The organism is Streptomyces dangxiongensis (assembly GCF_003675325.1).
GTDB lineage: Bacteria > Actinomycetota > Actinomycetes > Streptomycetales > Streptomycetaceae > Streptomyces > Streptomyces dangxiongensis.
In genome coordinates this window covers 2,639,270-2,695,934 of sequence record NZ_CP033073.1, presented here as the reverse complement: position 1 = coordinate 2,695,934, position 56,665 = coordinate 2,639,270, and the positions used below count along the sequence as shown (strand labels likewise).

The window sequence follows — 56,665 nt, the reverse complement described above, 5'->3', positions numbered from 1 at the left end:
CGGTTCATCAAGGAAATCGAGGGCGGGAACGACGTCGTCCTGGACCACGGTCTGTGGCGCCGCACCGAGCGTGACGCATGGCGGCAGGCCGCCCGCGAGGCGGGCGGCCATCCCTTGGTCGTCTACCTCCCGGCCGACCGCGCCGAGTTGCTGCGGCGCCTGGCCGAACGCAACCAGCGCGAGGACGCCAACGCGCTGACTGTCACCCCCGAAGCCCTCGACGACTTCTTCGCCCGCTTCGACGTCCCCGCCGAGGACGAGGAGGTGATCGTCTACAACGGAGACCTCGACGCACTTCTCGCAGCGATCACTGCGGCCGAAGACGGGAACTGAGTACGTTCACGAGGTGGAAGCGATCAGCGACGGGGGCCCTGCCCTCCATGCGTCTGGCTGCGGGCGCTTTCGTTATGGGGCACCGTCGGCCCATGCACTACGGCGATCGGAGTGGGAGCACCGCTGCTGGTGCTGCGCCGGCGTGCCGCTTGAGTCCGCCTGTTCGGTTGAGCGGTGATACGCCAGTTGAGGACCTCGGCGGGGTTTTCGGCGCTGTCGAGTTCCCTGTGGGCTGCGACCTCGGCCAAGAGGTGCCGGGTGTTGTGGCCGGCGGTTTCGGCGCGGGCGAGGGTAGTGGTCAGGGCGGGCCAGGCGGGATCGGCCAGGACGCGGTCGGCGTGGTCGGGGATGACCGTGCGAAGGTCCTGCTCGAAGCGGCTGGTGGTTGTGGCCCGTGGCGCGCGGCGGGCGAGGTCCGCCAAGACCGGTGCGGCGGCCTGCTGATAGGCCGCATGCAGGTGGCGGAAGGCTTCCTCGGCCGCTGCGGCCTGCTGGTCGTGGCCGCGCTGCTCGTGCCACTTGGCGGCGGTGCGGGCCAGGTGCACGGTGGCGAAGAGCAGGGCGACGGCGAGCCCGCCCGGCTCGCTGGAGGCGTAGGCGAGTTCCTTGGCGGCCTTTCGCAGGGCGGTGGCGGCCTGGTGGTCCGCGCGGATGGCTGAGCGGCGGGCCCGGTTGAATGACATGGCCGCCGCCCGCAGTTGTGCCCGGTGTGGGCCGGTCGTGGCGCTGGCGATGTTGTACAGGGCGTCGCCGAATGTGGCCAGGTAGCCCTGAGCGGCGGCCTCGTCACCGGAGTCGAGGACGATGTGTGCCGTGTGCAGTGCGACGGTGGTGTGCCGCCATGGCTCGGCGTGGTCCGCCGCGTACTGCCGGCGGTCGGCCACTTCCTGGACGGGGAGGCGTTCGCGGAGGCGGTTGATGGAAAGGTCGGGGGCGAGTTGGGAACCGCCGTACCAGACGGGCTCGCCGGACGCATTGGTGTCGTCGGGTGCGGCGAGACTGTAGCCGATCACATCGCCGGTCTCCGGGCCGAGGCGCGTTTTGACCTTGATGCCGAGGGACTGCAGCACGGTGAAGTAGTCGGCTTCGGTGCGTACGGCGGCGGCGACCGCGTACGCCTGCTCGCGCAGCCACTGCCGTGCTGTGATCGTCTGGCCCTGGCGCTCGGCTTTGGCGCGCTCGGCGCCGGTGGGGGTGCGGGGCGCGGTGAGGTCACCGGACTTCAGACGGCGCAGGCCGAACTCGGCCTCGATCTTGCGGCATTCTCGCTGGGCCCGCCAGCCGTCCCGGTTCGTGCGGGGCCGGCGTCCGTCGGCGCGGACGGTGGTGGCGAGGATGTGGATGTGGTCGTCGGCGTGGCGCACTGCGATCCACCGGCATGCCTTCTCGTCCCCCTCGGGGGCGATGCCGGTGGCGTGCACGATGCGGCGGGCGACGCCGACCCACTCGGCGTCGGTGAGGTAGCGGTCGCCTGGCGCGGTGCGGACCGGGCAGTGCCACACGTGCTGGGGTGGCTTGTTGCCGCCCAGCTCGCGGGTGCGCAGGTCGACGTGGTGGTCGAGGCGCTTGGCGAGCTGGGTGTAGGTGGCCTCAAGATCGCGGCCGGGGTCAGGGGCGCCGGCCATGTCCCAGGCGGCGACGATGTGCGGGTCGGCGTGCTCGTCGCGGCGGCCTGGGCCGAAGAGGTAGACGATCAGTCCGCGTGTGTCGGAGCCGGTGGAGACGTCAGGCACCATGCGCAGCTCCCTCCGCCACGAGCTGGTCCAACAGCCGGTAGCTGTTCTGGGCTGCTTGCTCGACGCGGTCCAGCACCGCCTCGGCACGCTCGGGCACTGTTCCTCGGTGGATGGCTGCGGTGATCTGGTTGAGGTTGCTGCCGATGCGGTTCAGCGCAACCGTGTGTGCCTCGATGGCCTCGATCAGCGGGCGGATCGGATCGTCCTCCGGGCTGCCGACCGCGCCCGCCTTGCCGAGGGCGACGGCGAGCGCGGCGTCGCCGACGAACCCGGCGAACTTCTGACCACGCCGCTCGGCCTCCTTGGCGATGATGCGAACCGCGGTCGGAGTGAAGCGGATGGTCTTGTCCTGGTCGCGCTTCTCGGTGGTGCGCTTGCGGTTCATCAGCGCGGGTAGTACGGGGGCGTCGATCTCGCGCCACGAAAGCTGCTCGACGGGCGGCTGGACATCGGCGGGCTGCTCGGCAGGCGGTCGGGCATCGGCAATCTGCTCGGCGGGCGGGGCGGGGCAGGCGGCGACGGGCGCGGTGCTGGGCTCGGGCATTCCTACCCCAGGCTCGGGCGCCCCCTGGCGCCCGGCCTCTTCCCCCGCCACCCCTGGGGCGGGGGCAAGCGCGGACGAAGCCTCGTTAGAGGCTCGTTCGCTCCAGCTTGCTGCTGATCGGCGAGCCAGGCCGAACAGACCCCTGCGGCGGTGGGCGGGCGCGTTGTTGGTGGCGTGGTTGTCGGGCATGGGCGGTGCTCCAGTGGCGTGTGGGCAGGACTCCGTCACGTCCGTCGCGATCGTTGCGTGGCTGGTCAGCACAGGTACGGCCAGGTGCGCAGGTACGGAGTGATCCGTATTGGCGAGGAAGATCGTCCCCGCGCTGACCTGCGCGGGGACGATCGTTACGGAGAGAGACGGACCCAGGGGAAGGTGGGTCAGAGGGCTCGCTTGGGGCCAGCGATGCCGCCGGGCGGACCGACGGGCAGCGACCCGGTTGGGGAGGCGGGCGGCTTGCCCTGCGCGGGCGGCGCGGGCGTGAACTCGTGCCCGGGGGCGGGGACCGTCTGGGCGGGGTCGGGGCAGTAGCGGGCCCAGGCGTCGAGGAACTGGTTGCGGGCGTACGCCTTGGCCTGGCGGCCGTTTTCGAAGCGCTGGTTGCCCGGGCTGATGCCGAAGTCACGCAGCAGGTTGGCCAGGTGGTGGGCGTTCAGGCCCTTGGTCCCGTACTCCGCCCACGGCGCCTCGGCGTCCTGGACCAGGGCTGCGAGCACATCCTGCGTACGCAGGGCCTCCTTGTTGCCCTCCTGCTCGAAGACGCGGCGGATGTCCCGCAGCAGCCGCGTCTTCAGGCTGGTCTGCTCATCCTGGACGACCTCGTGCCGCGTCATTGCCAAGCAGGCCGCCCGGGCCTGCGCGGGCCAGTGCCCGCCGGCGAGGTCGGCAACGATGACCAGCGGCTCCCAGGTGTCCGCAGCCCGGTCCTCGACCGGCATCTTCGGCACGTAGGCCGCAGCGGTACTACGCAGCGGGTTCAGCCACGCGGCCAGCCGGTCGCGCACCGCGTGCAGTTCCGGCACGGAGTACCGCGAGCGGAACGAGGTGATCCGCTCGCCCGGCTTGCGCTTCTGCATGCGGATGACGACCGCCCGGTCCATGATCGTGTCGGGCAGGTCGCCGATGCCCGCGAGCGCGGCCATCGCGAAGGTGGGAAACGCGGTCGGCTTGTGCTCCGGTCCGGAGATGCGCCAGGCGGGCCGGTTGCGCTGGTGACCGGCGTTCAGCAGGCCGCGCAGGTCCTCCTTCTCGCCCGCCTTGGGGCCGAAGATGGTGTCGGCCTCGTCCACCAGCAGCGTCGGCGGGTTCTTGCCGATGACACGGAAGATCACCGCCGGTGAGGTGTTCACCGTCATCATCGGCTGGTGCACGGTCTCGTGGAGCACGTCCAGGACACGGGACTTGCCGCACCCCTTGGTCGGCCCCACCACCGCCAGACGCGGCGCGTGCTGAAGGGCGGGCTGGATATGGGAAGCCGCCACCCACAGCGTCACCGCCGTCAGCGCCTCCTGGCTCGGCAGCACCACGTACCGGCCGACCGCCGCCCGCAGCTCATCCAGCAGCGCGGCCCCGTCGGCGTCCGCCTCGACGCTCGGGCCTTCCCGGTCCCCGGTCCCCGACCCGCCGTCGGGGACCACGATCCCTGCAGACTCGTGGGGACCCTGGTCCCCACCATCTGCCCGCAACGTGGTCCGCTCGCCCGGAATTCGGGGACCGGACTCGGGACCGGCTGACCGGAAGTCTCCGTATGGCCCCCGACTTCCGGTCCGCTCCCACCGGAACCAGGTGACTGGTCCGGGCGCAAGGCGACCTGTGGTCCGCCCGGACCGGCGTGGTCCGCGTCGTTTGGTCCGGTCCGCACGCCGCTGACCTGCGCGTCTTCCGCGCCGGTTGATATCCGGTCCGCGACCGGAATGTTGGTCCGCGTTTCGCTGGCGGACCGGTCCGCCCCCTCCGACGCCTGGTCCGGGGTGTCTGCGGCAGGGGACCGCGACTCCGCTTGGTCACCGTCGTGCCAGGGGATGCCCTGGCCGGGGACCGCAGTGGCAGGCCAGACGACCTTGGGGGATGCGTTCGGGCTGGCGGGGGACGTAGAGTCCTCCATAGACGTTCCTCTCGCGTGAGGGGCAGGACGGGCAAGGTCCCGCCCCTCACCAGTTCGTTCGTTCGTTCAGGGATGGGCGACGTGCAGGGGACTCTCCGGCCCTCGGCGTAGGCACGCCGAGGGCCGTTGCCGTATCCGGACCTGCCAGTGGCTCATGAGGCCAGGCCCCACTCGTCTCCGCCGTCGATCAGCGCGCGCTCGTAGCGCAGCAGCTCGGCCTCGGGATACAGCACCCGCTTGCCGACCTTGATGCCGAGCGGCCCCTTCTTGATCTGGCGCCAGTAGCGGACGGTGCTTTCGGCTGTGCGGTAGCGCTCGGCGACCTCGGATGTAGTCAGGTATCGCATGCATTCCCATTCGGCTAGGTGGCGATTCGTTATGCATAGGTTGTACCTCACGATCACCGGTTAGCCAAATCGGGTAGGTCGTGTTTCAATTGGGATAATCATGGTTGCGATGGAGGTGTGATGGCTGGCGACAAGCCCGAGGGCAGTGAGGTCCCGCTGCTCTACAGCGAAGGGAACGTGGCATCGCGTGTAGCCCTGGAGCGTGAGGTCAGAGGGTGGAGCACGACCGAGCTGGCGGAGCGGGTGACCAGGGCCGGCGTCAAGATGAACCAGACGGCTGTCTGGCGTATCGAGAGCGGCACCCCCCGTCGCAGGATCAACCTCGACGAGGCCCTAGCCTTCGCCCGTGTCTTCGAGCTTCCCCTTGAAGAGTTGATGTCCCCGCCCCTGGAGGGGCTCGACGTCAACGGCCGGCGGCTCGTGCAGGAGGCCGTAGAGGCGTTCTACGAGACGCGCGAGGCACAGGACCGCCTGCATCGGGCCGTCACCGCCATCGCGGAACACATCCAGGCCCACCCGGACAGCTCGCGAGCCATCCACGAGCAGTGCCGTCGCCTCACGGGCGACGAGCGCGACGCCCGCACCCTCACGGAGCACATCGAGGACGGCGGCTATTACCGCTAACCGAACCTAAGGAGAGGCCACTTGGCCAACATTCAGAAGCGCCCCAACGGCAAATGGCGGGCCCGCTACCGCGACCTCGACGGCAAGGAGCAGGCCCGCCACTTCGACCGCAAGCTCGACGCCCAGCGCTGGCTCGACGAGGTCACGACCAGCATCGTCACGGGCCAGTACGTCGACCCGCGCGCTGGACGGCTCTCGTTCGCGGCATACACGGAGAAGTGGGAGGAGTCGCTCATCGCGGGTGAGGCGGCCGAGCGCATCACGGACAACGCGCTGCGGCTGCACCTCGTCCCGGCGCTGGGCTCCCGCGCCATGGCGGCGATACGCCGCAATGACATACAGGTGCTGTTCAAGAGCCTGTCCGAACAGCTCAGTCCCGGCAGCGTGCGCAACGTCTACGACGTCCTCGTGCGCGTCATGACCGCGGCCGTCGAGGACAAGGTCATCGCCTCCAGCCCGTGCCGCCGGATCACCCTCCCGCCCATGCAGGACGAGGAGGTCACCCCACCCACGGTCGCGCAGGTCGAGGCCATGGCCCGCGTGATGCCGCCGTACATACGCGCACGCTCGCTGGATCAGGCTTGCGAATAGGCGAGCTGCTCGGCCTCAAGGTGTCGGACATCGACTTCAAGGCTGGCACCATCCGCGTCGAGCGGCAGCGCCTCCAGTCGGGAAGGATCGGCCCACCGAAGACCGCGAAGTCCCGGCGTACGGTACCGGTCGGCGAGGTCGTCACCGACGCCCTCCTCACGCACCTCGCCGCACGCCCCTCCAAGGAGTGGCTGTTCACGATGGAGGAGGGCGAGCCCCTCAACTATCGCCGCTGGAAGACGGAGTGGAACTGCGCCCGCAGGGCGCTCCAGGCGGCCGAGAGCGAGGTCGCCGAGCGCGAGGGCCGCAAGCCCGTCGAGCTGCCGCACATGGTGACTCACGACCTGCGCCACTTCTTCGCTTCCGCCCTCATCGCCGGCGGAGCGAGCGTCAAGCAGGTCCAGCTCGTCCTCGGCCACGCCTCCGCAGTCATCACGCTGCGGATCTACGCCCACCTCTGGCCGGGCGAAGAAGACCGCACCCGGTCCGTCATGGACGCCGTTCTCGGCGGACTGCGGACCGGGTGCGGACTGCAAGACCAGGCGATCAAGGAAACCGCAGGTCAGGGGGCCTGAGTAAAGATCAAGCCTTCTTGGTCTCCCAGAAGATCTTGTCGATCTGCGCGATGTAGTCCAGCGCCTTCTGACCCGTCGCCGGGTCGGTGGACGCCTTGGCGGCCGAGAGGGCCTTCAGGGTGTCGTTGACCAGCCGGTGCAGCTCCGGGTACTTCTCGAAGTGCGGGGCCTTGAAGTAGTCGCTCCAGAGAACGGAGACGTGGTGCTTCGCCAGCTCCGCGCGCTGCTCCTTGATGATGGTGGCACGCGTCTGGAAGTGAGGGTCGTCGTTACCGGCCATCTTTTCCTGGACGGCCTTCACCGACTCCGCCTCGATGCGGGCCTGGGCCGGGTCGTACACGCCGCAGGGCAGGTCGCAGTGGGCGCTGACCTTGACCTTGGGGGCAAACAGGCGGGAAAGCATGGAGCATTCCTTCCTCGTGATCGTCTTCTCAGGTGCGACATTACTCCCTGAGGAACCGGTTTTCGTGAGTGCCCCCTAGGGCTTAGGACGAAAGTCCAGGGTGAGACTGGGACCGGTGGAGGAACGGACCGGGGAGGTGCCGGGGATGGTGGAGCTGTCGCAGGAGACCGAGCGGGGCAGGGCCGTGGTGCCCCTCGGGCTGGCCGAGGTGACCGGCCCGTCCATGGTGCCCACGCTGCGCCACGGGGATCGGCTGCTGGTGCGGTACGGGGGTGCGGTCGGGCCGGGGGACGTCGTGGTCCTGCGCCATCCGTTCCAGCAGGACCTGCTGGTCGTCAAGCGGGCCGTGGAACGGCGTGGGGGCGGCTGGTGGGTGCTCGGGGACAACCCGTACGCGGGTGGGGACAGCACCGACTACGGGGTCGTCCCGGAGGACCTCGTGCTGGGCAGGGCCCTGCTGCGGTTCCGGCCGCTGCGGGCCGGTCAGCGCTCGCCGCTGACGCTGCTGCGCTGGGCGCTCTCGGCGGCGAGGCCCCTGCTGCCCGACCGGTCGGCCTCCAGGCGCTTGCGGGCCCGGTAGGCGGCCACGTTGGCGCGGGTCGCGCAGCGGTCGGAGCAGTAGCGCCGGGAGCGGTTCGTGGAGGTGTCGAGGTAGGCGTTGCGGCACGGGGCCGCCTGGCACAGGCCGAGGCGGTCCACGCCGTACTCGGTGAGGTGGAAGGCCAGGCCCATCGCGGCGATCGCCGCGTAGCCGGCGGTGGCGTTGGAGGGGTGGTCGGCCAGGTGCATGTGCCACAGGGGGCGGTCGTCCTCGTCGCGGTGGTCGTGCCCGGAGATCTGGGGGCTGACCGGGAACTCCAGCAGCAGTGAGTTCAGCAGGTCCACGGCCAGCGTCTCGTCGCCGGTGTCGGCGGCCTCGAAGACCGAGCGCAGGCGGCCCCGGACCGAGCGGAAGCGGGTGACGTCGGCGTCGGTGGCGCGACGGGCCGCCGACGCGTTGGCGCCGAAGAGATCGCGGACGGCCTCGACGGAGGTCAGGCAGTCCTTGCCCCGGGCCGGCTCCTCGCTGTTGACGAGGCGTACGGCGTAATCCGAGTAATAGGCCAGTTCCACTTGTAGTCCTTACGAGGGCGCTTTATCGTCGTGTCTGCGGGCGGGTAACAGCCGTTCGTGCTTCCAGGGTATTACGCGAACCGAGGGGAGTCTGGGTTACATGACCACGGGTACCGGCACGGACTGGGCCGCCTGGCAGGAGAGCTGGGACCGGCAGCAGGAGGGCTACATGCCCGACCGGGAGGAGCGCTTCCGGATCATGCTCGACATGGTCGAGGCGCTGGTCGGTACGGCCCCACGCGTGCTCGACCTCGCGTGCGGCACCGGCAGCATCACCGCCCGGCTGCTCCAGCGGTTCCCGGAGGCCACCAGCACCGGCGTCGACCTCGACCCGGCGCTGCTCGCGATCGCGCACGGCACCTTCGAGGGCGACGACCGCGTCCGCCTCGTCACCGCCGACCTGTCGGACCCAGACTGGCCGGCGCGGCTGCCGTACGACTCCTACGACGCCGTGTTGACCGCGACGGCCCTGCACTGGCTGCACAGTGAACCCCTCACGGCCCTCTACGGTCAGGTCGCGGAGCTGGTCCGCGACGGCGGCGTCCTCATGAACGCGGACCACATGGTCGACGACAGCACGGCCCGGATCAACGCGGCCGAGCGCGCCCAGCGCCACGCCCGCATGGATCAGGCCAGGCAGGACGGCACCCTGGACTGGGCCGAGTGGTGGCGGCTCGCGGCCGCGGACCCGGTCCTCGCCGAACCGACCGCCCGCCGCTTCGCCATCTACGGCGAGCACGCGGACGGGGACACCCCCTCGGCCGCCTGGCACGCGCGCGTGCTGCGCGAGAAGGGGTTCGCCGAGGTCCGCCCGGTGTGGTGCTCCCCCTCGGACACCCTGCTGCTGGCGCTGAAGTGACGGCCGGCCGGTGACCCCGTGGGCGCTGCCGTGACAGCCGGCCGGTGATGCCTGGGGCGCTGCCGCGGCTGTACAGGAGGAGAGGGGCGGTACGGCCGTGGCCGTACCGCCCCTCTCCCGCGTGTCTACAGCACCTTCGACAGGAAGGACTGCGTCCGCTCGTGCTGCGGGTTCGTCAGGACGTCCCGCGGATGGCCGGATTCGACCACCACACCGTCGTCCATGAACACCAGGCTGTCGCCCACCTCGCGGGCGAAGCCCATCTCGTGGGTGACGACCACCATGGTCATGCCGGACTCGGCGAGGTCCCGCATGACGTCCAGGACGTCACCGACCAGCTCCGGGTCCAGGGCCGAGGTCGGCTCGTCGAACAGCATCAGCTTCGGGTCCATCGCCAGCGCCCGGGCGATCGCCACGCGCTGCTGCTGGCCGCCGGAGAGCTGCGAGGGGTAGTGCCCGGCCCGGTCGGCCAGACCCACGCGCTCCAGAAGCTGCACGGCCCGCTCCCGGGCCTGCGTCCTGCCGGCGCCGCGCACCTGCACCGGCGCCTCCATGACGTTGTCCAGGGCCGTCATGTGCGGGAACAGGTTGAAGCGCTGGAAGACCATGCCGATGTCCCGGCGCTTCATGGCGACCTCGCGGTCGCGCAGCTCGTACAGCTTCTCGCCCTGCTGGCGGTAGCCGACCAGCTCGCCGTCGACGTACAGCCGCCCGGCGTTGATCTTCTCCAGGTGGTTGATGCACCGCAGGAAGGTCGACTTGCCGGAGCCGGAGGGGCCGATGAGGCAGAACACCTCGCCCGGCTTCACCTCCAGGTCGATGCCCTTGAGCACCTCCACGTGGCCGAAGGACTTGTGGACGCCCTCCGCCCTCACCATCGGGACGGTCCCCTCGGCCGGGGTGTCCTTCGTCGTGCTCAGCTTGTCGGTCATGCCATGCCACCCTTCGGCCGGCCCAGGGAGAGCATGTTCGTCCTGACCTTCTGCCACGGCGTCGGCGGCAGTTGGCGGCTGGAGCCGCGGGCGTAGTAGCGCTCGACGTAGTACTGGCCGACGCTCAGGACCGACGTCATGATCAGGTACCAGGCCGCGGCGAGGAAGTACATCTCCACCGGGGCGCCGGAGTTCTGGCCGATGTCCTGGGCGTAACGGAACAGTTCGGGGTACTGGACGGCCGCCACGAGCGAGGTCGTCTTCAGCATGTTGATCACTTCGTTGCCCGTCGGCGGCACGATCACGCGCATCGCCTGCGGGATGATCACCCGGCGCAGCGTCCTGCCGTGGCTCATGCCGAGGGCGTGGGCCGCCTCGGTCTGGCCCTCGTCCACCGCGAGCAGGCCGGCCCGGCAGATCTCGGCCATGTACGCCGCTTCGTTCAGACCCAGGCCGAGCAGCGCCGTCAGCAACGGCGTCATGAAGTTCGACCAGTAGTCCTTGTAGAACGGCATCAGGTTGATGTACTCGAAGACCAGGCCCAGGTTGAACCAGAGGAAGAGCTGGACCAGGACCGGGGTGCCGCGGAAGAACCAGATGTAGAACCAGGCGATCGAGGAGGTCACCGGGTTCTTGGACAGCCGCATCACCGCCAGGACGATGCCGCCGACGATGCCGATCACCATGGACAGGACCGTCAGCAGGAGGGTCTTGCCGACGCCGGTCATGATCCGGTCGTCGAAGAAGTAATCGGGTACCGCGTGCCAGTTGATCCTGCCCTGGCCGAACGCGTAGATGATCGCGACGAGGATCGCGATCGCGATGACGGCGGTGATGTACCGCCCGTAGTGGCGGACCGGGATGGCCTTGACGGCCTCCGCGCCGGCCGACGGCGTGTCCGTCGGGCCCGCCGTCTTGTCGATGTCAGTCACGGGTATTGCCTCTCAGTGGCCGCTTGCGCTGACGCGGGTCACTTGCCGCCGTTGATCGCGGACTCCTTGACGGCGCCGTCCTGGGCGCCCCACTTCTCGAGAATCGTCTTGTACTCGCCGTTCTTGATGATCGCGTCCATCGCGGCCTTGAGCGCGTCCCGGAGCTGGGTCTCCTTCTTGGAGACCGCGATGCCGTACGGGGCCGCCTGGACCTGGTCGCCGACAAGCTGGAAGTCCTTGCCGCCGCCCGAGTTCTTGACCGCCCACGCGGCGACCGGGAAGTCGGAGGAGGCCGCGTCCACGCCGCCGGAGCGCAGCCGGGTCTGGGACTGCTGGTCGTCGTCGAAGGCCTCGACGGTCAGCTTCTTGCCGGCGGGACACTTCTTGGCCTCCTGCTTGGCCAGGTCCTCCGAGATGGTGCCCCGCTCGACGGCGAGCTTCTTGCCGCACAGGTCCGACCACGTGGTGATGCCGTTGGTGTCACCCTTGCGGGTGTAGATCGAGACACCGGCGGACAGGTAGTCGACGAAGTCGACGCCCTCACCGACCTTCTTGCCCGTGTCCGGGTCGACGCCCTCCTGACGGTTCTTGTTGTCCGTCATCGCCGACATCGCGATGTCGTTGCGGCCCGAGCGCAGGCCGGTGAGCAGGGCGTCGAAGGTACCGTTCTCGAACTCGAACGTCACGCCGAGCTGCTTGCCCATGGCCGCCGCCAGTTCCGGGTCCAGGCCGACGACCTTGCCGGAGGCGTCCTTGAACTCCACCGGGGCGTACGCGATGTCCGAACCGACCCTGATCTTGCCGGCGCTGCGGATGTCCTGCGGGAGCTTGTCGGCGAGCGGAGCCGTGCTGGTGGACGCGGAGCCGGAGTCCTTGTTCTTGTCCTTGGTCTGGTCACCGCAGCCGGTGAGCAGCAGGGCGCCTGCGACCGCGATCGCACCGGCCGCGGCCAGACGTGAGCGCGCGGCGCTTGTACGACGGGTGGAGCTTGCGGTCATCGTGGTTCCTCCGGCGGATGGGAAGAGTTGCCGATGGGTCGACGGAAACACACACCTTCGGGTGTCGCGACCTCGTGGGTTTACGGCATCTTGCCATTCGGACTACGCCATTCAGGGGCGTCGCTATGTCAAAATCGGATAACGGGTGACCCCCGAACCGCATCAGGTCGGTACAACCCCGGTCCATAGCCGCCGGATCATCTGCGGGAATCCAGCACTCCGGCCGGAAAATCTTCGGCGTGTCTCACGATGTGATCACCCGTGTGAGGGCCTCCGCGCTCCTCCCCGCGGTCACCTCGCCGTCCGGCCGCGCCGCGTCGCGCCGGGGTGTCCCCGCGCCGCCCACGCGCCACCCCCGTGCCGTCGACCGCGCGTCACCTTCCCGCCGCTTTGCGGTTCCGGGATGTGACCTTGCACCTAATGGACTCGTCGCGGGCGCCATCCGTCCGGTAAGAAGGTTCTTTACACCCCTCATCCGGGGCTCAGGGCGCGTGTGCGGCGCGCCCGTCGCGTATGTGCTCGTACGTATCCGCAATCGAGCCGTGCGCGGTGCCCGCCCACCCCTCACCAGGAGTGGTCGACCCTCAAACCATGCATAGCTAAGGGGTAAAACAAAGTGGCAGCGGAGATCGTCAATCCTCGCGGCGACAGCGGTACGGGCCAGGACGGAGGGGCCGAGCCCCTCGATTCGTTCGATCCGGTGTTCGCGCTGCATCGCGGCGGCAAGATGGCCGTGCAGGCCACCGTGCCGATCCGCGACAAGGACGACCTTTCCCTCGCGTACACGCCCGGCGTCGCTCGCGTGTGCACCGCGATCGCGGAACAGCCGGAGCTGGTCAACGACTACACATGGAAGTCCAGCGTGGTCGCCGTCGTCACCGACGGCACGGCCGTGCTCGGACTCGGGGACATCGGTCCCCAGGCCTCCCTCCCCGTGATGGAGGGCAAGGCGATCCTGTTCAAGCAGTTCGGCGGCGTCGACGCGGTGCCGATCGCGCTCGACTGCACCGACGTGGACGACATCGTCGAGACCGTCGTCCGGCTCGCCCCGTCCTTCGGCGGGGTGAATCTGGAGGACATCTCGGCGCCCCGGTGCTTCGAGATCGAGCGCCGGCTCCAGGAGCGACTGGACATCCCGGTCTTCCACGACGACCAGCACGGTACGGCCGTCGTGACGCTCGCGGCGCTGCGGAACGCGGCCCGGCTCAGCCGGCGCGAGATCGGACAGCTACGGGCCGTCATCTCGGGCGCCGGCGCGGCCGGTGTCGCCATCGCCCGGATGCTGGTCGAGGCCGGCATCGGGGACGTGGCCGTGGCGGACCGCAAGGGCGTCGTGTCGGCCGACCGGGCGGACCTCACCCCGGTCAAGCGCGAGCTGGCCTCCTTCACGAACAAGGCCGGCCTCACCGGCTCGCTGGAGGACGCCCTCGCGGGCGCGGACGTCTTCATCGGCGTCTCCGGCGGTACGGTCGCGGAGGAGGCCGTCGCCTCCATGGCGCAGGGCGCCTTCGTCTTCGCGATGGCCAACCCCAATCCCGAGGTGCACCCGGACGTGGCGCACAAGTACGCGGCGGTCGTCGCCACCGGACGCTCGGACTTCCCGAACCAGATCAACAACGTGCTGGCCTTCCCCGGGATCTTCGCGGGCGCGCTCCAGGTGCGGGCCACACGGATCACGGAGGGGATGAAGATCGCCGCCGCCGAGGCGCTGGCCGCGGTGGTGGGGGACGACCTCGCCGCCGACTACGTGATCCCGTCCCCGTTCGACGAGCGGGTCGCCCCGGCCGTGACCGCGGCGGTCGCGGCTGCCGCGCGCGCCGAGGGCGTCGCCCGCGGGTGACATCGCGCTGAACGGCCCCGCCCGCCCGGGCGGGGCCGTTTCTCTGCCCGCCTTCTTCGCCCCTGCCTCTGCCCCGTTCTCCTGTCCGCCCCCGCGCCCGGACGGGTGACGGCACGGCGCTGTCGGCGTGTCATCGCGCCCTGCGCCGCACGGGTGCCGTTGCGCAAGAGGGCATGTGTCACAGGCGGGCCTGGTTCCGCCGGCTGCACCGTGCACCTATCGTCGGCAGCATGTTCGCTGTCTACGCCGCCCGAATCGACCGCGACCAGCCGCTCACCGGCCTCGAGTTGGGGGAGCGTCCGGCTCCCGAGGCCCGTCCCGGCTGGAGCACCATCACCGTACGGGCCGCTTCCCTCAACCACCATGACCTCTGGTCCCTGCGGGGCGTCGGCCTGCCCGAGGGCCGGCTGCCGATGATCCTCGGCTGCGACGCCGCCGGGATCGACGAGGACGGCAACGCGGTCGTCCTGCACTCCGTCATCGGCCAGACCGGCCACGGCGTCGGGCCGGACGAGCCGCGCTCCATCCTCACCGAGCGCTACCAGGGCACCTTCGCCGAGCAGGTCGCCGTGCCGACCTGGAACGTCCTGCCCAAGCCCAGGGAACTGTCCTTCGCCGAGGCCGCCTGTCTGCCGACCGCCTGGCTGACCGCGTACCGGATGCTGTTCACCAACGCCGGGGTACGGCCCGGTGACTCGGTGCTCGTGCAGGGCGCGGGCGGCGGCGTCGCCACGGCCGCGATCATCCTCGGCAAGGCGGCCGGGTTGCGCGTCTTCGCGACCAGCCGGGACGAGGCGAAGCGGAAGCGGGCCCTGGAACTCGGAGCCGTGGAGGCCGTCGAGCCCGGGGCGCGGCTGCCGCAGCGGGTGGACGCCGTCATCGAGACCGTCGGCGCCGCCACCTGGTCCCACTCGGTGAAGTCCCTGCGGCCCGGCGGCACGCTCGTCATCTCCGGCGCCACCAGCGGGGACCGACCCTCGCACGCCGAACTGACCCGCATCTTCTTCCTGGAGCTGAAGGTCGTCGGCTCGACCATGGGCACCAAGGACGAGCTGGAGGACCTGCTCTCCTTCTGCGCCGCGACCGGTGTACGGCCCGTCATCGACGAGGAGCTGCCGCTGGACCGGGCCCGCGAGGGCTTCGAGCGGCTGGCCTCCGGGGAGCAGTTCGGGAAGATCGTGCTGACCAACTCCTGAGCCGACGGGGCAGTCCGGCCCAGAGGCGGGTCCGGTCACCGGGCCCGCCTCTCGCGTCGGCCGGAGAGGTCCCGCCGGCTTCACCCCGGGCCCGGGGCCTCCGGCTGCCCGCCCGTCCCGGTGGGCTGGGAGGGGGACCGGGGATCGCGGGTGTGGAGGAGCGCCGCGATGTGGGTCGCCGCCGTCGAGAGGTGGTGGCGGGCCTCGCCGAGCTGCTCCGGGGTGACGCCGTGGTCGCGGGCCGCGTCCCGGATGCCGTCGCGGAAGCGGTCCAGGAGACGGTCCAGGTCACGGGCCGGGTCACCAGTGAAGGCCTCGTGCGACCAGGAGGGTTCGTACGCCGCGGGGAAGTCCTGCGGGGCGGAGGTGTAGTGCGGCTCCTGAGCGGGGGAGGGGGCCGGGGCGGAGGTCTCTTCGGTGGTGCGGCCGAAGGTCCAGTTGCCGCCGAGGTCCTTCCCGAACTCCTTGCCGAAGTCCTTCCCGAACTCGCCGAACTCCTTGGCCAGTTCCGTCAGGCCGTCGCGGACGCCCGTCGGCCAGTCCCCCCGGGCGAAGTGGTCCAGCACCCGGTCCTGGACGCGTCGGGCCATGCGCTGCACCTCCTCCTGCGCCTGGGCCCGCGCCCGCGCCTGCGCCTCCTGGGCCCTGTGGCGGGCGCGCTGGGCCTCCTCGCGGGCCCGGCGGCTCTCGTCCTTGGCCCGTCGGGCCTGTTCCTTCCACTCCTGCTTGACCCGGCGCATCTCCTCCTTGGCGGCCTTCCAGGCCTCCTTGTCGCTCAGGTCGTCGTACTCCCCGGGGTCGCCCTGTCCGCCCTGTTCCCCCTGGTTCCCGTCCTTCCCGGGACCCGAGAAGGGGCTCGCCCCGGTGCCGCCCGGCCGGGTTCCCCGGCGGGCCTCCGAGGCCGCCGCGCGCATCTCACGGCGCAGGTCACCGGCCGCGCCGCGCACATCGGCCCTTATCTCGGCGGCCAGTTCCGCCATCGACTCGCGGATCTCCAGCTCCAGGTCGGCCAGCTCGCCGCCGCGGTCGGCCAGTTCGGCCCGGCCGGCGTCGGTGATCGCGTACACCTTCCGGCCGCCCTCGGTGGTGTGCCGGACCAGGCCCTCCGCCTCCAGCTTGGCCAGCCGGGGGTAGACCGTGCCCGCCGAGGGGGCGTACAGGCCCTGGAAGCGTTCCTCCAGGAGCCTGATCACCTCGTAACCGTGGCGCGGGGCCTCGTCGAGCAGTTTGAGCAGGTACAGGCGGAGGCGGCCGTGGGCGAAGACGGGGGGCATGTCAGAACACCTTCTTGTCGGTCGTCGTACCGTCGGCCGGGGCGCCGGGCGCGCCGGTGGGCCGGGGGGAGTCCGGCTCCGTCTCCCAGAGGGTGTGCTCCTCCTCGTCCCGGGGCGGGCGGCGCAGCAGGGCGATCGAGCCGGAGACCGTGGTGGCGCGCAGCCGCCCGGTGCCCGCGCCGAGCCGCCCGGAGACTTTGTGGGCGCCCCACTGGCCCTGCACCCGCAGTCCGTCGAAGGCGTTGGAGATCGTGCCGCTCGCGGTGTTCGCCTCGACCGTGGCGTCCGCCGGGTGCGGCAGGCGGATCGCGATCTCGCCGGAGACGCTGGTCAGGCCGACCTCCGTGGGGCCGTCCGGATCCAGGTCGACGATCATGGAGCCGGTGACGGATTCCGCGCGGACGGAGGGGCCGGAGCCGTCGACCACGGTCAGGTCGCCCGAGACCGAGTGGAACCGCAGGTCGCCCGTGACCGCCTGGGCCTCCAGGTTTCCCGACACGGTGTCCGCGCGGACCCGGCCAGAGATACCGACCAGAGTCGTGTCACCGGTCACTCCCTTGACGCCCACGGGCCCCCGGATGCCGGAGACGACCGCGCCCGCGCCCACCACGCCCACTTCCACCCGGGTGTCGGCGGGGACGGCGAGGGAGACGACGGCGCTGCGCCGCCGCCCCTTGTGGTCGAGCCACTTGAGGAAGCCCTTCCACGGCAGGTCCTCGTAGGCCACGGTGAGGACGCCGTCCCGCTGGGTGACCACCAGGGGTGGCCCCTCGATCTCCGACACCTCCAGGCGGGCGGCGGGCTCGTCCGTGCTCACGACGTTGACCGTGCCGTTGACGAGCCGGACCTGGAGGTCGCGTACGGGGCTGTCGAAGGTCAGCTTCCGGGGCTCGGTGACGGACCACTCGGGCATGGGGCCTCCTCGGCGGGGCGGCGTGGCGACGACACGTCATATCGCGTCTTCTGGGAAACACGATATATCGTGGTGCCGGGAAGTCAAGACACTCTTTCCGGTGAGGGGCCGACGGGTCCGACGCATAGGCTGGGACCAGTCAGTAACGGCCTGGACGGATGCGCAGGAGACACGGCCCCATGTATTTCACCGACCGCGGTATCGAGGAGCTGGAGAAGCGGCGTGGCGAGGAGGAGGTCACCTTCGAGTGGCTCGCCGAGCAGCTACGCACGTTCGTGGACCTGAACCCGGACTTCGAGGTGCCCGTGGAGCGGCTGGCCACCTGGCTCGCGCGCCTCGACGACGAGGCCGACGAGTAACGAGTGGACCCCGCGCCGGTACCGCTCGGCGCGGGCGCGGCGCAGGCCGCGGCGCACAAGGGCCCGGCACCGAGTGTCCACTCGGTGCCGGGCCCTTGTCGTGGCGTACCGCCCGAGGCCTAGGCCTCGAACACCTCACGCACCAGTTGCTCCTGCTCGGCCTGGTGGCGCTTGGCCGAACCCACCGCCGGGGACGAGCCGTGCGAGCGCGAGATGCGCCGCAGCCGCTCGCCGTGCGGCACGTCCGCGCCGACCGCCAGGTCCAGGTGGTCGATCAGGTTGAGCGCGATGAACGGCCAGGCACCCTGGTTCGCCGGCTCCTCCTGCGCCCACAGGTACTTCTCGGCGTTCGGGTACTTCTTGATCTCCGCCTGGAGCTCGGCACCCGGCAGCGGGTACAGCCGCTCGATGCGGATGATGGCCGTGTCCGTGACACCGCGCTTCTGCCGCTCGGCCTCCAGGTCGTAGTAGACCTTGCCGGCGCAGAAGACGACCTTGCGCACGGCGGCCGGGTCGACCGAGCCGTCGCCGATGACCGGGCGGAACTCGCCGCTCGTGAACTCCTCCGCCTTCGACGCCGCCGCCTTCAGGCGCAGCATCGACTTCGGGGTGAAGACGACCAGCGGCCTGTGGTGCGGGTTGTGCACCTGCCACCGCAGGAGGTGGAAGTAGTTCGACGGGGACGTGGGCATCGCGACCGTCATGTTGTTCTGCGCGCAGAGCTGGAGGAAGCGCTCCGGGCGGGCCGAGGAGTGGTCGGGGCCCTGGCCCTCGTAGCCGTGCGGCAGCAGCAGGACGACGCCGGAGGTCTGGCTCCACTTCTGCTCGGCCGAGGAGATGAACTCGTCCACGACCGTCTGCGCGCCGTTGACGAAGTCGCCGAACTGCGCCTCCCACATGACGAGCGCGTCGGGGCGGGCCAGCGAGTAGCCGTACTCGAAGCCCATCGCCGCGTACTCGGAGAGCAGCGAGTTGTAGACGTTCAGGCGGGCCTGGTCCTCGGAGAGGTACTGGAGCGGGGTGTACTCCTCGCCGGTCTCCCGGTCGATCAGCACCGCGTGGCGCTGGCCGAAGGTGCCGCGCTGGGAGTCCTGGCCCGCGAGGCGGACCGGGGTGCCCTCAAGCAGCAGGGAGCCGATGGCCAGGGTCTCGCCCATGCCCCAGTCGATGGTGCCGTCCTCGACCATCGACGCGCGGCGCTGGAGCTGCGGCTGGAGCCGCGGGTGCACCGTGATGTGGTCGGGGACGTTGACCTGGGATTCGGCGATCCGCTTGACGACCTCCGCGGAGATCGCGGTCGGCACGGCGACCGGGAAGCCGTCCTGGGGCGCCTGGGTGTCGCCGGCGGCCGGCTGGGAGGTGGCCTCGCGGACCTCCGTGAAGACCTTCTCTAGCTGGCCCTGGTAGTCCTGGAGGGCCTGCTCGGCCTCTTCCAGCGTGATGTCGCCGCGACCGATCAGGGACTCGGTGTACAGCTTGCGCACCGAGCGCTTCTTGTCGATCAGGTCGTACATCAGCGGCTGGGTGAAGGCCGGGTTGTCCGACTCGTTGTGACCGCGGCGGCGGTAGCAGATGAGGTCGATGACCACGTCCTTGTTGAACGCCTGGCGGAACTCGAAGGCCAGCCGGGCGACTCGGACGACGGCCTCGGGGTCGTCGCCGTTCACGTGGAAGATCGGGGCCTCGATCATGCGGGCGACGTCCGTGGCGTACATGGAGGAACGCGAGGACTCGGGGGCCGCGGTGAAGCCGACCTGGTTGTTGATGACGATGTGGACCGTGCCGCCGGTGCGGTAGCCCCGTAGCTGCGACATGTTCAGGGTCTCGGCCACCACGCCCTGGCCCGCGAAGGCCGCGTCGCCGTGGATCGCGACCGGCAGGACCGTGAAGTCCGTGCCGCCCTTGTTGATGATGTCCTGCTTGGCGCGGGAGACACCCTCCAGGACCGGGTCGACGGCCTCCAGGTGGGAGGGGTTGGCGACCAGGGAGACCTTGATCTGCTCGCCGTCCAGGCCGGTGAAGGTGCCGTCGGCACCCAGGTGGTACTTCACGTCGCCGGAGCCGTGCATCGACTTCGGGTCGAGGTTGCCCTCGAACTCGCGGAAGATCTGCGCGTACGACTTGCCGACGATGTTGGCGAGGACGTTCAGCCGGCCGCGGTGGGCCATGCCGATGACGACCTCGTCCAGGCGGGACTCGGCCGCCGAGTCGATGACCGCGTCCAGCAGCGGGATGACGGACTCGCCGCCCTCCAGCGAGAACCGCTTCTGACCCACGTACTTGGTCTGGAGGAAGGTCTCGAAGGCCTCCGCCGCGTTCAGCCGGCGCAGGATGCGCAACTGCTCCTCGCGCTCCGGCTTGGAGTGGCCGCGCTCCACACGGTCCTGGATCCACTTGCGCTGCTTGGGGTCCTGGATGTGCATGAACTCGATGCCGGTGGTGCGGCAGTACGAGTCCCGCAGGACGCCGAGGATGTCGCGCAGCTTCATCATCGACTTGCCGGCGAAGCCGCCGACGGCGAACTCGCGCTCCAGGTCCCACAGGGTGAGGCCGTGCTCGACGATGTCCAGGTCGGGGTGCTTGCGCTGGCGGTACTCCAGCGGGTCGGTGTCGGCCATGACGTGGCCGCGGACCCGGTAGGAGTGGATCAGCTCGAAGACGCGGGCGGCCTTGGTGACGTCGTCGTCGTGGGAGGCGTCGATGTCCTTGAGCCAGCGGACCGGCTCGTAGGGGATCCGCAGCGCCTCGAAGATGTCGTCGTAGAAGCCGTTCTCGCCGAGCAGCAGGTTGGCGACGACGCGCAGGAACTCGCCGGAGGCGGCGCCCTGGATGACCCGGTGGTCGTAGGTCGACGTGAGCGTCATGACCTTGGAGATGCCGAGCTTGTTCAGGGTGTCCTGGCTGGTGCCCTGGAACTCCGCCGGGTAGTCCATGGAGCCGACGCCCATGATCACGGACTGCCCGGGCATCAGACGCGGCACGGAGTGGACGGTGCCGAGGCCGCCGGGGTTGGTCAGGGAGACCGTCACGCCGGTGAAGTCGTCCATCGTCAGCTTGCCGTCGCGGGCGCGGCGGACGATGTCCTCGTAGGCCTGCCAGAACTCGAAGAAGTTCAGCGTCTCGGCCTTCTTGATCGCCGCGACGACCAGCTGGCGGTCACCGTTCGGCTTCACCAGGTCGATGGCGAGGCCGAGGTTGACGTGCGGCGGCTTGACCAGGGTCGGCTTGCCGTCCTTCTCGCCGAACGACCAGTTCATCGACGGCATGGCCTTGATGGCCTGCACCATCGCGTACCCGATGATGTGCGTGAAGGAGATCTTCCCGCCGCGGGCGCGCTTGAGGTGGTTGTTGATGACGATGCGGTTGTCGAACAGCAGCTTCACCGGTACCGCGCGGACCGAGGTGGCGGTCGGCAGCTCCAGCGAGGCGTTCATGTTCTTCGCGACGGCGGCGGCCGGACCGCGCAGCGTGATCAGCTCCGGGCCCTCGGGGGCCTCGGCGGCGGGCGCGGCCTTGCCCTTCGGCTGAGCGGGCGCCTGTGCGGGCTGCGCCGGCGCGGCCGGGGCGGGCTTCGCCGCCGCGGCGGGAGCGGCGGCGGGCGCCTGGGCCGGAGCGGCCGTGGGCTTCGGGGCGGCCGGGGCGGCGGCCTGGGGGGCCGGGGCCGCGGGCTGGGCCTGCGGGGCCGTGGTGGGGGTCTCTGCGGCCCCCGTGGCCGCAGCACCCGCCGGAGCCGGGGTGGCAGGAGCGCCCGGCTTGTAGTCGGCGAAGAAGTCCCACCAGGCGCGGTCTACCGAATTCGGGTCCTGGAGGTACTGCTGATAGATCTCGTCGACGAGCCACTCGTTCGGACCGAACGCGGCTGCGGGGTTCCTCCCGGCTTGGTCGTCGGTTGAGATGCTCGAGTTACTGGGGGACTGTGGCGACACGGCGGCAACCGCCCTCTTCCGCTTCACAAGGTGATGGACAGCGGGAATAAAGGCTACGCCTCCCTGACCGTGAAGGTCAGGTCGGGCCCGTTCATCGTCGCGTAAGTCACATCGGAAATCTTGTTTCGGGGCTTGAAATGGCGGGCAACAAGCGTGGTTCCGCATGTGGGAGGGTGCACCGGCCGGGGCCCTGCGCGTCTTCGTTCGACGGGTGGCGCGGGCCTGCTCCCGATCGCACGGGTCCGGCCGCGCCGAGCGGCGCCGACCGTCGTGGATCTTGTGCTTCCGGTTCGGACCCTACGTCAACTCGTGGCGGAAGTCAGGCCCGGAAGAGTGACGATGATCCGGCAGCCCCGCTCGGATTCGGCCACACCGATCCGGCCGCGGTGCAGATCGACGGCCCATCGGGCGATCGCCAGCCCCAGCCCCGTACCGCCGTCGCTGCCCGGTCCGTGCGGCCGGGTCACCGCTCCGCGGTTGAACCGCTCGAACACCCGGTGCCACTCCGACCGGGGGATGCCGGGACCCTCGTCCAGGATCTCCAGCTCCAGCGACTCCGGCTGCGGACCGCGCCGCGCCTTCACGGTCACGCGGCCGTGCGGCGGGCTGTGCTTGACCGCGTTGTCGATGAGGTTGGCGACGACCTGGTGGAGGCGCTCGGGGTCCGCGTGCGCGGTCAGCTCCGGCGGTGAGACGTCGAGGTGCAGATGGACGTCCGTCCGCGTGTGGCTGCCGGAGCCGGAGGCGATGCCCGCGCGCGCGGAGGCGACCATGTTGGCCTCCTTGAGTACGCCCGAGAGGTACGGCCACACCTCGAACCGCCGCAGCTTCAGCGGTACGACGCCGTTGTCGAGCCGGGAGAGGTCCAGCAGGGTCTCCACCAGCCGGCCGAGCCGCTCGGTCTGCTTCAGGGCCGTCCGCATCGTCTCCTGGTCGGGCTCGGTCACCCCGTCGACGATGTTCTCCAGCACCGCGCGCAGGCCCGCGATCGGGGTGCGCAGCTCGTGCGAGACGTTCGCCACCAGCTCCTTGCGCTGGCTGTCCTGGGCCTCCAGCTCGTCGGCCATGACGTTGATCGTCTCGGCCAGGTTGCCGAGTTCGTCCCGGCGGTTCTCCTTCACGCGGCGCGTGTAGTCGCCGTGCGAGATGGAGCGGGCCACCGCGTTCATCTCGTCCAGCGGCATGGTGAGCGAGTGCGCCACGAACTGGGTGATGAGCAGGGTGGCGATCATCGAGAACACCGTGATGAAGCGCAGCTCCGTCTTGGTGTGCACGGCGACGATCGACAGCCCCGTGGTGATCAGCACCGCGATGACGACCAGCGCGCCCAGCTTGGTCTTGATCGAGAACGGGCGCACGCCGCCCCAGGGTTCCCCACCGGAGAGCCGGCGGCTCCTCCGCACGGCCTGGCGCCCGTCACCGCTCATGGCGCCGGCGTCTCCAGCGCGTAGCCCACACCGTGCACCGTACGGATCCGCTCGGCACCGATCTTCCGGCGCAGCGCCTTGATGTGGCTGTCGACCGTGCGGGTGCCGGAGGCGTCCGCCCAGTCCCAGACCTCGGCCAGTAGCTGTTCCCGGGAGAGCACCGCGCGGGGGGTGTTCGCCAGGCACACCAGCAGGTCGAACTCGGTCGGCGTCAGATGGACGTCCTCCGCCTTCACCCGGACCCGGCGCTGCGCGTGGTCGATCTCCAGCTCGCCGAGGCGCAGTATGCCGGAGCGCGGGGTGGCGGCGGCGATCGTCGCCCGCTCCACCCGGCGCAGCAGCACGTGCACGCGTGCCGCCAGTTCCCGCATCGAGAACGGCTTGGTCATGTAGTCGTCGGCGCCGACGCCGAGCCCGACCAGCATGTCGGTCTCGTCGTCCCGCGCGGTGAGCATGAGCACCGGCACCGGGCGCTGGGCCTGCACGCGCCGGCAGACCTCCAGCCCGTCGAAGCCGGGCAGCATGATGTCGAGGATCAGCAGGTCGGGCTGCCAGGCCTCGGCCGTGTCGACGGCGGCGGGACCGTCGGCCGCCGTCTGCACCAGGAATCCCTCGGCACGGAGCCGGGCCGCGATGGCGTCGACGATCGTGAGGTCGTCCTCGACGACCAGCACCCGGCGCTGTGCGCCCGGGGTGGTCGTCGCCGCGCCGCTCTGGGAGGTGTGTGTCTGCTCCATCGCCCGCCCCTGTTGTTGCTTTCCGGAATCCGTGGGGTGATCCCATGTCTGCGTTTGACGCTTGAATGATCCGCGTCAGGGCAGCACATTACGGGGACTCGCCGGGCTGTCGCTATCCAGGCCGGACGGCGAGGTGCACAGCGTCCGGAACGCCCCGGGCAACGGGCACCTCTTCGGTACGCACCTGCCGGAATCCGGCATTCCGCAAGGTTCCTTCAAATTCCGGAGAGGGCTGCGCGGACCACACGGCCAGCACCCCGCCGGGTTTCAACACCCTTGCGCACGCCGCGAGTCCGGCCGGTGAGTAAAGGCTGTCGTTGTCCTCCGTGACGGTCCAGCCGGGCCCGTTGTCGATGTCGAGACACAGCGCGTCGAACGTGTCCGATGTCTCATTGACGTAAGCCACCAGATCCGCTTCCACGATCGTGGTGCGCCGGTCGGCGAGCGCGCCGCCGGACACCTCGGCCAGCGGCCCCCGCCGGTGCCAGCCGATGACGGCGGGCTCCCGCTCCACCACGGTGATCCGTCCCCACCCCGGATCGGCCGCCGCGTGTGCGAGCGAGAATCCCACGCCCAGCCCCCCGATCAGCACAGCCGGCTCGGGCCGCACGTCCAGCGCGGCCCGGGCGGCGTCGACCAGCAACCGCTCCGAGCGGCCGTCGGAGGTGTCCATCAGGAAGCATCCGTTGGCGATGATCTGCAGCAGCGGGCCGTGCCTGCGCAGCACCACCTCTCCGTACGGGCCGTCGCGCCGGTCCAGGACCAAGGGAGAGTCGTACAGGTCGGTCATGGCCCCATCCTGGCCCAATCGGGTCTGCCCTTCACGGGAATTGCGGACGGCGCGACGGCCGGCACCGGGAGGACGGTGTACGGACGCGACCGGGGCGTGAGAGGTTGCTGTGAATCGGCTCCCGCGTGGCCCCGGTCATGGACAGCGGCCCGCCGGACCCCAAGGGTGGAGCGGGACGGAAGGAGTGCCGCACCGTGGAACGGATCACGAAAGGCCCTGCGACGGCCGCGTCCCCGCCGCTGCCGGGCCCGCCCCTTCGCGGCGGCTCCGCCGCCGTCCCGCCCTCGCCGGCCACCGGCCTGCTGGACGGCGTGCCCCGCCAGCGCGGCGTCACGGCGGTGTCCGCCCCGGCCCCGGTCCCCGCGCGTCCGCCCGGACCTGCCGTACGGCCCTGGCACCTGCTGCCCACCCCGGCCGGCACCCCGTTCACCTTCGCCTACGCGACCGTCCTGGCCGTCACCTCCGTGATCGCGGCCATGGCTGCCCCCGCCCTGGTGCACGCCCTCCACCAGGGCTCCAGCACGGACGTCGCCCATCTGATACGCACGCCCCTGCCGGTGCTGGCGGCGAGCGCACTGTGGATCGCGGGCGGGATCGTCTCGCCGTACGCCGTCGCGTTCGTCCTGGTGCTCACCGCGCTGGAACGGCGCACGGGCGGGATGCGGGCCGCCTGCGTCTTCCTGGCCGGCCACGTCCTGGCCACCCTCGCCACCGAGGTCCCCGTCGGCCTCGCCGTCCTGGCCGGACACCTGCCCCCGACCTCCCTGCACCGCCTCGACTACGGCATCAGCTTCGGCGTCGCCGCCAGCATCGGCGCGCTGGCCGGCCTGCTCGGCCCCTGGCTCCGCTGGCCCCTGCTGGTGCCGGTGGCCGGAGCGCTCCTGGGCGACCTGTACGCCTACGCGGACCCCCTGACCAACTGGGGGCACCTCATCGCCCTGGCGACCGGCGTGGCCGCCTGGCCGCTGCTCCGGCGCCCGCACCGGCCGGCCTGAGCGGCCCGGGACCGTCCCCACCTGCACCGATTCCGTGATCGCTCACGGCGAACACACGGCCGGGAACATCCGGGGCAGCCCGAACATTGAGTCGGCATAGCTCAAGTTGACTGCCGAAGGGGAGATCATGGCTGCTGAGTCACCGGCGTTCACGCTCAACCTGCCGCTGCTGCCGCTCGACGACGAGGTCGTGCTGCCCGGCATGGTCGTTCCGCTGGACCTGAGTGACGCCGAGGTGCGGGCCGCGGTGGAGGCCGCGCAGGCCGCCGCGCCGGAACCCGGCAAGCCCACGGTGCTGCTGGTCCCGCGCATCGACGGCACGTACGCCGGCACCGGCGTCCTCGGCACGGTCGAGCAGGTCGGCCGGCTGGCCGACGGTGACCCCGGAGCCCTGATCCGCGGCCGGAGCCGGGTGCGCATCGGCGCCGGCACCACCGGCCCAGGCGCGCCGCTGTGGGTCGAGGGCGCCCGGATCCAGGAGAGCGTGCCCGAGCCGCTGCCGGGCCACGTCACCGAACTGGTCAAGGAGTACAAGGCGCTCGCCACCACGTGGCTGAAGAAGCGCGGCGCCTGGCAGGTCGTGGACCGCGTCCAGGCCATCGACGACGTGGCCGCGCTCGCCGACAACTCCGGCTACTCGCCCTTCCTCACGACCGACCAGAAGGTCGCCCTGCTGGAGACCGCCGACCCGGTGGCCCGGCTCCGGCTCGCCACCCAGCAGCTCCGCGACCACCTCGCCGAGCAGGACGTGGCCGAGACCATCGCCAAGGACGTCCAGGAGGGCGTCGACAAGCAGCAGCGCGAATTCCTGCTGCGCCGCCAGCTCGAGGCCGTCCGCAAGGAACTGCGCGAGCTGAACGGCGGGAACGGCAAGGATTCCGCCGAGGAGTCCGACGACTACCGCGCCCGCGTGGAGGCCGCCGACCTGCCCGAGAAGGTGCGCGAGGCCGCCCTGAAGGAGGTCGACAAGCTGGAGCGCGCCTCCGACCAGTCGCCCGAGGGGTCCTGGATCCGCACCTGGCTGGACACCGTCCTGGAGATGCCGTGGAACGAGCGGACCGAGGACGCCTACGACATCCGGGGCGCCAAGGCCGTGCTGGACGCCGAGCACGCCGGCCTGGAGGACGTCAAGGAGCGCATCACCGAGTACCTGGCCGTGCGCAAGCGGCGCGGTGACCGGGGGCTCGGTGTGATCGGCGGGCGGCGCGGCGGTGCCGTGCTCGCGCTCGTAGGTCCGCCGGGGGTCGGCAAGACCTCGCTCGGCCAGTCGGTCGCCCACGCCATGGGACGCACGTTCGTCCGCGTCGCCCTCGGCGGCGTCCGTGACGAGGCGGAGATCCGCGGCCACCGCCGTACGTACGTCGGCGCGCTGCCCGGCCGCATCGTGCGGGCCGTCAAGGAGGCCGGGTCCATGAACCCGGTGGTTCTGCTCGACGAGATCGACAAGGTGGGCTCGGACTTCCGCGGCGACCCGGCGGCGGCCCTCCTGGAGGTGCTGGATCCGGCGCAGAACCACACCTTCCGGGATCACTACCTGGAGGTCGAGCTGGACCTGTCGGACGTGGTCTTCCTCGCCACCGCCAACGTCCTGGAGGCCATCCCGGAGGCGCTCGCCGACCGTATGGAGATCGTCCGGCTGGACGGCTACACCGAGGACGAGAAGGTCGTCATCGCCCGCGACCACCTGCTCCCGCGCCAACTGGAGAGGGCCGGCCTGCACGGGGACGAGGTCACGCTCGACGAGAGCGCGCTGCGCAGGCTCGCCGGCGAGTACACCCGCGAGGCGGGCGTGCGGACCCTGGAGCGGTCCATCGCCCGGCTGCTGCGCAAGATCGCCGCCCAGCACGAACTGGGCGAGCGGGAACTGCCGTTCACCGTGACGGACGGCGACCTGCGCGAGCTGATCGGCCGGCCGCACCACGTGCCCGAGTCCGCCCAGGACCCGGCCGAGCGCCGTACGGCCGTGCCCGGCGTGGCGACCGGCCTCGCGGTCACCGGCGCCGGCGGCGACGTGCTCTTCGTGGAGGCGTCCCTCGCCGACCCGGAGACCGGCGGCGCGGGCCTGACCCTCACCGGACAGCTCGGTGACGTGATGAAGGAGTCGGCGCAGATCGCGCTGAGCTTCCTGCGCAGCCACGGCGCCGAACTGGAGCTGCCGGTGGCCGACCTCAAGGACCGGGGCGTGCACATCCACTTCCCGGCGGGGGCGGTCCCGAAGGACGGCCCGAGCGCGGGCATCACGATGACCACGGCACTCGCCTCGCTGCTCTCCGGCCGCCTGGTCCGCACGGACGTCGCCATGACCGGCGAGGTCTCGCTGACCGGCCGGGTACTGCCCATCGGCGGGGTGAAGCAGAAGCTCCTCGCCGCCCACCGCGCCGGGGTGACCACCGTGATCATCCCCAAGCGCAACGAGCCCGACCTGGACGACGTCCCGGCCGAGGTGCTGGACAAGCTGGACGTCCACCCCGTGACCGACGTCCGCCAGGTCCTGGAGCTGGCGCTCGCGCCCGCCGTGGACGGGGCGGCGCCGGAGGTGCCCGTGGCGGCGTGACGGACGCCTCGGCAGGGCCGCGCCGTGTCCGCCGGGCTCCCGCCCGCCCCACGGCGCCACACAGGGCCCGGACCTCCGTGAGGGAGGTCCGGGCCCTCGCCCTGCCCGGTCTCCGGCCGGGCGCACACCGGGAGCGCTCGGTAGGATGCAGACAGGAGCCAGCCCTCCGCAGCGGACCGGGGTGAGGGTGGTGTCTCGATGAACACGGCGCCCAAGAGAGCCAGTTGGCCGCCCACAACCCCGTCCGGCCTGATCGGGGCGGAGATCGCGGGCTACCGGGTGGAGCGCGAACTCGGCCGGGGCGGCATGGCCGTCGTCTACTGCGCCAAGGACCTGCGCCTCGGCCGCACGGTCGCCCTCAAGCTCCTCGCCCCCGAATACACCCGCAACGAGGCCTTCCGCAGCCGCTTCGCCCAGGAGTCCCGGGTGGCCGCCGCCATCGACCACCCGAACATCGTGCCCGTCTTCGAGGCCGGCGAGGCCGACGGCATCCTCTACATCGCCATGTGCTTCGTCGCCGGCCTGGACCTGCGCGCCCTGATCGACCGCGAGGGCCCCCTGCCGGTGCCGATGGCGCTGCGCATCGCCGCCCAGCTCGCCTCCGCCCTCGACGCGGCGCACGCGCGCGACCTGGTCCACCGGGACGTCAAGCCCGGCAACGTCCTGGTCGCCGAGGGCATCGACAGCGACCACCCCGAGCACGTCTATCTCGCCGACTTCGGCCTGGCGAAGAAATCCCTGTCGCTGACCGGGTTCACCAACGTGGGAGAGTTCGTCGGCACGCTGGACTACGTGGCGCCCGAGCGGTTCACCGGCCGCCCGGTCGACGGCAGGTCCGACCTCTACAGCCTCGCCTGTGTCGTCCAAGAGACCCTGACGGGCGCCCCGCCCTTCCAGCGGGAGGACCACGTCGAGCTGCTCTGGGCCCACCAATGCGACACGCCTCCCGCCCTCAGCGAGCAGCGGCCGGACATCCCGGCCGACGCCGACGAGGTAATGCTCCGGGCCCTGGCCAAGGTCCCGGACGACCGCCACGACACCTGTATGGAGTTCGTGGCGGCCCTGCGCACGGCCGTCGGCGCGGTCGGCCCGCGCGGCCGTACGCCGACGCTGGTGGACATGCGCGTGGGCGCCGCCTGCCCCGACCCCGGCACGGAACCCCGCCCCGATCCCGGCACGGAACCCGGCGCGGACCGGGTGGCGGTGCCCGGGCCTCCGGCGTGGGCCGGACCCGTCTTCCCCGGGGCGCCCGCCGGACCGGCATCACGCGTGGGCGCGGCTTAGCCCCCACTACCAGACACATTTCGCACTGACAAGTCCCGAGTCCTCGGAGCATGACCCGGGCTGCCCGTTTTGGCTTACTTGAAGTGCGGCCAGGAAAACGAACCGCAGGAAACGGAAATCCAGTCCAGGAATTCCTTCTCCGTAAATGCCGGACTTCGGCGAAAAACCCTTCATCGAGTGAGGAAAAACCATGAACCGCATTGTTGAGAACCGTGACGCCCACCGTCCCAAGCGTCGGGGCACCCGCCTCGCCACGCTGATCGCCTCGGCCGTGATCGGCGGAGGGCTCATTCTCCCGGCGACCGCGGCGGTCGCGGCTCCTCTGCACACGTCGGCCGCGGTTACCGCCGCCGAGCACTCCCACAGCCATCACGGCCATAGCTGCAAGGCGAAGAACAAGCACGACCATCACAAGAAGTGGTGCGGGAAGCACTCACACGGCTCCTCCGGGCACGGCAGCGGGCACGGTGGCGGCTCCGGTCACGGTTCCGGTCACGGCTCCGAATCCGGTCACGGCGGCGGCTCCGGTCACGGCGGCGGCTCCGGCCACGGCGGCGGTGGCGGCCACGGTGGCGGCGGCCACTCCTCCAACACCACCGTGCAGAACAACACCAATGTGACCGTCCAGCAGAACCAGTCCACCGGCAACGGCAAGCAGTCGAACGACAACAAGACGGACCAGTCCAACAAGGGCGGCGGCGACCAGTCCAACAAGAACGACACCAAGCAGACCAACGACAAGACAGGTAAGGGCGGCGGCGACCAGTCCAACAAGAACGACACCAAGCAGACCAACGACAAGTCCGGGAAGGACAGCGGCAAGCAGTCGAACGACAACAAGACGGATCAGTCCAACAAGGGCTCCGGCAGCGGCAAGCAGTCGAACGACAACAAGACCGACCAGTCGAACAAGGGCTCCGGTACCGGCGACCAGTCGAACAAGAACGACACCAAGCAGACGAACGACAAGACAGGTAAGGACGGCGGCGACCAGACCAACAAGAACGGCACCACGCAGACCGACGACAACACCGGGAAGGACGGCGGCGACCAGTCCAACAAGAACACGACGGACCAGTCCAACAGCTCCGGGACCGGCACCGGTGACCAGTCGAACGACAACTCCACCGACCAGTCGAACCAGCAGGCCGACAACAGCGGCACCCAGTCCAACGACAACAGCACCGACCAGTCCAACACGGCCGACCAGTAAGTTCTGACCGCCGCGCCAGCGGCAAACCTCCGCCCCGCCGCTCCCCGCGGCGGGGCGGAGTCGTGGAAGGTGGAGGGGTCAGAGCGACTGCTCCGCCCACACCGTCTTGCCGACCCGGTCGTGCCGGGTGCCCCAGCGCTCGGCGAGCTGGGCGACCAACAGCAGGCCCCTGCCGCCCTCGTCGAAGATCCGGGCGCGCCGCATGTGCGGGGTCGTGCCGCTGGAGTCGTACACCTCGCAGATCAGCTTGCTGTCCTGGTGGATCAGCCGGAGCCGGATGGGCGGGCGGCCGTAGCGGATCGCGTTGGTGACCAGCTCGCTGACCATCAGCTCCGTGGGGAACGCGGCCTCGTCCAGGCCCCAGGCGGTCAGCTGCTCGGTGGCGTACCGGCGGGCCACGGAGACGACGGTGGGCTCGTTGTCGAGTTCCCAGGAAGCGACCCGGTCCGCGTGCAGCGCCCGGGTGCGGGCCACCAGCAGGGCGATGTCGTCGTCGGGGCGGTGACTGAGCAGCTCGGTGAGCACCCGGTCGCACACCGATTCCAGCGACTTCGCGGGGCGGCCGAGCGCGTGGAACATCTTGTCCAGCGCCTCGTCGATGTCATGGTCGCGGGCCTCGAACAGCCCGTCGGTGTAGAGGGCGAGCATGCTGCCCTCGGGCAGTTCGGTCTCGACCGCCTCGAACGGCAGCCCGCCGAGCCCCAGCGGCGGCCCCGCGGGCACGTCGACGAAGCGGACGGTGCCGTCCGGGGTGACCACGGCGGGCGGCGGATGGCCCGCCCGGGCCATGGTGCACCGACGCGATACCGGGTCGTAGACGGCGTACAGACAGGTGGTGCCGATGCCGCCGGCCGTGTCACCGGCCGGGTCCGCGCTGCTCTCGTCGGCGGCCAGTCTGAGCACCAGGTCGTCGAGGTGGGTGAGCAGCTCGTCGGCCGGCAGGTCGACGTCGGCCAGGGTGCGTACCGCCGTGCGCAGCCGGCCCATGGTGGCGGAGGCGCGCATGCCGTGCCCCACCACGTCACCCACGACCAGTGCAACCCGCGCCCCGGACAGCGGAATCACGTCGAACCAGTCCCCGCCCACGCCGGCCCGGGTGGCGGCCGGCAGATAGCGGGTGGCGATCTCCAGCGCCCCCTGGTCGGGCAGTGTGTGCGGGAGCAGGCTGCGCTGGAGGGCCATCGTGGTCGTACGGGACTTGGAGTAGGTCCGGGCCTGCTGGATGCCGGCGGCGGCCTTGGCGGTGAACTCCTCCGCGAGCCGGAGGTCCTCGGGCCCGAACGCCCCCCGCCGGGGACGGCGGGCGAACAGGGCCACGCCGAGCACGCTGCCCTGGGCGAGGAGCGGCACCGCCAGCAGGGCGCGCGCCCCGGACGCCTGCAGCCAGGCGGCGCCCGGGTCCAGCGCGGCCCAGCCGGCGACGGCCGGGTCGGCGGTGTCGTACAGCAGCGGGCGGACCGCCGCCAGGCACTGGGCGGGCGGCGAGTCCGCCGGGCAGACGACGGCCTCACCGATGCCGATGCCGGCGTGGGTACCGGTGCCGGTGCCGTGGGCGGGGCCGCCTCCGTCCGGCAGCGCGCGCAGGGCGGCCCGGCGCAGCACGACCGGATCGGCCGGCCCGCCGGCCTCCTCGCCGGCGCGCGGGGAGTCCAGCAGGTCGACCGCCATGACGTCGGCGAGCCGGGGGACCGTGACCTCGCCGAGTTCCTGTGCGGCGCGGGCCTGGTCCGCCACCATGCCGACGCGCGAGGCGGAGTCCGCCGAGGAGCGCTGCCGGGTGGCGGAGTCCTGGTCGGGCTGCTGCACGGACAGGCAGACGGCCCGTACCCGGCCGCCGGGGTCCTTCAGCGGGGTCAGGACGGTGGTCCGGCCGAGGTCCGGGGCGAGCCGGCCGCGCGCCTCCTGCGGCCGGCCGGACTCCAGCGCCAGCCGCATCGACCGGTCGGCCGCCTCGCCCGCGGTGTCCGGCACGATGTGGGTGAGACGCAGTCCGCGCATCGCCGCCTCGGGCAGGGCGAGGGCGTGCTCCAGCCGGCGGTTGGCGCGGACCAGGCGCAGGTCGGCGTCGAAGACCGCGAGCGGAAAGGGGGACTGGAGGAACGTCCACTCCTCCAGCGGTTCGCCGCGGGGCGGCTGGGGCCGGGGCGTCACGGGGCTCACCGCGAGCCAGTCGGTGACGCCGTTGTCAGAGGTCCGGCGATGGGCGAGGACGCCCAGTTCCAGGAGCCGGCCGTCCTGATGGCGCAGTGGGACGGTGCCGTTCCAGCGGGTCCGGCCGGCCAGGACCCGCCGGACGGCCGTGCTGTCGGCGGCGAGCAGCGCGGTGGCGGGGCGGCCGACGACCGCGGGGGAGTCGTAGCCCAGCAGCCGCCGCGCGCCCTCGCTCCAGCCGGTCAGGATGCCCCGGTCATCGATGGTGGCCGTGGCCGTGTACGTCGACTCTCGCTCCATCGCCGCTCATCTCGCCCTTGCTCGGCAGGCTCTCCTGACCAGCATGATCCCGGGCGGCGCGGAGCACCAACGCAGGGACGGGCCACGGAGCGGGGCGGGGAGGAACCCGGGCCCCGGCCGCGACCGGAACCCGGTGTCCCGGCGTGCCGTTCCGCGGCCGGGCCGGGCGACCGCTACCCGTTGGCCAGGGCCTGGACCCGGTCCAGAGCCCCGTTGAACTTGTCGTGGTCGCCGACGGTGGGTCCGGAGGAGGTGTACTGCCACATCGTGTAGTACGGCCACCCGGCCGGCAGCGTCCCCGGGTCCGCGGCGTAGCGGGCGATCCACAGCGGGCTGTTCGCGGCGAAGGCGCCGGAGTCGCCGGTGCACTGGGTCCACCAACTGGCGGCCGTGTAGATGACGGGGTACCGGCCGGTGCGTGCCCGGTAGGTGTTGACGAAGTCGGCGATCCAACTGACCATCTGGCCCGCGGTCCTGCCGTAGCAGGCGGCGCCGTAGGGGTTCCACTCGATGTCGAGCGCGCCGGGCAGGGTCCTGCCGTCCCGGGACCAGCCGCCGCCGTGGTCGACGAAGTAGTTGGCCTGGGTGGCGCCGCTGGTGGTGTCCGGGGTGGCGAAGTGGTAGGCGCCGCGGATCATGCCGACGTTGTACGCGCCGTTGTACTGCTGGGCGAAGTACGGGTTCGTGTAGTACGTGCCCTCGGTGCCCTTCGTGTACGCCCAGCGCACTCCGCTGTTCCACAGCGTCGACCAGGCGACGTTGCCCTGGTACGCGGAGACGTCCACGCCCTCCGTCTGGGTGGCGTCACCGGTGGTGGGGGTGCCGTTCCGGCCGTCGTGGGCGAGGACGCCGATGCCCAGGTAGGCGGAGCCGCGACTGGGCGTGGTCGCGGCGTGCGCGGAGGTGAGGGGGAGAGTGAGGGAGAGTGCCGCGAGCAGGGCCGTCAGGAGGCCGGCGAGGGGGCGCGGGCGGGGGGAGCGGATGGAACCGGGTCTGAGCACGGCCATGACGTGCCTCCGGAGGGGAGTGAAGTGGGGGGACGGGGCGGGGACCGCGGTCCAATGGCGTGGGCATGCCATTGATTGCCTCGTAAAGAAGCTACGCACGTAGATAAGGAGTGGGAAGGGGGTCCGGAGGACGCCGTTGGTCTACGCCTGCGAAATACTGACGGAGCTGCGGTGATGACGACGTACGGCAGAAACTTTCAGGACAGCGAAACCGAGCAGGGGTGCTGACGTGCACGAGGACGGAAGCGGTGGCGCGTGCGGCGCCACCGGCCAGACGACGCCCAGTGGTGCGGACCAGGAGTTCCTGGCGCTGGAACGCGAGTTGACCGTGCTGCTCCGGCGCGCCCGGGCCAGCCAGGGGGAGATGGCCCGCGCGGTCCACCCCGACCTGGAGTCCTCCGCCTACGGCCTGCTCATCCGGCTGGACGAACTCGGCGGCCAGCGGGCCACGGCACTCGCCGCCTACATCGGCGTCGGCAAGGCCACCATGTCCCGCCAGTTGCGCGCCCTGGAGGAGCTCGGCCTGATCGCCCGCAAGCCCGACCCCGCCGACGGCCGCGCCTGGCTCGTCACCCTCACCGACGAGGGCCGCCGCCGCGTCGGCACGGTCCGCGAGGCGCGCCGCGCCCGCTACGTCCGCCAGCTCGCCCACTGGGACCGCCACGAGGTCGCCGAACTGGCCCGACTGCTCCACGAGCTGAACGGCGGCATGGAGAAGTAGCGGGCACGGGGAGAAGCGGCGCGTCCCGGTCCGGCACGGCACGGCCCGCGAGCAGGGCCCGGCAAGACCCGGGTACGCCGTCGCCGTGACGCCGGCGCGGCCCGCGCGCGCCGCCGGCCCGCGGCGTCCCGTCACAGCTCCGCGTACACCACCGTCGCGTCGTCGTGGGTCTTGCTCCGCCCGAGGAACGCCCGTTCCACCCGGTCCGCGTCCTCCAGCGTCCGCACCCGGTCGACCAGGTGAGCGCGCGCCCTCCTTCGCGACCACGTCGAACAGGGCCGCCCAGTCGCCCTCCCGGAACATCTCCGTCCAGCGGGTCGCGCCGTCCGTCAGCGCGGCCAGCGCCCGGACCTCGCGGCGGGGCAGGCTGCCGGTGACGGCACGGGCGGTCACGGCCGGGTCGGCGGCGGCCGTGAAGAAGCCGCCCTCCCGGTTGCGCAGGCGCGAGTCGACCAGGGGCCTCGGTGGCGAGCGCGGCACGGGGCAGCCGGGCGAGCCGGTCGTCCAGGACCGGCGTGACCGCGCCGTCGGGGCCCCGCAGCAGCAGCGCGGAGTCGGACAGCACCAGGTACTCGACCGTGGCGGCGGACCAGCGGGCCAGGGAGACGGTTGCCTGAGGCGTCCGAGGGTGAGAAAGGTCACAGGTGGCCGTGTGGGCGTCGGCGGTACGCCGGATCGCCCTGGCGAGAATCTCCGACAGCGTCAGATCTCGCCCGGAAACGGTCAGTTCGGTCAGCGCGCCGCCCAGTCGCGCGGTGAACCAGGGGACGGAATGCAGACAGCCCGTCCCGCCGCTGGGCGGAGTCACTCCGTCCAGGACGACGACGCAACCTCCCTGTCCGCAGGCGGGTAGGCCGACACCGGCGAAGTCCTCGTCGGGGCGGGCCGCGTCGCCCGGTTCGGAAACGAGATCAGTGCGCATCCGGCCAGTCTGCACGACCCCTTCACACACTCCGCCAAAGGCTGGCAAGTGGTGGTGATTTCCCACGACCCCGCAGGTCAGGCGCCTGATTTGGGAGGTAATGATCCACTCCGGGAAGGCGTGGTGGCGAATACTGCCAAAGCCTGCCGCGCGCGTCCAACCGGCCCACCGCGCAGGACCCGGGCACGGGCCGGAGGAACTTGCCCGCCAACTCCCCTCCGATGTTCACTCCTTCGGGTGGCGGGTCAGGTGATGCGCGACCACTGCCCACCGGCGCTGGGAGGGTCGGGAACCGTACGAACCGGGTGTACGCACCACTTGGCACCGAGATGACGGGGTGCCACCCGGGCCCTGGGTAGACGAGTTCAGGAATGCGAGCACCGGTGCAGAAGAAGCGGCCTCGGCGCACAGGCAGTCAGACGGCCCCCGCGGGGACCGCCCCGCAGACACCCGTGGGCACCGGCCGTCCCACCCATGTGCGCAACCGGCTGATCGTCGCCGTCGCGGTGGTGGCCGCCGCCGTGGCCGGCGCGGGCGCGCCCGCCGTGCTCACCGCCTCCCAGGACGTCAGCGAATCCCAGGACCTGGTGACCCTCGCCGCCCGGACCCAGGACGCGCTCACGCTCGCCCACTCCCTCGCCGACGAGCGGGACGAGGTCACCTCCTACATCGCGGCCGGCCGCCCCCGGTCCAAGGCGCCCGCCGAGGACCGCAGCGCCCGCGTGGACCGGCAGGTCGAGGAGCTGCGCGCCGACGCCGACACCCCGGCGGACCTGCGCACCGACCTCGGCGGCATCGACGCCGTCCGGCGCGCCGCCCTCACCGGCAAGACCACCGCCCTCCAGGCCCACCAGGCGTACTCCGGGACGATCACCGCGCTGCACCGGCTCGCCGAACGGCTGGCCGAGCAGACGCCCCCGCGGGCCGGTTCCGGGGCCCACGCCCTCGCCGAGCTGGACTCCGCCGTCCAGCAGTCCGCCGCCGCCCGCGGCCTGCTGCTGGCCGCGCTGAACATCCCGTCCCACTCCCAGACGGTGATCGACCCCGCCACCGGCCTGCCGGCCACGGCCGCCACCTCCACCGACGGGGAGGGCAGGCAGCGCGACGCGCTCACCGTCGCCGCCCAGCAGGCCCGGCTGCGCGCCGACGCCGCCCTCGCCGGCTTCCGCGAGACCGCGCCCAAGGCGGCCGTGGACTCCTACGACTCCACGGTCACCGGCCCGGAGGTCAACTCGGCCGAGAAGTACCTGGCCACGCTGACCGACCAGCCCACCCTCGCCGACAGTGACCTGACGACCAGCACCAAGAAGCTGGACGCGGCCCTTTCCGCCCGCGTCGACCTCATGCGCGGCGCCGAGTCCGCGCTCTACGAACACCGCACCAAGGACCTCGCGAAGCTCCGGGACGACGACGTCACCGCCCTGGAGATCCGCGTGGCGGTCCTCGGCGTCCTGATGCTCGTCGCGATCGGCATCGCCGCGGCCATGGCCCGCACCCTCACCCGCCCGCTCTCGGTCCTGCGCCGCGGCTCCGCCCGCCTCGCCGGGGCCGAGGACCCGGCGGCCCAGGAGCCGATCACCTTCACCGGCCGCAACGACGAGTTCGCCCAGGTGGTCCGCTCGGTCAACGCCCTGCACGCGCACGCCGTGACCCTTCACGAGCGGGTCGGGACCCTGGAGACGGACCGCAAGCACCTGGTGGGCCAGCGCCAGAAGATGGCCGACGCCCGCGAGGAACTGCACGCCGAACTCACCGAGTCCACCGCCCAACTGGAGCGGCTGCGCACCAGCATCGGCTCCACCTTCGTCAACCTGGCCCTGCGCACCCTGGGTCTGGTGGAGCGCCAGCTCGCGGTCATCGAGGGCCTGGAAGACCGCGAACAGGACCCCGAACGCCTCGCCACGCTCTTCAAACTGGACCACTTCGCCACGGTCATGCGCCGGCACAGCGAGAACCTCCTGGTCCTCGCCGGCACCGAGCACGTCCAGCAGCATCCCGGCCCGGTCCCGCTGGTCGACGTGGTCCGGGCGGCGGTCAGCGAGATCGAGCGCTACGAACGCGTCCGCATCGCGGCACTGCCCCCGCACACGCACCTCGTGGGCTTCGCCGCGGACGACCTCTCCCACCTGCTGGCCGAGCTGATGGAGAACGCCACGTCGTTCTCGCCGCCGGACCTGCCCGTGGAGGTCTCCGGCTGGCTGCTGGAATCCGGCGAGGTCATGCTGTCCGTCCAGGACGAGGGCATCGGCATGACCGAGGAGCGCCTCACCCGCCTCAACGCCCGCCTCACCGACTTCGACCCCGCCTCGCCCTACGACCAGGAGGGCGCCGAGAACCTGGGCCTCGGCCTCTACGTCGTCGCCCGCCTCGCCCAGCGCCACGGCGTCCGCGTCCGGCTGCGCGAGCAGAAGCAGGGCGGTATCGCCGCGGTCGTGGTCCTCCCGGCCACCCTCCTCACCGAGGCCCCGCCGGCCGCGCTCCCCGCCCAGTCCGCCTCCATGAGCGGCACCGGCACCTACTCCCTGCCGGGCGCCGGCGCCGAGGCCAACTCCAACGTCCTGCACGGCCGCGCCGCGGACACCGACCCGCTGGTCGCGCTGGCGGAGAAGGCGGCCCGGGCCTCCGGCGGTACGGCGGAGAAGGCCGGGGGGACCGGCGAGACGCGGGAGAGCGGGGACAGCGCGGACACCCGGGAGACCGCGGAGACGCGGGGGAGCGGGGGGACCCCGGAGACCGCGGAGACGCGGGAGACCGGGTCGGAGCCCGAGGACACCGAGACGCACACCCGGGCGGAGACCCCCGGGCCGCGGCGCGCGGAGGATGCGCCGACGCGGCCGAAGGCGCCGCCGGAGACCCCCGCCGAGACCACGATGGAGCTGCTGCTCCCGGACCTGTACCCGACCGGCACCGAGCAGGACACGACCGGGCAGGACGCGACCGGGCACGGTCCCGCGAAGCCGGCCCCCACCGGGCACGGCGCCGCAGAGCCGGCCCCCACCGCGCAGCCCAGCGCGGGGCAGGGCGCCGCGAGGCCGGGATCCGCGCCGGAGGCCGCCCCGCCGCGCCGACCCGGCGACGACACCCGCGCCGGCGGTGCGGACACGAACGACCCCACCGAGGACGAAGCCGAGGTGGTCACCAGCAAGGGCCTGCCCAAGCGCACGCCCAGGATCACCGCACCCGCGGCACCGCCCCGCCAGCGCACCGAGAGCGTCGACGCCGACGCCCTGCGCCGCAGGCTCGGCGGGTTCCGCCGGGGAGCCGAGGCCGGCTACCGCGAGGTGGAGGCGGAGATCGCCGCACACACCACAGAAGCCACGGGGGGCACAGCCGAGGAGGCAAGCAGTTGACCGCGCCCACTACCTACGGACTGAGCAGCGAAGCCCGCAATCTGCACTGGCTGCTGACCAACCTGGTCGAGGAAGTACCCGGCATCCAGTCCGTCGCCGTGGTCTCCTCGGACGGTCTGCTGCTGCTCTCGTCCGATCCCGGACACACCGAGCAGTCCCGCCGGACCGGCCCGGCGAAGGGCCCCCGCGGGTCCTCCGCCGACCTCGCCACCATCGTCTCCGGCATCGGCAGCCTCACCGTCGGGGCCGCCAAGCTGATGGACTTCGGCGGGGTCAGGCACACGATGGTCGCCATGGCGGAGGGCAGCCTGTTCGTGATGTCGATCAGCGACGGCTCGCTGCTCGGCGTGCACGGCTCCGCCGAGTGCGACATGAGCGTGGTGGCCTACCACATGGCGCTGTTCGTCGGCCGCGCCGGCCACGTCCTCACCCCGGAACTCCGCTCGGAGCTGCGGCAGTCACTCGAGTCCCAGTCGACGGGGAGCGCCCGATGAGCGGCACAGCGAAACTGCCCGTCCGCGGCGGCGACCGCAAACCCGCCCGCGTCCGCCCCTACTCGCTCACCGGCGGCCGTACCCGGTTCGGCCACGTCCTCCTCGTGGAGACCTTCGTGGCCGCGCTGGAGGCCCCCGAGGAGCGCAAGGAACTGACGAACGGCTCGCTCGCGACCCGGATCATGCCGGAGATGCGGGCCATCGTCGAGCTGTGCCGCCGTATGCGCACGGTGGCCGAGATCGCCGCGCTGCTGAAGATGCCGCTCGGCGTGGTCCGCGTCCTCCTGAGCGACCTCGCGGACCAGGGAAAGATCCGTGTGTACGGCACCGGGACCGGACACGGTACCGGCCGCCCGGACCGCGCGTTGCTGGAAAGGGTGCTGAGTGGACTCCGCCGTCTCTGACTCCGCCGCCTCCGCCGTCGGAGGCATCCCCCTCGTCGCCGGCTTCGCCGAGCCCGACGAGGATCTGAAGTCCTGGCAGACGGACCGCGCCCGGGCCCCCATCGCCACGAAGATCGTGGTGGCGGGGGGCTTCGGCGTCGGCAAGACCACCCTGGTCACCTCCGTCTCGGAGATCACGCCCCTCCAGACCGAGGCGCTGATGACCGAGGCCAGCGAGGGCACCGACGACCTGTCCGCCACCCCCGGCAAGCTGACCACCACCGTGGCCATGGACTTCGGCCGCATCACGCTCGACGACGACCTGGTGCTCTACCTGTTCGGCACGCCGGGCCAGCAGCGGTTCTGGTTCATGTGGGACGACCTGGTGCGCGGCGCGATAGGCGCCGTGGTCCTGGCGGACACCCGCCGCCTGAAGGACTGCTTCCCGGCGCTGGACTACTTCGAGAGCTGCGCACTGCCGTACGTCGTCGCCGTCAACCACTTCGACGACAGCGAGCGGTTCGAGCCGGAGGACGTCCGGGAGGCGCTGACGATCCCCGCGCACGTCCCTGTCATGATCATGGACGCGCGGCGCCGGATCTCGGTGATCGAGACCCTCCTGTCCCTGGTGGGCCACGCGCTGGCCGAAACACCCGAGTAGTCCCTGTAAGGAGCCACCACCCGCATGCGGAAGATTCTCGTCGTCGGAGCCGGCCAGTCCGGACTCCAGCTCGCCCTCGGCCTCCAGTCGCACGGCTACGAGGTCACCCTGATGTCGAACCGGACCGCGGACGAGATCCGCTCCGGCCGGGTCATGTCGACGCAGTGCATGTTCGACACGGCGCTGGGGCACGAGCGCGACCTCCAGGTGAACTTCTGGGAGTCCCAGGCCCCGCGGATCGAGGGCCTCGGCGTCTCGGTCGCGGCCCCCGGCTCGCACGACCCGGGCCCCACCCAGCGGGCGATCGACTGGGTGGGCCGGCTCGACGGGTACGCGCAGTCGGTGGACCAGCGGGTGAAGATGGCCGGCTGGATGGAGACGTTCGCCCAGCGCGGCGGCCAGCTAGTCATCCACGGCGCCGCGGTCGGCGACCTCGACTACTTCTCCCGCACCTACGACCTCGTCCTCGTCGCCGCCGGCAAGGGCGAACTGGTGTCGATGTTCGCCCGCGACCCCGAGCGCTCCCCGTACAGCGAGCCGCAGCGCGCGCTCGCGGTGGCGTACGTCCACGGGGTCGGCCCGCGTCCCGAGCACCCGGACTTCGACGCGGTCCGCTGCAACCTGGTCCCCGGGGTCGGCGAGCTGTTCGTCATGCCGACCCTGACCACCTCGGGCCGTGCCGACATCCTGTTCTGGGAGGGCATACCCGGCGGCCCGCTCGACGTCTTCAAGGGCGTCAAGGACCCGGCGGAGCACCTGTCCCTGACCCTGGAACTCATGAAGAAGTTCACCCCGTGGGAGTACGCGCGGGCCACGAAGGCCGAACTGACCGACGCCGGCGGCACGCTGGCCGGCCGGTACGCCCCGACCGTCCGCAACCCCATCGGCCGGCTGCCCTCCGGCGGCCTGGTCCTCGGTGTGGCAGACGTGGTCGTCGCGAACGACCCGATCACCGGCCAGGGCTCCAACTCGGCGTCCAAGTGCGCCGCCGCGTACCTCGCGTCGATCCTGGAGCGGGGTGACGAGCCGTTCGACGAGGAGTGGATGCGGGCCACCTTCGACCGGTACTGGGCCACCGCCCAGCACGTCACCAAGTGGACGAACGCCATGCTGGCGCCGCCGCCGGAGCACGTGCTCAACCTCATCGGCGCGGCCGGCCAACTCCAGCCGGTGGCGGATCGGTTCGCCAACGCGTTCGACGATCCGGCCGACTTCGGGAACTTCTTCTACGAGCCGGACAAGACGGCCGCCTACCTGGCGTCGGTCGCCGGAGCCTGACCGCGCTCCGGCGGGTCCGTCCCCCTTTTGACACCTCGCACCGGCGGAGGGAGGCTGGGAAGCAGGGGTCAGAGGGGGGACAAACCACCTAGGAGTGTTCCCATGAACGGTCGACGTGCCCGTCTGGCTGTGCTGGCACCACTGGCGGTGTCGTCACTGGCGCTGGGGTCCATGACGTTCTCCGTCACAACAGCGGCGGCGGCATCATCGAGCTGCTCGGTGAGGATGGCCAACGGCCAGAACGCCGTCCAGGTGAGCGGCAATGGCTTCAAGGCGAACAAGACCGTTGTCGTCGACTCCTCCGCCGGAGCGGACGGCAGCGTGAAAGCGAATGCCAACGGACGTTTCTTCACGACGATCACCGGCGCCAGGGGATTCGTGACCGCCCATCAGGTCGGCACCTCCATGGCCAAGTGCGGGTTCGTGAGGCAGGGGCAGCAGAACAACGCCAAGGCGCAGTACCGGCAGGGTTTCAGTGACGGCTTCGCGGACCTGAAGAAGGACTGCAAGAAGAACCAGCAGCAGCAGTTCGACCACGCTCACCGGGTGGACTCGAACTGGCAGAGGGGTTACAACGACGGCGCCGCCGCGGCGGCGAAGCAGTTCTGCAACCACTAGACCCGTCCGTCCGGGTCGGGCCGTACCGCGCCGAGGATCGGATAGCTGGCGATCGCGGAGATCTCCACCTTCGCGCCCGGTCTGGGTGCCTGCACGACCTTGCCGTCGCCCACGTACATCGCCACGTGTGTGGCGTCGGGGAAGTACACGACCAGGTCTCCTGGCCGGAGTTGGTTCAGCGGGACCTTCCGCAGCCGGTCCCACTGTTCCCGGCTGGTGCGCGGGAGCGGAGTTCCCGCTCGGGACCACGCCTGGGACGTCAGACCCGAGCAGTCGTACGCGTCCGGGCCCCGCGCACCCCACCGGTACGGCTTGCCGAGCTGGTCCAGGGCGTAGTCGACCGCGCGGTCGCCCGCCGGTGAGGCGGGGCGGTCGGCGGGCAGGGCGCCCGCGGTCGTCAGCTTCCGCTGGGCCTCGCTGACCCCCTGCTCCTCCAGCCGGGCCACGGCCGCGAGCTGCTCCGGGGTGAGACCGGCCAGCATGCGCTCCACCTCGGCCAGTCGCGCCCGGATGTCGTCGCGCTGGCCGCGCTGCCGGCCGGCGAGGGTCTGCCGGGTGTCGAGGGCCTTGCGGGCCTCGCGGGCCAGTGTGTCCTTCCGCTTCTCCGTGGCGGCCAGCCGGGCCACCGTCCGGGCGTGCTCGCGGGCGAGTTCGGCGATGACGTGGCCCTCGTCCAGCGCGTGCTGCGGGTCGGGAGCGAACAGGACACGGACGTAGGGGCCGAGGCCGCCGCTGTTCTGGTACTGCTGCCGGGCCAGGCGCCCGGCGTCGCTCCGGCTGCCCCGCGAGGCGAGCCGGGCGCGGGTCAGTTCACCGTCGAGGCGGGTGACCTCCGCGCGCTGCCGGTCGAGCAGCTCCGTGGTGGCGTTGTACGTCTCGGTGGCCTGTTCGGTCTGCCGGTACAGCCGTTGAAGGTCCGTCAGCAGGCGGGCGACCGTCGGGTGGGGATCCGGTGCGGCGGCGGCCGGTACGGGCACGAGGACGGCCTGGGCCGCCACCGCGGCCGCGCAGGCCAGGCGCGGGAACATTCCTGACACGTCATCACCTCGGGTGCGCAGCGGAAAGGATCTCTTCCGCTTATCGCACCGCGAGCATGGCGATTATGTGCGCGGGGCGCGCCCCGCGCGTGCGCGGTTCGGCGCAGCCCTGTCACCCGTTCGGGTCCTCCGGCTTGCCGGGCGGCGTGGCGTCCGGCCTGGACCAGGGCCACCTCGGCCGGCCGCCGGACCGGTCCTCGGGGGCGTACCGGTACTTCCACCCCTGGATCAGGCCCAGCCGCCGGCTGTGCCCGCGGGGCACGCGGTGGTAGACGAGCACCGTGGGCGGACCGCCGTCCGGGTCCGGTACGGGGATGCGGTACGTCTTCGGGGGGTGCCCGGTGGGGCCGAGCAGCACGGGCAGCACGCGGCCGTCCATGGGCCCGCCCTCGAAGGGTGTGTCCTGGCTCTTCACGGGTTCAGTCTCGGCCATCCCCGGCGAGCGCGCCGACGAGCGCGGCGGTCTGCGGGTCCCGGCCCGCGGTGACCGTGAGGACGGCCACGAACTGCTCGACCAGCCAGTCGCGCAGCTCCCCGGCCGGCGGCTGCTTTCCCTCGTCGAGCCAGATCAGGGACGCCGCCTCCACGGCCGTGATCCACATGCGGACGGTCATCCGCAGCCGGGGGCCGGGGTCGAGGACGCCGAGGTGCCGGCAGATGTGCTGGGCGGCGGACCGGCGCACCCCGTCCACGAGGGCGGTCGTACGGGAGGTCTCCACCACGCTGCCGCCCTGGAGCAGCGCGCTGAAGCCGGTGTCGTGCTCGTCCACGAAGGCCAGATAGCGGTCCAGGACGCGGGACAGACGGGGCAGCGCCGGGCCCTCGCGCGGCTCGTCGAAGCATTGCTGGAGTTCCTCCGCGGCCGACCCCAGCGCCGCCTCGTAGAGCTGCTGCTTGCCGCCGGGGAAGTACCGGTACACCAGCGGACGCGAGACTCCGGCCGCCTCCGCCACGTCGTCCAGGGACACGTCCTCGGGGGCGCGGTGCGCGAAGAGCGAGAGCGCGGCGTCGAGGAGCTGACGCCGCCGCTCGTCGACGCTGAGCCGGCGGTAGGCGGGGGTGGCGGACGGGGTCATGCCCCGCAGCCTAATCGCCGTGGAGTGCGGGGGGTCAGGCCAGCAGCCCCGAGGACTTCCACAGCCGCCGGCCGACGCCCCGCAGCACCCCTATGTCGTCCAGGAAGTCGGTCAGCCGCTTCGCGCCCGTCTGCATGACCTCCCGCCGGTGCCCGCTCGCCTTCACCTGCGCCATGGCCTCGCGCTTGTCGAGGCCGACGTCGGTGTAGACCTGCGGGTTCACGAACGCCACCGAGAACACCCGGGCGAACTCACCGGAGGTGACCCGGGTGAACTCCTGCGACCACTTCGGCGCGGTCACCATCTGGCGCCGCAGCTCCTCACGGGCGTACCGGACGTGCCGTGCCTCCTCCACCACGTGGATCCGCGTGACGCCCCGGATCAGCGGCTGTACCCGCTCGTCGGGGAACGTCAGGCGCTGCATCCAGTCCAGGATCTCCTCGCCGAGCAGCGTGGCGGTGAAGGAACCGGGGGTGGTGGAGACCGTCTTGAACAGGCGGCCGAGGTTCTGGTGGGCCCGGCTCACCGGGTACCAGGGCGTGCCGCCGTGCGTGATCATCCGGGCGAACATCTTCGAGTGCCTGCACTCGTCCTCGATCTCGGTGAGCGCGTAGCGCACGTGCGCGCTCGTCGCCGCCTTGTCGTAGACGTGCCGGACCAGTAGCTGCATCAGGATCAGCTCGAACCAGATGCCGAGCGAGGCCAGTGCCGCCGCCTCGTGCCGGGAGAGCAGGATGCGCTGCTCCTCGCTCATCCGCTGCCACAGCGGGGTGCCGTACAGCGACACCAGCTCCGGGGGCCAGAACCACTTGCCCTCCTCCAAGGGCGCGTCCCAGTCCAGCTCCTTGTCCGGGTCGAAGGAGTGCTTGGCGGAAGAGACGAGCAGGCGTTCGGCCACCTGTTCCCGGTCCTTCAGCAGGCCGAGCGCGTCGCGCAGCCCGTCCAGTGCGTCCTCTTCCGTCAGGGTCGTCATGGCTCCCTCACCTCGTTACCCGGGGGTAGTCGTCGTGCCTCTTATGAGACTGCCTGTCAGCAAGCTCGTCAATCCCCCGCGCACGACTTGTTGGACCGGGGCGCGCGATGCCGGCCGGCGTGGACGCGGCGCCGGTGCGTTCCCCCGGATGCAGTAGCGTGCTGGCGTGTCCATGCCTCCGCAGCCGCAGTACCCGCACGGCCAGCAGCCCCCTCAGGCCCCGGGCCCGTACGGCGCGCCGTACCCCCAGCAGCAGCCGTACCCCGCGCAGCAGCCATACCCGCAGCAGCAGCCGTATCCGCAGCAGCAGCCCTACCCGCCGCAGCCGTACCCCGGCTGGGGCGGTGTGCCGCCCATGGTCCCGCCCCCGAAGAAGCGCCGGGTGGGCCTGGTGCTCGGGATCGTCGGCGGTGTCGTCACGCTGGGCGTCGTGGGGCTCGTCCTGCTCGGGGTGGCGGCCGAGAGCGGCTTCCCCGAGGCGCGGCACAAGCTCACGCTGCCGCACACGCTGCTGGACGGCAGGTACGTCTTCGCCCAGGACTACTCCGGCACCGAGGGCAAGAAGGTCGAGCGGGAGGCCGACGGCGCCTGGGACGCCAAGGACATCCACGCCGTCACCGCCCGCTACAGCCCGGGCGGCGACGACACCAAGGGCTCGCTGCTGGTGTCCGGGATGTACGGCCGGTTCAAGAACGAGGCCTCGGTCCGGCGGAAGATGCTCAAGGGCGCCGCCGAGGCCGACGGCGTCACGGTCGGGGAGCCCGCGAGGGACGTCACCCCCTCCGGCGCCGACACGCCCGTAAGTTGCGAGGTGCTGATCCAGAAGAACGCCCTCGTGACGCTCACCTACCCGGTCTGCGCCTGGGCGGACGGCAACACGGCGGCCATCGTCGGCGCGGTGGGCATGGAGAAGAAGGACAGCGCCGACATCGACCTCGACACCGCCGCCCGCGACACCCTCCGGGTCCGCGACGAGATGCTCAAGCCGGTCGGCTGACGGCCACCGCCTCCACGGCGGGCCCGGCCGCCATCGCTTCCCCGGGCGCCTGCGGCGGGAAGGGGGTCCGCAGTGGGAAGGCGTACGGCGTCGGACCGTGCGCCCGCAGGTGCAGCAGCCGGTCCTCCGCCTCGCCGACCGCCGGGCGGTGGCCGACCGGCACCCACCACAGCGTGGTCATCGCCTCCTCGGGCCGCTCGAACCACTCCCGCCGCCGGGCGAGCAGCTCCCGGTGCCGGCCCTGGTACATGAACGCCGTCAACGCGTCCGTGTCCCGCCACACCGACGGGGTCGAGCGCGTCGACGAAGTCCCTCAACTCGGGGGAGGGTATGGGCGCACCGTAGGTCGGCTCCCATGCCACCGGTCCCCCCCGTCTCAGCCCGCGAGAACCGCCCGCATCACCTCCTTCGCGATCGGCGCCGCGTCCCCGCCCCCGCTGATCTCGCCCCGGTCCGCCGAGGCGTCCTCCACCACCACCGCGACCGCCACCTGCGGCTCCGGCGCGTCCACGGACTGCGCCCAGGAGAGGAACCAGGCGTACGGCACACCCGAGTTGCCCACCCCGTGCTGGGCGGTGCCGGTCTTGCCGCCGACGATCGCGCCGGGAATGGCGGCACGGGTGCCGGTGCCCTCCTCGACCACGCCGGCCATCAGCTCCCTCAGCCGGGCGGCCGTCGACGGCCGCATCACCTGCCGCCCCGGACGGGCCGCGCTGCCGGTGACCGTCTCGCCGCCGTGCCGGGTGGTGCGCTCCACCAGATACGGCGGCCGCAGTTGGCCCCCGTCGGCGACCGCCGCAGCGACCATCGCCATCTGCAGCGGCGTGGCCCGCGTGTTGTACTGCCCGATCGAGGACAGCGCTAGCTGCGCCCGGTCCACCCGGCTGTCGAAGGTGCTGGGCGCCGCGGCGAAAGGGATGCGCAGATCGGGGTCGTTGAACCCGAACGCCTGTGCCGTGGCCGCCATGTCCCGCACGCCCACGTCCACGCCCAGCTTGGCGAACACCGTATTGCAGGACCATTCGAACGCGTCACGCACCGAGGCGTCCACGCAGCCGTCGCCCTCGTTGGTCAGCCGGGTCGTGGTGCCGGGCAGCCGGTAGGGGTCGGGGGAGTCGGTGTGCGCGTCCAGGTCCGTGACCACGCCCGCGTCCAGCGCCGCCGCCGCGGTGACCACCTTGAACGTCGACCCCGGCGGATAGGTCTGCCGTACCGCCCGGTTCAGCATCGGCTTCTCCGGGTCACTGTTGAGCCGGGACCACGCCGAGGCCACCGCCTCGCTGTTGCCGGACAGCTCGGCCGGGTCGTACGACGGGCTGGTCACCAGTGCCAGGACGCGGCCCGTGGCCGGGTCCAGGGCGGCCACCGCGCCCTTGCGGCCGGCCAGCCCCCGGTACGCGGCCTCCTGCGCCCGGCGGTTCAGCGTCGTGACGACGTCCCCGCCGCGGTTCGGCGCGCGCGTCACGTCCTTCCACAGCGGCAGCGCCGACAGCAACGGATCCGTGCCGGCGAGCACCCCGTCCTCGGCGTGCTCCAGATACGTGGTGCCGTACGTCTGCGAGGCGAAACCGGTGACCGGCGCGTACAACGGGCCGTCCACGTAGCTGCGTTCGAAGCGCAGTTGCTCGCCGGTGTCCACGGAGCCGGTGACCGGCTCGCCGCCCACCAGGATGTCGCCGCGCGGCTGCTGGTACCGGGCGATCGTGGCCCGGCGGTCGGCGGGGCTGCCGGCGTACTGCCCGGACTGCACGACCTGTACGCGGGTCGCGTTGACCAGCAGCGCCGCCAGCAGCAGGGCGCAGAACGCGCAGGCGTGCCGGATGTACTTCGCCATCGGGCGCCCGTGCTCCGGCAGGCTCCCGTACTCGGTCACGGCGCCTCCCGGCCGTCGTACTGACTGCGCGCAGAGTCGCTCACCCGGATCAGCAGCGCCACGATCGCCCAGTTGGTGACCACCGAGGAGCCGCCCTGGGCGAGGAACGGCATCGCCATCCCGGTCAGCGGGATCAGCCCGGTCACCCCGCCCGCGATCACGAACACCTGCAGCGCCACGATCGAGGCCAGCCCGACCGCGAGGAGCCGGCCGAAGGGCTCGCGCAGCGCCAGGCCCGCCCGGTAGCCACGCTCCACCAGCAGGGCGTACAGCAGCACGATGGCCGCGAGACCCGCGAGGCCCAGCTCCTCCCCGGCGGTCGCCAGGATGAAGTCCGACTTGGTGGCGAAGCCGATCAGGATGGAGTGCCCGAGCCCCAGCCCCGTGCCGAGGACGCCGCCGGCGGCGAAGGCGAACAGGGACTGGGCGAGCTGGTTGGGGCCCTGCCCGGCCTGGATCGTGGCGAACGGGTGCAGCCAGTCCTCGATCCGCCCGTTGACATGCGGCTCCAGCCGCCCCACGGCGACGGCGCCGACCACGGCCAGCAGCAGCCCGACCGCGATCCAGCCGGTCCGCCCGGTGGCCACGTACAGCAGCACCACGAACAGCCCGAAGAACAGCAGCGAGGTCCCGAGATCCCGCTCCAGCACCAGCACCCCCACGCTCACCACCCAGATCGTCACGATCGGCCCGAGCACCCGGCCGGTCGGGAACTGCATCCGCCACAGCCGGCGGCCGGTGAACGCGAGCGCGCTGCGGTTGGCGGCGAGATAGGCGGCGAAGAACACCGCGAGCAGCACCTTCGCGAACTCGCCCGGCTGGATGGAGAACCCGGCGATCCGGATCCAGATCCGGGCGCCGTTCACCGCGGGGAACAGGATCGGCAGCGCCAGCAGGACCAGGGCGGCCACCACGCACACGTACGCGTAGCGCTGGAGCACCCGGTGGTCGCGCAGCACCAGGACGACGCCGATGAACAACCCGATCCCGAGCGTGGACCACACGAGCTGGGTGGGGGCCGCCCGGTCGCCGGGCGTCTCCAGGTCCAGCCGGTAGATCAGCACCAGCCCGAGCCCGTTGAGCAGCACCCCGATGGGCAGCGGCAGCGGATCGGCGTACGGCGCCCTGATCCGCACCGCGAGATGAGCGAACAGGGCGAGCACGCCGAGTCCGGCGCCGTAGCCGACGGCACCGGGCGGGACGGAGCCGGTGCGCGCCAGCCCCACGGCGCAGTAGCCGTACACGGACAACAGGACGGCCAGCACGATCAGGGCGAGTTCGATGCCCCGGCGCCGGGGGAGGCGGGGGGCGCGTACGGGAGCGGGGGCCGCCGCCACGGTGGTTCCGGCCTTCGTCATGCCCGGAACCTACCGAAACGGGACGACTTGTGGGTGTTGTGTGACGGCCGCGTCAGCACCAGCGTGGCGCGGGGCCGACGTTCCGGATGTAGGCGGCCGGGCCCCAGGCCCAGGTGCCGTCCGTGAGCAGGTACCAGAGCGGGTTGCCGCGCACGGGCTCGCCGCCCGTCTTGCAGAAGACCGACACGGTCTCCCCCTCCGGCACGAGCCGCACCCGCCGGCTGCCCCGGTCCGGCCGGTCGCGCAGCCACAGGCCGCCCCGGGCGGTGACGACACCCTGATAGGGCCCGCTGTCGTCGTCGTGCGCCGCGGTCGTCGTGCGCCGCGACCCGGCATCGTCCGTTCCCCGGCCGTCGTCGGCCACGGCCGGCGCGACCGCGACGCCGCCGGCCAGGACCCCGGTGGCGACGGCCACGGCGAGACACCGGGTGAGGGAGCGGCGCAGGCGCATGGGGGTACCTCCGAGAAAAGGGGCGGAACCGGGCCAACCGCCACATTAGGAGGCCTCCCGGAAGGCTGCCCTTTTTGCTGCGCCCAACGGGCCGGCGCGGGGAACGGCACACGGGGCGACCGCGGCCGGCGCGAGGGGCGGCCACGCGACGCGCACGGCACGCGCACGGACCGGCGGGCCCCGGACGGGGCGAGGAGAAACCGCGCGAGCACCCCACACCCGTCCCGCGCCTCACCAGGAGGCACCCGCGCCCCGAGCGCTACTCGCCGCCGGGCAGCGTCAGCGTGGCGACCGCACCCCCGTCCACCGCGTCGGCGAACGAGAGTCGTGCCCCCAGCACCTCCGCCTGCCCCGAGGCGATGGTCAGCCCGAGCCCGTGGCCCCTGGCCCCGCCCTCCGTACGGAACCGCTGTGGCCCGTGCGCCAACAGGTACTCCGGGAACCCGCCGCCGTGATCCCGCACCGTCACCACGGGCCCGTCCACCGTCAGCACCACCGGAGGGCGACCGTGCCGGTGCGCGTTGGCCACCAGGTTCCCCAGCACCCGCTCCAGGCGCCGCCGGTCCGTCTCCACCCGCGCGTCCCGCAGGACCCGCACCTCCGTCTCCGTACCCGACGCCCGCACCACCCGCCCGGCCAGCGCCCCCAGCTCCTCCGTGTCGGCCTCCAGCCGCTCCCGCCCGGTGTCCAGCCGGGAGATCTCCAGCAGGTCCTCGGTGAGCGTGCGCAGTGCCGCCACCCGGTCCCGCACCAGCTCCGTCGGCCGGCCCGGCGGCAGCAGCTCCGCCGCCGCGTGCAGCCCGGTGAGCGGGGTGCGCAGCTCGTGCGCCACGTCCGCGGTGAACCGCTGCTCGCTCAGCAGCTTGCCCTGCAACGACGAGGCCATCGAGTCCAGGGCCGCGGCCACCGTCGCCACCTCGTCCTGCGGCCGGGTCGGATCCTTCGTCCGCGGATCCTTCACCCGGGCGTCCAGGTCGCCCGCGCTGATCCGCCGGGCCACCCGCGCGGTACCGTGCAGCCGCCCGGTCACCCGGGTCACCGCGAACGCGCCGACCAGCACGGTCGCCCCGATGGCGAGCCCCGACGACCACAGGATCGACTGGTCGAGGCCGGCGATGGTGCGGGACTGCTGCGAGTAGTCGACCTCCACGCCCAGCGCCCGGCGCCCGGCCACGGGCCCCGCCGCCCACATGGTCGGGCGTCCCCGGTACGTCGAGACCATCGTGCCGCGCTCCCCGGAGAGCGCCAGCGTCCGCAGCGGCGCGGGCAGCCCCGCGGGGTCCACCGCGGCGCCCGGCAGCAGGGTGTCCCCGGCCTCGTACGCCCGGCTCGCGTCGGTCAGCCGGGACAGCGCCAGGTCGCGGGCCTGCCCCACGGTCTGGTTGGTCACCGAGACGTGCACCAGCACGCCGAGCAGCGCGGCCAGCGCACAGCACATCACCGTGATGAACGCGGCGGCCTTGACGGCGAGCGTCCCGGCCCAGTGGGGCAGCGCGGGCCTCATCGCCCGCTCGCGGAAGGCGACACGGACGGAGTCGACGGGGCCGACGGTGACTCGGGCGGGGCCGACGGGGACACGGACGGCGACGCGGACGGCGTCCTGCCGTGCCGGCCGTCACCGATGTGCAGGTACTCGTCGCGGGAGAACACCATCGCGCGCTGGCCCGGGTCCCACACCCAGGTGGTGCGGTACTCGTAGCCCGAGATGTCGGCCGGCGAGCGTTCGATCAGCGCCCGGCCGGCCAGCTCCACCCCGGTGATCGCGTCGTTGTCGGCCAGCACCTGCACCAGCGCGTGCTTCTCGACGGTGTAGACGCGCACCCCCGTCTGGTTCGTCGGGTACAACCGGAAACCGAGCGTCAGGTCCGGCCGGCCGTCCCCGGTGAGGTCCCGGTAGTACGGCTCCAGCAGCGGACAGCGGGCCCGGTCACGCCCCGGACGGCACTCCTTCATCCGGTCCACGGTGGCGTGGTAGGTGCCCTTCGGCCCGTAGTCGGCCGGGTGCGCCTTCAGCTCCGCCTCGACGACGTCCACCGGATCCACCTTCCGGATGTCGTCCCCCGGCACGGCCACGCCCTTCACCGTCTCCCGGGTGGCCACGTCGTACGGGTAGGCCGGGCTGGCCGCCGGCCGCAGTCCGGGCCAGAGCTTCACGGGGCCGGCGGCGGCCGGGGTCGACCCGGCGCCCCGCAGCCCGCCGGTGTCCCCGCAGGCCGACGCCGTCGCCGAGAGCAGGACGACGGCGGTCACGGCGAGGGCGGTGCGCGCGGGACGACGGGCTGGCACGGTGCTCCTGGGCGTCGGGTTCGATCCCCGCCACCTTAATTCGTGGGTACGCGGGGGTACGTGCCCAGCCTGTGCCGACCGCCCGCTCCCCGCACGGCACGGGACGCCGGGGGAGGGGGCGGCTACTCGGCCAGCTCCTCCAGCAGCCGCACGGTCGGCAGGCCCGCCCGCAGGTACGCCACGAACAGCTCGTTGTGCAGCGCCCACGCCGAGCGCCGGGCGCGGATCAGCCGGATGGCCTCGTCGGCCCGCTCACCCCGCCGCACCAGGGCGTGCCCGATGACCAGCCCCGACCGGTTGTACCCGTGACAGCAGCGCACCAGCACCCGGCGCCCGGCGTCCAGCGCCTCGTCCACGGCCCGTGCCAGCCGCATCACCCCGGCGAGCTGCGTCCCGTCCAGCGGCCCGTCCGGAATCGGCCACACATGGTGCTCCACGCCCGGATCGGGCCCGTACCCCGGCAGCCGCAGCAGGGTCTGCACCACATCGAACTCGTCACGCACGACGACGGACTCCAGGCGTCCGGAACGGCCCCGGAACTCGTGTCCGCCCATCCACAGGCCGGGCACGATCTCGTTCCACGGGCTCTCCGGCGCCGGTACGTCGGGCTGCTTTCCGCGGGTCCGCACCGGTGCCTCCCCAACTCCCCCTCACGGGGGCCGTCCTCCACGGTAACCGGTCTTGCCCCGGGAGCACCCCGCCTGTTCCCATGGTCGAGGGGTGATGGCACATGAGCGGACTGCGCGTGGTGCCGGCCGGCCGGCACGGCAGGGAACGGCTGTACGTCTGCCGCGCGGACGGAAGCAACGTCGCCTGGTACGACCGTGAGACCGGCCGGGTCAACCTGCTCGGCGAGGACAGCAGGGACGCCGTGCTGCACGCCCTGCGGCCCTTCCTCACCGGCCCGGTCACCGTGGGCCCGCCCCCGGTCCCGACCCCCGCGGAACTCGCCCGGCTGACCCTGCACCCGGACGACGACCTGGCCCCCAACCGTCCCGGCGAGGCCCTGCTCGTCGCTCTCGACCGCGACCCCGGCCCCGCCCACCGGCTGCGCCCCGACCCCCGCCGGCGCGCCCTGGCCGCCGAGCAGAGCACCGGCGAGACACTGGACGGACTGGAGGGCGCCGGCTGGCACACCCTGCACTCCGTCCCGCTGCCCGGCGGCGACCGCATCCACCACCTGGTGATCGGCCCCGGCGGCCTGTTCGCCGTCCACGCCCTGGACGCCCGCAGGACGCGCGTCCTGGTCGCCGACCCCATGGTCGGCCTGGGCCGCCGCGCGGCCGAGCCGCTGCTGCGCCGCCTGCGCGCCGACGCCGACCGCGCCTCGTACGCCCTGACCGCCGAGGTCCGCCCGGTGCTGGTCCTCACCGCCCCGGCCGAGGTGACCGTGACCGCGGAGCCGTACCGGGTACGGATCCTGCGGGACACCGAGCTGGCGGACCTGGCCCGGCTGGGCGGGGTCCTCAAGCCGGCGGACGTGGAGGCCCTGCACGGGATGGCACGGGACCGGAACACCTGGGGGAGGGTGTAGCGGGACCGCCCGCCCCGGGCGCGGGTCAGGGCAGGGGTGCGGCCCGCGCCGGGTCCGTCAGCGGGGCCATGAGGTCACCGAGGTCCTGGAGCCGCGCGGCGATGTCCCCGGCCCGGAACTCAAGCTGACCGGGGCTGCGGCAGTCGGCGACCTCCTCCCAGGTCACCGGCGTGGACACCAGCGGGGCCCGGCGGGCGCGCACGGTGTACGGGGTGGCCGTGGTCTTGCGGGCCGCGTTCTGGCTCCAGTCGACGAAGACCTTCCCGGGCCGCAGGCTCTTGTTCATCCGGTGCACCACCAGCCGGGGCATCGCCCGCTCCGCCTCCACGGCCAGCGCCTTCGCGTACTCGGACGTCCGCTCGGAGGAACTCCCGCGCACCGCCGCCAGCAGGTGCAGCCCCTTCGACCCGGCCGTCTTCGGGTACGCCTCGATCCCGTCGGCGGCGAGCCGCTCACGCAGCCACAGGGCGACCTCGCAGCAGTCCACGACGTGCGCGGGCGCACCCGGATCGAGGTCGAACACCAGCCGGTCGGCCTCGTCGGGTGTCTGGACCAGCCACTGGTGGGTGTGGAACTCGGTGACCAGGTTCGCCGCCCACACCAGGCTGGGCAGGTCCTGCACCACCACCATCCGGGCCGGGCTGTCCGCCGACGAGCGCGGCACCTTCGCGGTCGTGACCCACTCGGGCGTACCCGGCGGCACGTTCTTGGCGAAGAACAGTTGTCCGCCGGGGCCGTCCGGATAACGCAGGAAGGACACCGCGCGGTCGCGCAGGTGCGGCAGCAGGGCCCCGGCGGTGGTCGCGTAGTAGTGCAGCAGCTCCCCTTTGGTGAAGCCGGTCTCCGGATACAGCACCTTCTCCAGGTTGCTGAGCGTGACCCGGCGCCCCTCCACCTCTGTGATAGGCGTCATAAGATGACAATCCCAGATGTACCGGAAAATGCGGGAAAGGCAGGGTGCGGCACGTGCGATCGATCTGGAACGGCGCCATCTCCTTCGGCCTCGTCACCATCCCGGTCAAACTGGTGAACGCCACGGAGAACCACGCCATCTCCTTCCGCCAGATCCACACCGAGGACAGCGGCCGCATCCGCTACCGCAAGGTCTGCGAACTGGAGGACCGCGAGGTCAGCCAGGCCGAGATCGGCAAGGCGTACGAGGACGCCGACGGTTCGATGATCCCGATCACCGACGAGGACCTCTCCCACCTGCCCATCCCGGCCGCCCGCACCATCGAGATCGTGGCCTTCGTGCCGGTCGACCGGATCGACCCCCTCCAGATGGGCGCGGCGTACTACCTCGCGGCCGGTGGAACGCCCGCCGCCAAGCCGTACACCCTCCTGCGCGAGGCCCTCAAGCGCGGCAACAAGGTCGCCGTCGCGAAGTACGCGCTGCGCGGCCGGGAACGCCTGGGCATGCTGCGGGTCGTCGGGGACGCCATCGTGATGCACGGCCTGCTGTGGCCCGACGAGGTACGGGCCCCCGAGGGCATCGCCCCCGACGCCGACGTGACCATCCGCGACAAGGAACTCGACCTCGCGGACGCCCTCATGGACACCCTCGGCGAGGTCGACCTGAAGGACCTGCACGACGAGTACCGCGAGGCGCTGGAGGAGGTCATCGCGGCCAAGGCCGCCGGCGAGGCCCCGCCCGAGGCCCCGGCCCCCGCCGCCGGCGGCAAGGTGCTGGACCTGATGGCCGCGCTGGAGAACAGCGTGCGGGCGGCCCGCGAGTCCCGCGGGGCGGCCACCGGCGAGGCCGAGGTCAGACCGCTGCGGGGACGGGCCGCGCCCAAGGAGACCGGGGGCAAGAAGACGACGAAGGCCACCGCCGGCAAGCCGGCCACGGCACGGAAATCGACGTCCGGGGCGGGAGAGGGCGCCAAGAAGACGGCGGCGCCCGCGAAGAGCACGGCGAGGAAGACGACGACAGCGAGAAGCACGCCCAAGGACACGGCGAAGGACACGGCTACGAGCACGGCGAAGGACACGGCGAAGAAGCCCGCCCCGAAGAAGACACCGTCCCGGAAGCGGTCCGCCTGAACGAAGCCTCCGGGCCCCAACGGGGTGTGCCACCCGCACCGCCACCCGCACCGGCACCGGAGCGGGTGCACGGCCCTCCGCGCGGGCCGCGGGGCCGGCCTGCGCCCCCGGTCGGCTCAGGCCGTCGCGGACGACGGCAGGTCGGCCCCGCTGTTGAACCGGCGGATGACCTCGACCAGCGGGACCGGGTCGGGGAACACCCCCGAGACCCCGGACGGGTCGTCCCGGTTGAACGGGTCCTCCCACAGCAGACCGGGGTCGAGCGCGCCGTTGTCGGTCAGATGGTCGATGACCAGGCGCACGAAGTCCTGCTGGGCCCGGGTGGCACCCGCGTCCTGGAGGAACGCGGCGAACGCCTCCTCGACGGCCTCGCGTTCCAGACCGACGAGGGAACGGACGAACCTGCCCAGGCCGTGGGCCCGTTCGGCGGCGGCGTGCACGTCGGCCTCCGTACCGATCCGGGCATCCACGAGCATGCGGCCCAGCTCGTCCAGGTCCTGCTGGGTCAGCGTCCTGTTCCGGCGGAGCTTCTGCAGGGCCAAGTGGTTCAGGTTCC

Annotated in this window: 50 protein-coding genes and 3 pseudogenes (2 of these 53 cut by a window edge); 22 read left to right on the top strand and 31 right to left on the bottom strand. The window is 71.9% G+C overall.

All coding sequences use genetic code 11. From position 1 onward, the window contains the following. Positions 1-333 carry the 3' portion of an AAA family ATPase gene (locus D9753_RS11770; RefSeq protein WP_121786973.1) on the top strand. It extends 195 nt beyond the left edge of the window, so 333 of the gene's 528 nt are visible here — the last part of the coding sequence; its start codon lies off the left edge, out of view; the stop codon is at positions 331-333. A 23-nt stretch (positions 334-356) separates the two neighbouring features. On the opposite strand, the gene D9753_RS11765 is transcribed toward D9753_RS11770, so the two are convergent. From D9753_RS11765 to D9753_RS11750, 4 genes are all read right to left on the bottom strand, one after another. Next, positions 357-2,069 carry a relaxase/mobilization nuclease domain-containing protein gene (locus D9753_RS11765; RefSeq protein WP_240468116.1) on the bottom strand — a complete coding sequence of 571 codons (1,713 nt, stop codon included), beginning with the start codon at positions 2,067-2,069 and terminating at the stop codon, positions 357-359. Continuing rightward, positions 2,059-2,664 carry a MobC domain-containing protein gene (locus D9753_RS11760; protein WP_394346805.1) on the bottom strand — a complete coding sequence of 202 codons (606 nt, stop codon included), beginning with the start codon at positions 2,662-2,664 and terminating at the stop codon, positions 2,059-2,061. The genes D9753_RS11765 and D9753_RS11760 overlap by 11 nt, the downstream gene beginning before the upstream one ends. 326 nt (positions 2,665-2,990) lie before the next feature. Beyond that, positions 2,991-4,247 carry a DUF3631 domain-containing protein gene (locus D9753_RS11755; protein ID WP_121786971.1) on the bottom strand — a complete coding sequence of 419 codons (1,257 nt, stop codon included), beginning with the start codon at positions 4,245-4,247 and terminating at the stop codon, positions 2,991-2,993. 619 nt (positions 4,248-4,866) lie between these two features. Continuing rightward, positions 4,867-5,061, bottom strand: a complete 195-nt coding sequence (locus D9753_RS11750; RefSeq protein ID WP_121786970.1) for a helix-turn-helix transcriptional regulator — start codon at positions 5,059-5,061, stop codon at positions 4,867-4,869. A 120-nt stretch (positions 5,062-5,181) separates the two neighbouring features. Between D9753_RS11750 and D9753_RS11745 the strand changes: the two genes are divergently transcribed. Both D9753_RS11745 and D9753_RS38970 read left to right on the top strand, forming a co-directional pair. Continuing rightward, entirely contained in the window at positions 5,182-5,685 is a 504-nt protein-coding gene (locus tag D9753_RS11745; protein WP_121786969.1) for a helix-turn-helix transcriptional regulator, read from the top strand. Between the two features lie 21 nt (positions 5,686-5,706). Next, a pseudogene (locus D9753_RS38970) lies at positions 5,707-6,851 on the top strand (tyrosine-type recombinase/integrase). A 7-nt stretch (positions 6,852-6,858) separates the two neighbouring features. On the opposite strand, the gene sodN reads toward D9753_RS38970, so the two are convergent. Next, a complete protein-coding gene (gene sodN / locus D9753_RS11735; protein ID WP_121786968.1) occupies positions 6,859-7,254 on the bottom strand; it encodes a superoxide dismutase, Ni in 396 nt (131 codons plus the stop codon). 145 nt (positions 7,255-7,399) lie between these two features. Here sodN and sodX point away from each other — a divergent pair, with 145 nt between their 5' ends. Then, positions 7,400-7,834, top strand: coding sequence for a nickel-type superoxide dismutase maturation protease (gene sodX, locus D9753_RS11730; protein WP_121791024.1), 435 nt, complete (start codon positions 7,400-7,402; stop codon positions 7,832-7,834). On the opposite strand, the gene D9753_RS11725 is transcribed toward sodX, so the two are convergent. Further along, positions 7,738-8,367: a CGNR zinc finger domain-containing protein gene (locus tag D9753_RS11725; protein ID WP_121786967.1), complete on the bottom strand. Its 630-nt coding sequence runs from the start codon at positions 8,365-8,367 to the stop codon at positions 7,738-7,740. The two genes, sodX and D9753_RS11725, sit on opposite strands and share 97 nt — an antisense overlap. A 100-nt stretch (positions 8,368-8,467) precedes the next feature. Here D9753_RS11725 and D9753_RS11720 point away from each other — a divergent pair, with 100 nt between their 5' ends. After that, entirely contained in the window at positions 8,468-9,226 is a 759-nt protein-coding gene (locus D9753_RS11720; protein WP_121786966.1) for a class I SAM-dependent methyltransferase, read from the top strand. A gap of 125 nt (positions 9,227-9,351) precedes the next feature. On the opposite strand, the gene D9753_RS11715 is transcribed toward D9753_RS11720, so the two are convergent. Genes D9753_RS11715 through D9753_RS11705 form a run of 3 tightly spaced genes read right to left on the bottom strand, consistent with a single transcriptional unit; the run spans position 9,352 to position 12,088 of the window. Then, the gene (locus tag D9753_RS11715) at positions 9,352-10,158 is read right to left on the bottom strand and encodes an amino acid ABC transporter ATP-binding protein (protein ID WP_338057973.1); all 807 of its coding nucleotides are present in this window, start codon (positions 10,156-10,158) and stop codon (positions 9,352-9,354) included. Next, a complete protein-coding gene (locus D9753_RS11710; RefSeq protein ID WP_121786965.1) occupies positions 10,155-11,090 on the bottom strand; it encodes an amino acid ABC transporter permease in 936 nt (311 codons plus the stop codon). Before D9753_RS11710 ends, D9753_RS11715 begins: the two co-directional genes overlap by 4 nt. Positions 11,091-11,128: 38 nt before the next feature. Next, on the bottom strand, positions 11,129-12,088 hold the full coding sequence (locus D9753_RS11705; protein WP_121786964.1) for an ABC transporter substrate-binding protein: 960 nt from the start codon (positions 12,086-12,088) through the stop codon (positions 11,129-11,131). A gap of 616 nt (positions 12,089-12,704) precedes the next feature. Here D9753_RS11705 and D9753_RS11695 point away from each other — a divergent pair. Further along, positions 12,705-13,928: an NAD(P)-dependent malic enzyme gene (locus D9753_RS11695; protein ID WP_121786963.1), complete on the top strand. Its 1,224-nt coding sequence runs from the start codon at positions 12,705-12,707 to the stop codon at positions 13,926-13,928. A gap of 230 nt (positions 13,929-14,158) precedes the next feature. Further along, positions 14,159-15,124 carry a zinc-binding dehydrogenase gene (locus D9753_RS11690; protein WP_121786962.1) on the top strand — a complete coding sequence of 322 codons (966 nt, stop codon included), beginning with the start codon at positions 14,159-14,161 and terminating at the stop codon, positions 15,122-15,124. Between the two features lie 80 nt (positions 15,125-15,204). Here D9753_RS11690 and D9753_RS11685 read toward each other — a convergent pair whose 3' ends face one another. Together D9753_RS11685 and D9753_RS11680 are read right to left on the bottom strand one after the other, a co-directional pair. Beyond that, positions 15,205-16,398: a PadR family transcriptional regulator gene (locus D9753_RS11685; protein WP_121786961.1), complete on the bottom strand. Its 1,194-nt coding sequence runs from the start codon at positions 16,396-16,398 to the stop codon at positions 15,205-15,207. 1 nt (position 16,399) lies between these two features. After that, positions 16,400-17,311: a DUF4097 family beta strand repeat-containing protein gene (locus D9753_RS11680; protein WP_121786960.1), complete on the bottom strand. Its 912-nt coding sequence runs from the start codon at positions 17,309-17,311 to the stop codon at positions 16,400-16,402. A 179-nt stretch (positions 17,312-17,490) separates the two neighbouring features. On the opposite strand from D9753_RS11680, the gene D9753_RS11675 reads away from it, so the two are divergent. Further along, complete coding sequence (locus tag D9753_RS11675; RefSeq protein WP_121786959.1) at positions 17,491-17,670, top strand: DUF6104 family protein; 180 nt, start codon at positions 17,491-17,493, stop codon at positions 17,668-17,670. Between the two features lie 119 nt (positions 17,671-17,789). Here D9753_RS11675 and D9753_RS11670 read toward each other — a convergent pair whose 3' ends face one another. The 4 genes from D9753_RS11670 to D9753_RS11655 all read right to left on the bottom strand — a co-directional run bounded on the left by D9753_RS11670 (position 17,790) and on the right by D9753_RS11655 (position 24,550). Then, the gene (locus tag D9753_RS11670; RefSeq protein WP_121786958.1) at positions 17,790-21,596 is read right to left on the bottom strand and encodes a multifunctional oxoglutarate decarboxylase/oxoglutarate dehydrogenase thiamine pyrophosphate-binding subunit/dihydrolipoyllysine-residue succinyltransferase subunit; all 3,807 of its coding nucleotides are present in this window, start codon (positions 21,594-21,596) and stop codon (positions 17,790-17,792) included. Positions 21,597-21,898: 302 nt separating this feature from the next. Further along, positions 21,899-23,023, bottom strand: coding sequence for a HAMP domain-containing sensor histidine kinase (locus tag D9753_RS11665; RefSeq protein WP_121786957.1), 1,125 nt, complete (start codon positions 23,021-23,023; stop codon positions 21,899-21,901). Further along, the gene (locus tag D9753_RS11660) at positions 23,020-23,760 is read right to left on the bottom strand and encodes a response regulator transcription factor (RefSeq protein WP_121786956.1); all 741 of its coding nucleotides are present in this window, start codon (positions 23,758-23,760) and stop codon (positions 23,020-23,022) included. The genes D9753_RS11665 and D9753_RS11660 overlap by 4 nt, the downstream gene beginning before the upstream one ends. Positions 23,761-23,872: 112 nt before the next feature. Continuing rightward, on the bottom strand, positions 23,873-24,550 hold the full coding sequence (locus D9753_RS11655; protein WP_121786955.1) for a spermine/spermidine synthase domain-containing protein: 678 nt from the start codon (positions 24,548-24,550) through the stop codon (positions 23,873-23,875). A gap of 194 nt (positions 24,551-24,744) precedes the next feature. Between D9753_RS11655 and D9753_RS11650 the strand changes: the two genes are divergently transcribed. The 4 genes from D9753_RS11650 (at position 24,745) to D9753_RS36490 (ending at position 30,596) form a co-directional block, all read left to right on the top strand. Continuing rightward, on the top strand, positions 24,745-25,545 hold the full coding sequence (locus D9753_RS11650; protein ID WP_121786954.1) for a rhomboid-like protein: 801 nt from the start codon (positions 24,745-24,747) through the stop codon (positions 25,543-25,545). A 127-nt stretch (positions 25,546-25,672) separates the two neighbouring features. After that, positions 25,673-28,099: an endopeptidase La gene (lon, locus tag D9753_RS11645; protein WP_121786953.1), complete on the top strand. Its 2,427-nt coding sequence runs from the start codon at positions 25,673-25,675 to the stop codon at positions 28,097-28,099. 198 nt (positions 28,100-28,297) lie between these two features. Further along, positions 28,298-29,383, top strand: coding sequence for a serine/threonine-protein kinase (locus D9753_RS11640; RefSeq protein WP_121786952.1), 1,086 nt, complete (start codon positions 28,298-28,300; stop codon positions 29,381-29,383). Positions 29,384-29,573: 190 nt separating this feature from the next. After that, on the top strand, positions 29,574-30,596 hold the full coding sequence (locus D9753_RS36490; protein ID WP_163010678.1) for a hypothetical protein: 1,023 nt from the start codon (positions 29,574-29,576) through the stop codon (positions 30,594-30,596). A gap of 78 nt (positions 30,597-30,674) precedes the next feature. On the opposite strand, the gene D9753_RS11625 is transcribed toward D9753_RS36490, so the two are convergent. Next, a complete protein-coding gene (locus D9753_RS11625) occupies positions 30,675-33,047 on the bottom strand; it encodes a SpoIIE family protein phosphatase (RefSeq protein WP_121786950.1) in 2,373 nt (790 codons plus the stop codon). A gap of 173 nt (positions 33,048-33,220) precedes the next feature. Then, entirely contained in the window at positions 33,221-34,054 is an 834-nt protein-coding gene (locus tag D9753_RS11620; RefSeq protein WP_121786949.1) for a lysozyme, read from the bottom strand. A 229-nt stretch (positions 34,055-34,283) separates the two neighbouring features. On the opposite strand from D9753_RS11620, the gene D9753_RS11615 reads away from it, so the two are divergent. Continuing rightward, positions 34,284-34,775, top strand: a complete 492-nt coding sequence (locus D9753_RS11615) for a MarR family winged helix-turn-helix transcriptional regulator (RefSeq protein ID WP_121786948.1) — start codon at positions 34,284-34,286, stop codon at positions 34,773-34,775. A gap of 131 nt (positions 34,776-34,906) precedes the next feature. On the opposite strand, the pseudogene D9753_RS11610 reads toward D9753_RS11615, so the two are convergent. Continuing rightward, a pseudogene (locus D9753_RS11610) lies at positions 34,907-35,697 on the bottom strand (protein phosphatase 2C domain-containing protein). 383 nt (positions 35,698-36,080) lie between these two features. Between D9753_RS11610 and D9753_RS11605 the strand changes: the two are divergent. The 6 genes from D9753_RS11605 to D9753_RS11580 all read left to right on the top strand — a co-directional run bounded on the left by D9753_RS11605 (position 36,081) and on the right by D9753_RS11580 (position 42,481). Then, positions 36,081-39,047 (top strand): sensor histidine kinase, encoded by a 2,967-nt coding sequence (locus D9753_RS11605; protein WP_240468113.1) that lies wholly within the window; start codon positions 36,081-36,083, stop codon positions 39,045-39,047. Beyond that, entirely contained in the window at positions 39,044-39,541 is a 498-nt protein-coding gene (locus D9753_RS11600; RefSeq protein ID WP_121786946.1) for a roadblock/LC7 domain-containing protein, read from the top strand. Before D9753_RS11605 ends, D9753_RS11600 begins: the two co-directional genes overlap by 4 nt. Continuing rightward, entirely contained in the window at positions 39,538-39,945 is a 408-nt protein-coding gene (locus tag D9753_RS11595) for a DUF742 domain-containing protein (protein ID WP_121786945.1), read from the top strand. The genes D9753_RS11600 and D9753_RS11595 overlap by 4 nt, the downstream gene beginning before the upstream one ends. Then, complete coding sequence (locus D9753_RS11590; RefSeq protein WP_121786944.1) at positions 39,926-40,585, top strand: GTP-binding protein; 660 nt, start codon at positions 39,926-39,928, stop codon at positions 40,583-40,585. The genes D9753_RS11595 and D9753_RS11590 overlap by 20 nt, the downstream gene beginning before the upstream one ends. 24 nt (positions 40,586-40,609) lie before the next feature. Next, positions 40,610-41,863, top strand: coding sequence for a styrene monooxygenase/indole monooxygenase family protein (locus D9753_RS11585; protein WP_121786943.1), 1,254 nt, complete (start codon positions 40,610-40,612; stop codon positions 41,861-41,863). 102 nt (positions 41,864-41,965) lie between these two features. Continuing rightward, positions 41,966-42,481: a hypothetical protein gene (locus D9753_RS11580; protein ID WP_163010677.1), complete on the top strand. Its 516-nt coding sequence runs from the start codon at positions 41,966-41,968 to the stop codon at positions 42,479-42,481. On the opposite strand, the gene D9753_RS11575 is transcribed toward D9753_RS11580, so the two are convergent. The 4 genes from D9753_RS11575 to D9753_RS11560 all read right to left on the bottom strand — a co-directional run bounded on the left by D9753_RS11575 (position 42,478) and on the right by D9753_RS11560 (position 45,567). Further along, positions 42,478-43,518 (bottom strand): C40 family peptidase, encoded by a 1,041-nt coding sequence (locus D9753_RS11575; protein WP_121786941.1) that lies wholly within the window; start codon positions 43,516-43,518, stop codon positions 42,478-42,480. The genes D9753_RS11580 and D9753_RS11575 overlap by 4 nt on opposite strands. Before the next feature lie 112 nt (positions 43,519-43,630). Then, a complete protein-coding gene (locus tag D9753_RS11570; protein WP_121786940.1) occupies positions 43,631-43,933 on the bottom strand; it encodes a hypothetical protein in 303 nt (100 codons plus the stop codon). Positions 43,934-43,937: 4 nt separating this feature from the next. Next, positions 43,938-44,594, bottom strand: coding sequence for a TetR/AcrR family transcriptional regulator (locus D9753_RS11565; RefSeq protein ID WP_121786939.1), 657 nt, complete (start codon positions 44,592-44,594; stop codon positions 43,938-43,940). A 34-nt stretch (positions 44,595-44,628) separates the two neighbouring features. Continuing rightward, the gene (locus D9753_RS11560; RefSeq protein ID WP_121786938.1) at positions 44,629-45,567 is read right to left on the bottom strand and encodes an AurF N-oxygenase family protein; all 939 of its coding nucleotides are present in this window, start codon (positions 45,565-45,567) and stop codon (positions 44,629-44,631) included. 172 nt (positions 45,568-45,739) lie between these two features. Here D9753_RS11560 and D9753_RS11555 point away from each other — a divergent pair, with 172 nt between their 5' ends. Further along, complete coding sequence (locus D9753_RS11555; protein ID WP_240468446.1) at positions 45,740-46,564, top strand: hypothetical protein; 825 nt, start codon at positions 45,740-45,742, stop codon at positions 46,562-46,564. On the opposite strand, the pseudogene D9753_RS11550 reads toward D9753_RS11555, so the two are convergent. From D9753_RS11550 to D9753_RS11520, 7 genes and pseudogenes are all read right to left on the bottom strand, one after another. Next, a pseudogene (locus tag D9753_RS11550) lies at positions 46,548-46,896 on the bottom strand (DUF3291 domain-containing protein). The gene D9753_RS11555 and the pseudogene D9753_RS11550 overlap by 17 nt on opposite strands. Positions 46,897-46,940: 44 nt before the next feature. After that, positions 46,941-48,398, bottom strand: coding sequence for a penicillin-binding transpeptidase domain-containing protein (locus D9753_RS11545; RefSeq protein ID WP_205614380.1), 1,458 nt, complete (start codon positions 48,396-48,398; stop codon positions 46,941-46,943). Positions 48,399-48,433: 35 nt separating this feature from the next. Further along, positions 48,434-49,795 (bottom strand): FtsW/RodA/SpoVE family cell cycle protein, encoded by a 1,362-nt coding sequence (locus D9753_RS11540; protein ID WP_121786935.1) that lies wholly within the window; start codon positions 49,793-49,795, stop codon positions 48,434-48,436. 52 nt (positions 49,796-49,847) lie between these two features. Further along, positions 49,848-50,246 (bottom strand): SH3 domain-containing protein, encoded by a 399-nt coding sequence (locus tag D9753_RS11535; RefSeq protein ID WP_121786934.1) that lies wholly within the window; start codon positions 50,244-50,246, stop codon positions 49,848-49,850. A 259-nt stretch (positions 50,247-50,505) separates the two neighbouring features. Beyond that, positions 50,506-51,750: a sensor histidine kinase gene (locus D9753_RS11530; protein ID WP_121786933.1), complete on the bottom strand. Its 1,245-nt coding sequence runs from the start codon at positions 51,748-51,750 to the stop codon at positions 50,506-50,508. Beyond that, the gene (locus D9753_RS11525) at positions 51,747-52,532 is read right to left on the bottom strand and encodes a hypothetical protein (protein ID WP_121786932.1); all 786 of its coding nucleotides are present in this window, start codon (positions 52,530-52,532) and stop codon (positions 51,747-51,749) included. Before D9753_RS11525 ends, D9753_RS11530 begins: the two co-directional genes overlap by 4 nt. A gap of 122 nt (positions 52,533-52,654) precedes the next feature. Continuing rightward, positions 52,655-53,161 carry a protein-tyrosine phosphatase family protein gene (locus D9753_RS11520; protein WP_163010676.1) on the bottom strand — a complete coding sequence of 169 codons (507 nt, stop codon included), beginning with the start codon at positions 53,159-53,161 and terminating at the stop codon, positions 52,655-52,657. 101 nt (positions 53,162-53,262) lie between these two features. Here D9753_RS11520 and D9753_RS11515 point away from each other — a divergent pair, with 101 nt between their 5' ends. Beyond that, positions 53,263-54,066: a nuclease-related domain-containing protein gene (locus tag D9753_RS11515; RefSeq protein WP_121786931.1), complete on the top strand. Its 804-nt coding sequence runs from the start codon at positions 53,263-53,265 to the stop codon at positions 54,064-54,066. A 25-nt stretch (positions 54,067-54,091) separates the two neighbouring features. Here D9753_RS11515 and ligD read toward each other — a convergent pair whose 3' ends face one another. After that, entirely contained in the window at positions 54,092-54,979 is an 888-nt protein-coding gene (ligD, locus tag D9753_RS11510) for a non-homologous end-joining DNA ligase (protein ID WP_121786930.1), read from the bottom strand. A 53-nt stretch (positions 54,980-55,032) separates the two neighbouring features. Between ligD and ku the strand changes: the two genes are divergently transcribed. Continuing rightward, positions 55,033-56,109: a non-homologous end joining protein Ku gene (gene ku / locus D9753_RS11505; RefSeq protein WP_163010675.1), complete on the top strand. Its 1,077-nt coding sequence runs from the start codon at positions 55,033-55,035 to the stop codon at positions 56,107-56,109. A 116-nt stretch (positions 56,110-56,225) separates the two neighbouring features. Here the strand turns inward: ku and D9753_RS11500 are convergent, their stop codons facing one another. After that, positions 56,226-56,665, bottom strand: partial view of a DEAD/DEAH box helicase family protein gene (locus D9753_RS11500; RefSeq protein WP_121786928.1) — the 3' portion only. Its footprint extends 3,013 nt past the window's final position; 440 of the gene's 3,453 nt are visible here — the last part of the coding sequence; its start codon lies beyond the right edge, outside the window; it ends in the stop codon at positions 56,226-56,228.

Coding starts and splice junctions, on each gene's coding strand:
- lon (WP_121786953.1), top strand. CDS start 25,673: ATGGCTGCTGAGTCACCGGCGTTCACGCTCAACCTGCCGCTGCTGCCG.
- sodX (WP_121791024.1), top strand. CDS start 7,400: ATGGTGGAGCTGTCGCAGGAGACCGAGCGGGGCAGGGCCGTGGTGCCC.
- D9753_RS11685 (WP_121786961.1), bottom strand. CDS start 16,398: ATGCCCCCCGTCTTCGCCCACGGCCGCCTCCGCCTGTACCTGCTCAAA.
- ligD (WP_121786930.1), bottom strand. CDS start 54,979: ATGACGCCTATCACAGAGGTGGAGGGGCGCCGGGTCACGCTCAGCAAC.
- D9753_RS11595 (WP_121786945.1), top strand. CDS start 39,538: ATGAGCGGCACAGCGAAACTGCCCGTCCGCGGCGGCGACCGCAAACCC.
- D9753_RS11720 (WP_121786966.1), top strand. CDS start 8,468: ATGACCACGGGTACCGGCACGGACTGGGCCGCCTGGCAGGAGAGCTGG.
- D9753_RS36490 (WP_163010678.1), top strand. CDS start 29,574: ATGAACCGCATTGTTGAGAACCGTGACGCCCACCGTCCCAAGCGTCGG.
- D9753_RS11705 (WP_121786964.1), bottom strand. CDS start 12,088: ATGACCGCAAGCTCCACCCGTCGTACAAGCGCCGCGCGCTCACGTCTG.
- sodN (WP_121786968.1), bottom strand. CDS start 7,254: ATGCTTTCCCGCCTGTTTGCCCCCAAGGTCAAGGTCAGCGCCCACTGC.
- D9753_RS11765 (WP_240468116.1), bottom strand. CDS start 2,069: ATGGTGCCTGACGTCTCCACCGGCTCCGACACACGCGGACTGATCGTC.
- D9753_RS11585 (WP_121786943.1), top strand. CDS start 40,610: ATGCGGAAGATTCTCGTCGTCGGAGCCGGCCAGTCCGGACTCCAGCTC.
- D9753_RS11540 (WP_121786935.1), bottom strand. CDS start 49,795: ATGACGAAGGCCGGAACCACCGTGGCGGCGGCCCCCGCTCCCGTACGC.
- D9753_RS11690 (WP_121786962.1), top strand. CDS start 14,159: ATGTTCGCTGTCTACGCCGCCCGAATCGACCGCGACCAGCCGCTCACC.
- D9753_RS11560 (WP_121786938.1), bottom strand. CDS start 45,567: ATGACGACCCTGACGGAAGAGGACGCACTGGACGGGCTGCGCGACGCG.
- D9753_RS11515 (WP_121786931.1), top strand. CDS start 53,263: ATGAGCGGACTGCGCGTGGTGCCGGCCGGCCGGCACGGCAGGGAACGG.
- D9753_RS11580 (WP_163010677.1), top strand. CDS start 41,966: ATGAACGGTCGACGTGCCCGTCTGGCTGTGCTGGCACCACTGGCGGTG.
- D9753_RS11545 (WP_205614380.1), bottom strand. CDS start 48,398: ATGGCGAAGTACATCCGGCACGCCTGCGCGTTCTGCGCCCTGCTGCTG.
- D9753_RS11675 (WP_121786959.1), top strand. CDS start 17,491: ATGTATTTCACCGACCGCGGTATCGAGGAGCTGGAGAAGCGGCGTGGC.
- D9753_RS11715 (WP_338057973.1), bottom strand. CDS start 10,158: ATGACCGACAAGCTGAGCACGACGAAGGACACCCCGGCCGAGGGGACC.
- D9753_RS11625 (WP_121786950.1), bottom strand. CDS start 33,047: ATGGAGCGAGAGTCGACGTACACGGCCACGGCCACCATCGATGACCGG.
- D9753_RS11665 (WP_121786957.1), bottom strand. CDS start 23,023: ATGAGCGGTGACGGGCGCCAGGCCGTGCGGAGGAGCCGCCGGCTCTCC.
- D9753_RS11530 (WP_121786933.1), bottom strand. CDS start 51,750: ATGAGGCCCGCGCTGCCCCACTGGGCCGGGACGCTCGCCGTCAAGGCC.
- D9753_RS11640 (WP_121786952.1), top strand. CDS start 28,298: ATGAACACGGCGCCCAAGAGAGCCAGTTGGCCGCCCACAACCCCGTCC.
- D9753_RS11680 (WP_121786960.1), bottom strand. CDS start 17,311: ATGCCCGAGTGGTCCGTCACCGAGCCCCGGAAGCTGACCTTCGACAGC.
- D9753_RS11750 (WP_121786970.1), bottom strand. CDS start 5,061: ATGCGATACCTGACTACATCCGAGGTCGCCGAGCGCTACCGCACAGCC.
- D9753_RS11660 (WP_121786956.1), bottom strand. CDS start 23,760: ATGGAGCAGACACACACCTCCCAGAGCGGCGCGGCGACGACCACCCCG.
- D9753_RS11535 (WP_121786934.1), bottom strand. CDS start 50,246: ATGCGCCTGCGCCGCTCCCTCACCCGGTGTCTCGCCGTGGCCGTCGCC.
- D9753_RS11655 (WP_121786955.1), bottom strand. CDS start 24,550: ATGACCGACCTGTACGACTCTCCCTTGGTCCTGGACCGGCGCGACGGC.
- D9753_RS11745 (WP_121786969.1), top strand. CDS start 5,182: ATGGCTGGCGACAAGCCCGAGGGCAGTGAGGTCCCGCTGCTCTACAGC.
- D9753_RS11565 (WP_121786939.1), bottom strand. CDS start 44,594: ATGACCCCGTCCGCCACCCCCGCCTACCGCCGGCTCAGCGTCGACGAG.
- D9753_RS11620 (WP_121786949.1), bottom strand. CDS start 34,054: ATGGCCGTGCTCAGACCCGGTTCCATCCGCTCCCCCCGCCCGCGCCCC.
- D9753_RS11555 (WP_240468446.1), top strand. CDS start 45,740: ATGCCTCCGCAGCCGCAGTACCCGCACGGCCAGCAGCCCCCTCAGGCC.